Annotated in this window: 55 protein-coding genes (2 of these 55 running past the window's edge); 37 read left to right on the plus strand and 18 right to left on the minus strand. The window is 65.1% G+C overall.

Annotated features, from left to right (window positions below; all coding sequences use genetic code 11):
• From B7G52_RS05900 to B7G52_RS05915, 4 genes are all read right to left on the minus strand, one after another.
• Window positions 1–341: the 5' portion of an Rrf2 family transcriptional regulator gene (locus tag B7G52_RS05900; RefSeq protein ID WP_096696710.1), read on the minus strand. It extends 130 nt beyond the left edge of the window; the window shows 341 of its 471 coding nt (coding positions 1–341); its start codon is at window positions 339–341; its stop codon lies beyond the left edge, outside the window.
• Between the two features lie 17 nt (window positions 342–358).
• The gene (locus B7G52_RS05905) at window positions 359–610 is read right to left on the minus strand and encodes a DUF2249 domain-containing protein (protein ID WP_096696711.1); all 252 of its coding nucleotides are present in this window, start codon (window positions 608–610) and stop codon (window positions 359–361) included.
• A gap of 67 nt (window positions 611–677) precedes the next feature.
• On the minus strand, window positions 678–2,957 hold the full coding sequence (locus B7G52_RS05910) for a nitric-oxide reductase large subunit (protein WP_096696712.1): 2,280 nt from the start codon (window positions 2,955–2,957) through the stop codon (window positions 678–680).
• 31 nt (window positions 2,958–2,988) lie between these two features.
• Window positions 2,989–3,276: a DUF2249 domain-containing protein gene (locus tag B7G52_RS05915; protein ID WP_096696713.1), complete on the minus strand. Its 288-nt coding sequence runs from the start codon at window positions 3,274–3,276 to the stop codon at window positions 2,989–2,991.
• A gap of 332 nt (window positions 3,277–3,608) precedes the next feature.
• Here B7G52_RS05915 and B7G52_RS05920 point away from each other — a divergent pair, with 332 nt between their 5' ends.
• The 8 genes from B7G52_RS05920 to B7G52_RS05955 are packed head-to-tail and all read left to right on the plus strand — an operon-like array spanning window position 3,609 to window position 10,609.
• Entirely contained in the window at window positions 3,609–4,658 is a 1,050-nt protein-coding gene (locus B7G52_RS05920) for a peptidase U32 family protein (RefSeq protein ID WP_096696714.1), read from the plus strand.
• A 14-nt stretch (window positions 4,659–4,672) separates the two neighbouring features.
• Entirely contained in the window at window positions 4,673–5,575 is a 903-nt protein-coding gene (locus tag B7G52_RS05925; RefSeq protein WP_096696778.1) for a U32 family peptidase, read from the plus strand.
• Window positions 5,576–5,587: 12 nt separating this feature from the next.
• Window positions 5,588–6,205 carry a hemolysin III family protein gene (locus tag B7G52_RS05930; RefSeq protein WP_096696715.1) on the plus strand — a complete coding sequence of 206 codons (618 nt, stop codon included), beginning with the start codon at window positions 5,588–5,590 and terminating at the stop codon, window positions 6,203–6,205.
• 14 nt (window positions 6,206–6,219) lie between these two features.
• Window positions 6,220–6,744: an SCP2 domain-containing protein gene (locus B7G52_RS05935; protein ID WP_096696716.1), complete on the plus strand. Its 525-nt coding sequence runs from the start codon at window positions 6,220–6,222 to the stop codon at window positions 6,742–6,744.
• Window positions 6,737–7,171, plus strand: coding sequence for a putative zinc-binding protein (locus tag B7G52_RS05940; protein WP_096696717.1), 435 nt, complete (start codon window positions 6,737–6,739; stop codon window positions 7,169–7,171). Before B7G52_RS05935 ends, B7G52_RS05940 begins: the two co-directional genes overlap by 8 nt.
• Window positions 7,158–7,769: a UbiX family flavin prenyltransferase gene (locus tag B7G52_RS05945; RefSeq protein ID WP_096696718.1), complete on the plus strand. Its 612-nt coding sequence runs from the start codon at window positions 7,158–7,160 to the stop codon at window positions 7,767–7,769. Before B7G52_RS05940 ends, B7G52_RS05945 begins: the two co-directional genes overlap by 14 nt.
• Before the next feature lie 3 nt (window positions 7,770–7,772).
• Window positions 7,773–9,257 carry a 4-hydroxy-3-polyprenylbenzoate decarboxylase gene (ubiD, locus tag B7G52_RS05950; RefSeq protein WP_096696719.1) on the plus strand — a complete coding sequence of 495 codons (1,485 nt, stop codon included), beginning with the start codon at window positions 7,773–7,775 and terminating at the stop codon, window positions 9,255–9,257.
• 56 nt (window positions 9,258–9,313) lie between these two features.
• On the plus strand, window positions 9,314–10,609 hold the full coding sequence (locus tag B7G52_RS05955) for an acyl-CoA dehydrogenase family protein (protein ID WP_096696720.1): 1,296 nt from the start codon (window positions 9,314–9,316) through the stop codon (window positions 10,607–10,609).
• Between the two features lie 35 nt (window positions 10,610–10,644).
• Here B7G52_RS05955 and B7G52_RS05960 read toward each other — a convergent pair whose 3' ends face one another.
• From B7G52_RS05960 to B7G52_RS05980, 5 genes are all read right to left on the minus strand, one after another.
• Window positions 10,645–11,178, minus strand: a complete 534-nt coding sequence (locus B7G52_RS05960; RefSeq protein ID WP_096696721.1) for a GNAT family N-acetyltransferase — start codon at window positions 11,176–11,178, stop codon at window positions 10,645–10,647.
• A gap of 32 nt (window positions 11,179–11,210) precedes the next feature.
• Complete coding sequence (locus tag B7G52_RS05965; RefSeq protein ID WP_096696722.1) at window positions 11,211–12,260, minus strand: serine/threonine protein kinase; 1,050 nt, start codon at window positions 12,258–12,260, stop codon at window positions 11,211–11,213.
• 123 nt (window positions 12,261–12,383) lie between these two features.
• Entirely contained in the window at window positions 12,384–13,469 is a 1,086-nt protein-coding gene (locus B7G52_RS05970; protein ID WP_096696723.1) for a DUF2855 family protein, read from the minus strand.
• Window positions 13,470–13,694: 225 nt separating this feature from the next.
• Complete coding sequence (locus tag B7G52_RS05975) at window positions 13,695–14,114, minus strand: organic hydroperoxide resistance protein (RefSeq protein WP_096696724.1); 420 nt, start codon at window positions 14,112–14,114, stop codon at window positions 13,695–13,697.
• Between the two features lie 58 nt (window positions 14,115–14,172).
• Window positions 14,173–14,622, minus strand: coding sequence for a MarR family winged helix-turn-helix transcriptional regulator (locus B7G52_RS05980; RefSeq protein ID WP_096696725.1), 450 nt, complete (start codon window positions 14,620–14,622; stop codon window positions 14,173–14,175).
• Window positions 14,623–14,738: 116 nt separating this feature from the next.
• On the opposite strand from B7G52_RS05980, the gene B7G52_RS05985 reads away from it, so the two are divergent.
• On the plus strand, window positions 14,739–15,698 hold the full coding sequence (locus tag B7G52_RS05985; protein ID WP_096696726.1) for an SAM-dependent methyltransferase: 960 nt from the start codon (window positions 14,739–14,741) through the stop codon (window positions 15,696–15,698).
• A gap of 107 nt (window positions 15,699–15,805) precedes the next feature.
• Here B7G52_RS05985 and B7G52_RS05990 read toward each other — a convergent pair whose 3' ends face one another.
• From B7G52_RS05990 to B7G52_RS06000, 3 genes are all read right to left on the minus strand, one after another.
• The gene (locus B7G52_RS05990) at window positions 15,806–16,627 is read right to left on the minus strand and encodes an ABC transporter permease (protein WP_096696727.1); all 822 of its coding nucleotides are present in this window, start codon (window positions 16,625–16,627) and stop codon (window positions 15,806–15,808) included.
• On the minus strand, window positions 16,627–17,538 hold the full coding sequence (locus B7G52_RS05995) for an ATP-binding cassette domain-containing protein (RefSeq protein ID WP_096696728.1): 912 nt from the start codon (window positions 17,536–17,538) through the stop codon (window positions 16,627–16,629). The genes B7G52_RS05990 and B7G52_RS05995 overlap by 1 nt, the downstream gene beginning before the upstream one ends.
• A gap of 71 nt (window positions 17,539–17,609) precedes the next feature.
• Window positions 17,610–18,437 carry a siderophore-interacting protein gene (locus B7G52_RS06000; protein WP_096696729.1) on the minus strand — a complete coding sequence of 276 codons (828 nt, stop codon included), beginning with the start codon at window positions 18,435–18,437 and terminating at the stop codon, window positions 17,610–17,612.
• A 209-nt stretch (window positions 18,438–18,646) separates the two neighbouring features.
• Here B7G52_RS06000 and purT point away from each other — a divergent pair, with 209 nt between their 5' ends.
• From purT to B7G52_RS06025, 5 genes are all read left to right on the plus strand, one after another.
• On the plus strand, window positions 18,647–19,873 hold the full coding sequence (gene purT / locus B7G52_RS06005; RefSeq protein ID WP_096696730.1) for a formate-dependent phosphoribosylglycinamide formyltransferase: 1,227 nt from the start codon (window positions 18,647–18,649) through the stop codon (window positions 19,871–19,873).
• Window positions 19,874–19,908: 35 nt separating this feature from the next.
• A complete protein-coding gene (locus B7G52_RS06010; protein ID WP_371328997.1) occupies window positions 19,909–21,012 on the plus strand; it encodes a mechanosensitive ion channel family protein in 1,104 nt (367 codons plus the stop codon).
• Between the two features lie 81 nt (window positions 21,013–21,093).
• Window positions 21,094–22,026, plus strand: coding sequence for a LysR substrate-binding domain-containing protein (locus B7G52_RS06015; RefSeq protein ID WP_096696732.1), 933 nt, complete (start codon window positions 21,094–21,096; stop codon window positions 22,024–22,026).
• Window positions 22,027–22,143: 117 nt separating this feature from the next.
• On the plus strand, window positions 22,144–22,899 hold the full coding sequence (locus B7G52_RS06020; RefSeq protein ID WP_096696733.1) for an SDR family NAD(P)-dependent oxidoreductase: 756 nt from the start codon (window positions 22,144–22,146) through the stop codon (window positions 22,897–22,899).
• Window positions 22,900–22,948: 49 nt separating this feature from the next.
• On the plus strand, window positions 22,949–23,941 hold the full coding sequence (locus B7G52_RS06025) for a tripartite tricarboxylate transporter substrate binding protein (RefSeq protein WP_096696734.1): 993 nt from the start codon (window positions 22,949–22,951) through the stop codon (window positions 23,939–23,941).
• A 35-nt stretch (window positions 23,942–23,976) separates the two neighbouring features.
• Here the strand turns inward: B7G52_RS06025 and B7G52_RS06030 are convergent, their stop codons facing one another.
• Window positions 23,977–24,915, minus strand: coding sequence for a LysR substrate-binding domain-containing protein (locus B7G52_RS06030; protein ID WP_096696735.1), 939 nt, complete (start codon window positions 24,913–24,915; stop codon window positions 23,977–23,979).
• Window positions 24,916–25,068: 153 nt separating this feature from the next.
• Between B7G52_RS06030 and B7G52_RS06035 the strand changes: the two genes are divergently transcribed.
• The 16 genes from B7G52_RS06035 (at window position 25,069) to B7G52_RS06110 (ending at window position 44,854) form a co-directional block, all read left to right on the plus strand.
• Window positions 25,069–26,340, plus strand: coding sequence for an ABC transporter substrate-binding protein (locus B7G52_RS06035; protein WP_096696736.1), 1,272 nt, complete (start codon window positions 25,069–25,071; stop codon window positions 26,338–26,340).
• Window positions 26,341–26,446: 106 nt separating this feature from the next.
• Window positions 26,447–27,322, plus strand: coding sequence for a branched-chain amino acid ABC transporter permease (locus B7G52_RS06040; RefSeq protein WP_096696737.1), 876 nt, complete (start codon window positions 26,447–26,449; stop codon window positions 27,320–27,322).
• An 11-nt stretch (window positions 27,323–27,333) separates the two neighbouring features.
• Window positions 27,334–29,868 carry a branched-chain amino acid ABC transporter ATP-binding protein/permease gene (locus tag B7G52_RS06045; protein WP_096696738.1) on the plus strand — a complete coding sequence of 845 codons (2,535 nt, stop codon included), beginning with the start codon at window positions 27,334–27,336 and terminating at the stop codon, window positions 29,866–29,868.
• Window positions 29,869–30,040: 172 nt separating this feature from the next.
• On the plus strand, window positions 30,041–30,433 hold the full coding sequence (locus B7G52_RS06050; protein ID WP_096696779.1) for a cupin domain-containing protein: 393 nt from the start codon (window positions 30,041–30,043) through the stop codon (window positions 30,431–30,433).
• Window positions 30,433–31,884, plus strand: a complete 1,452-nt coding sequence (locus tag B7G52_RS06055; protein WP_096696739.1) for an aldehyde dehydrogenase family protein — start codon at window positions 30,433–30,435, stop codon at window positions 31,882–31,884. The genes B7G52_RS06050 and B7G52_RS06055 overlap by 1 nt, the downstream gene beginning before the upstream one ends.
• 71 nt (window positions 31,885–31,955) lie before the next feature.
• Window positions 31,956–33,734: a thiamine pyrophosphate-binding protein gene (locus B7G52_RS06060; RefSeq protein WP_096696740.1), complete on the plus strand. Its 1,779-nt coding sequence runs from the start codon at window positions 31,956–31,958 to the stop codon at window positions 33,732–33,734.
• A 33-nt stretch (window positions 33,735–33,767) separates the two neighbouring features.
• The gene (locus B7G52_RS06065) at window positions 33,768–34,490 is read left to right on the plus strand and encodes an SDR family oxidoreductase (protein WP_096696741.1); all 723 of its coding nucleotides are present in this window, start codon (window positions 33,768–33,770) and stop codon (window positions 34,488–34,490) included.
• Window positions 34,491–34,602: 112 nt separating this feature from the next.
• Complete coding sequence (locus tag B7G52_RS06070; RefSeq protein ID WP_096696742.1) at window positions 34,603–35,499, plus strand: sugar ABC transporter substrate-binding protein; 897 nt, start codon at window positions 34,603–34,605, stop codon at window positions 35,497–35,499.
• Complete coding sequence (locus tag B7G52_RS06075; RefSeq protein WP_096696743.1) at window positions 35,496–36,482, plus strand: tripartite tricarboxylate transporter substrate binding protein; 987 nt, start codon at window positions 35,496–35,498, stop codon at window positions 36,480–36,482. The genes B7G52_RS06070 and B7G52_RS06075 overlap by 4 nt, the downstream gene beginning before the upstream one ends.
• A 94-nt stretch (window positions 36,483–36,576) precedes the next feature.
• Window positions 36,577–37,548, plus strand: coding sequence for a tripartite tricarboxylate transporter substrate binding protein (locus B7G52_RS06080; RefSeq protein WP_096696744.1), 972 nt, complete (start codon window positions 36,577–36,579; stop codon window positions 37,546–37,548).
• A 158-nt stretch (window positions 37,549–37,706) separates the two neighbouring features.
• On the plus strand, window positions 37,707–39,185 hold the full coding sequence (locus tag B7G52_RS06085; RefSeq protein WP_096696745.1) for an FAD-dependent oxidoreductase: 1,479 nt from the start codon (window positions 37,707–37,709) through the stop codon (window positions 39,183–39,185).
• Window positions 39,186–39,384: 199 nt separating this feature from the next.
• On the plus strand, window positions 39,385–40,794 hold the full coding sequence (tcuA, locus tag B7G52_RS06090; RefSeq protein ID WP_096696746.1) for an FAD-dependent tricarballylate dehydrogenase TcuA: 1,410 nt from the start codon (window positions 39,385–39,387) through the stop codon (window positions 40,792–40,794).
• Window positions 40,781–41,941 (plus strand): tricarballylate utilization 4Fe-4S protein TcuB, encoded by a 1,161-nt coding sequence (gene tcuB, locus B7G52_RS06095; RefSeq protein ID WP_096696780.1) that lies wholly within the window; start codon window positions 40,781–40,783, stop codon window positions 41,939–41,941. The genes tcuA and tcuB overlap by 14 nt, the downstream gene beginning before the upstream one ends.
• Before the next feature lie 27 nt (window positions 41,942–41,968).
• Window positions 41,969–42,757, plus strand: a complete 789-nt coding sequence (locus tag B7G52_RS06100; RefSeq protein WP_096696747.1) for a class II aldolase/adducin family protein — start codon at window positions 41,969–41,971, stop codon at window positions 42,755–42,757.
• 173 nt (window positions 42,758–42,930) lie between these two features.
• Window positions 42,931–43,848 (plus strand): tripartite tricarboxylate transporter substrate binding protein, encoded by a 918-nt coding sequence (locus tag B7G52_RS06105; RefSeq protein WP_096696781.1) that lies wholly within the window; start codon window positions 42,931–42,933, stop codon window positions 43,846–43,848.
• A gap of 7 nt (window positions 43,849–43,855) precedes the next feature.
• On the plus strand, window positions 43,856–44,854 hold the full coding sequence (locus B7G52_RS06110; RefSeq protein ID WP_096696748.1) for an NAD(P)-dependent oxidoreductase: 999 nt from the start codon (window positions 43,856–43,858) through the stop codon (window positions 44,852–44,854).
• A 95-nt stretch (window positions 44,855–44,949) separates the two neighbouring features.
• On the opposite strand, the gene B7G52_RS06115 is transcribed toward B7G52_RS06110, so the two are convergent.
• Window positions 44,950–46,092 carry an ISAs1 family transposase gene (locus B7G52_RS06115; RefSeq protein WP_096696749.1) on the minus strand — a complete coding sequence of 381 codons (1,143 nt, stop codon included), beginning with the start codon at window positions 46,090–46,092 and terminating at the stop codon, window positions 44,950–44,952.
• Between the two features lie 114 nt (window positions 46,093–46,206).
• A complete protein-coding gene (locus B7G52_RS06120; RefSeq protein WP_096696750.1) occupies window positions 46,207–47,706 on the minus strand; it encodes an AMP nucleosidase in 1,500 nt (499 codons plus the stop codon).
• A gap of 128 nt (window positions 47,707–47,834) precedes the next feature.
• Between B7G52_RS06120 and phnC the strand changes: the two genes are divergently transcribed.
• From phnC to B7G52_RS06140, 4 genes are all read left to right on the plus strand, one after another.
• A complete protein-coding gene (phnC, locus tag B7G52_RS06125) occupies window positions 47,835–48,698 on the plus strand; it encodes a phosphonate ABC transporter ATP-binding protein (RefSeq protein ID WP_096696751.1) in 864 nt (287 codons plus the stop codon).
• 38 nt (window positions 48,699–48,736) lie between these two features.
• A complete protein-coding gene (phnD, locus tag B7G52_RS06130; RefSeq protein WP_096696752.1) occupies window positions 48,737–49,702 on the plus strand; it encodes a phosphonate ABC transporter substrate-binding protein in 966 nt (321 codons plus the stop codon).
• An 86-nt stretch (window positions 49,703–49,788) separates the two neighbouring features.
• Window positions 49,789–50,520: a phosphonate ABC transporter, permease protein PhnE gene (phnE, locus tag B7G52_RS06135; RefSeq protein ID WP_096696782.1), complete on the plus strand. Its 732-nt coding sequence runs from the start codon at window positions 49,789–49,791 to the stop codon at window positions 50,518–50,520.
• A gap of 12 nt (window positions 50,521–50,532) precedes the next feature.
• On the plus strand, window positions 50,533–51,099 hold the full coding sequence (locus B7G52_RS06140) for a phosphonate degradation HD-domain oxygenase (protein WP_096696753.1): 567 nt from the start codon (window positions 50,533–50,535) through the stop codon (window positions 51,097–51,099).
• Here B7G52_RS06140 and phnN read toward each other — a convergent pair.
• Genes phnN through phnF form a run of 3 tightly spaced genes read right to left on the minus strand, consistent with a single transcriptional unit; the run spans window position 51,042 to window position 53,079 of the window.
• Entirely contained in the window at window positions 51,042–51,617 is a 576-nt protein-coding gene (gene phnN, locus B7G52_RS06145; RefSeq protein WP_096696754.1) for a phosphonate metabolism protein/1,5-bisphosphokinase (PRPP-forming) PhnN, read from the minus strand. The two genes, B7G52_RS06140 and phnN, sit on opposite strands and share 58 nt — an antisense overlap.
• Complete coding sequence (locus B7G52_RS06150; RefSeq protein WP_096696755.1) at window positions 51,614–52,309, minus strand: DUF1045 domain-containing protein; 696 nt, start codon at window positions 52,307–52,309, stop codon at window positions 51,614–51,616. The genes phnN and B7G52_RS06150 overlap by 4 nt, the downstream gene beginning before the upstream one ends.
• A complete protein-coding gene (phnF, locus tag B7G52_RS06155) occupies window positions 52,306–53,079 on the minus strand; it encodes a phosphonate metabolism transcriptional regulator PhnF (RefSeq protein ID WP_240523339.1) in 774 nt (257 codons plus the stop codon). The genes B7G52_RS06150 and phnF overlap by 4 nt, the downstream gene beginning before the upstream one ends.
• 96 nt (window positions 53,080–53,175) lie before the next feature.
• On the opposite strand from phnF, the gene phnG reads away from it, so the two are divergent.
• From phnG to B7G52_RS06170, 3 genes are all read left to right on the plus strand, one after another.
• Window positions 53,176–53,640 (plus strand): phosphonate C-P lyase system protein PhnG, encoded by a 465-nt coding sequence (phnG, locus tag B7G52_RS06160; RefSeq protein ID WP_096696756.1) that lies wholly within the window; start codon window positions 53,176–53,178, stop codon window positions 53,638–53,640.
• Window positions 53,637–54,251 (plus strand): phosphonate C-P lyase system protein PhnH, encoded by a 615-nt coding sequence (gene phnH / locus B7G52_RS06165; RefSeq protein ID WP_096696757.1) that lies wholly within the window; start codon window positions 53,637–53,639, stop codon window positions 54,249–54,251. Before phnG ends, phnH begins: the two co-directional genes overlap by 4 nt.
• A 256-nt stretch (window positions 54,252–54,507) precedes the next feature.
• Window positions 54,508–55,644 carry the 5' portion of a carbon-phosphorus lyase complex subunit PhnI gene (locus B7G52_RS06170; RefSeq protein WP_096696758.1) on the plus strand. The gene runs 24 nt beyond the window's last position, so 1,137 of the gene's 1,161 nt are visible here — the first part of the coding sequence; the start codon lies at window positions 54,508–54,510; its stop codon lies off the right edge, out of view.

The following is a 55,644-nucleotide window of genomic DNA, read 5'->3' on the forward strand; positions in this document are numbered from 1 at the left end:
GCTTCACCGAGCACACCACGCAGCCGGCAGATGCGTGTGATCGCGCAGTGGTTGAACTCATCAGAAAAACATTCGGCCACCACCGCCGCGCCCTCGGTCTGGCGCACCACCGCGCCGACACCGACCAGTTCGGGCGGCATGGCCAGTTCGAGCCCGCCGCCCTTGCCGCGCACATTGGCCAGCCAGCCGTTTTTGCCGAGCAGGTGCACCACCTTGGTCAGATGGTTTTCCGACACGTCGAAAGAGGTCGCGATTTCGGCAATCGTGGCGCGTTTCTGGGGCTGCGCGGCCAGGTAGATCAGCACACGCAAGCTGTAGTCGGTAAAGGCGGTGAGTTTCATGGGGTGAATGTAAGGCCTCAGCCGCGTACCTGGAAGTCGATCACGATTTCCCCCGGTTCGCTCCGGACATAGGCGATGCCCAGCTTTTCGCCGAAGGCCTGCTGCAGTTGGCTCAGCAGGGGCAGGGGGTCGTGGTCGTTGACGAAACGCATGGTTTCCCCGGGGTGCAGGCTTTCCAGGGCGCCGAAGATGGCCGCGTGGCGGAAGCGTTTGGCAACACCGCGGGCGTCGAAGGGGTGGATGTTGTGGAGGGGCTGGATCTCGCTCATGATGAAAACGCCAATAGAAAAATCGGGAAAGGACGCAAGGCCGGCACGGCCGGCCTTGCGAGGGAGGTCAGAGACCGGCCACCGCCTTGACTGTGATGGCGCTGGCGGGTTGAACCACCGCGGGACGCCGCAGCAGGCGCACGGCATACCAGGCCAGCAGGACCGCACCGATGGCGAACAGGATGTCGCCGGGTACCCGCATCCAGACCAGGGTTTCCATCACGGGTGAGTGGATGATTTCCGGCGAGCGGGCGTACCACAGGCCTTTGCTCACGCTGGCCCAGGCCTGGTAAATGCCGGCTGGCAGCAGCGACAGAAAGACCATCATCGCCAGGCCGATGTTCAGGCTCCAGAAGGCAGGCTTGAGGAGGTTGTCGGCATGCAGGTGGCGCGCATACAGGCCGCGCAGGCAGAACAGCATCAGGCCGATGCCAAGCATGCCATACACCCCGAACAGGGCGGCGTGGCCATGGGCTGCGGTCATGTTCAGGCCCTGCACATAGTAGAGCGAGGCCGGCGGGTTGATGGCAAAGCCGAGCAGGCCGGCACCGACGGTGTTCCAGAAGCCGACAGCGACAAAACACATGACAGGCCATTTGTAGGCAGCCAGCCAGGGCAGGGTTTGGGAACGGCGGTAGGTTTGCAGGGCTTCCAGGCCGATCAGCGTCAGGGGCACAACTTCCAGCGCGGAGAACACCGCACCGACGGCGATCACCGAGGTGGGCGTGCCGGTGAAATAGAGGTGATGCAGCGTGCCCAGGATGCCGCCGAACAGGAACACGATGGTCTCGGCGATGATGGCGCGGTTGGCGCTTTCGGTGCGAACCAGTCCCAGCTTGGTGAAGATCAGAGCAACCACGGCGGTGGCGAACACCTCGAAGAACCCCTCCACCCAGAGGTGGACCAGCCACCAGCGCCAGTACTCGACCATCGAGTAATGCGTGTTCTGGCCCCAGGTCAGCGACGTCGCGTAGAAGCCGCCTATGCAGGTGGCCGACAGGAAGACCATGGCGATCAGGCCGCGGGTTTCCGAAGGTTTTTTCAGCGCCGGCCAGAGGGCGCGGCCGAGCAGAAACACCCAGAACAGCAGACCCACGAACAGCAGGATTTGCCAGACGCGGCCCATGCTGGTGAATTCCAGCCCCTGGTTGCCGACCCAGAAGCTGAAGTCCACGCCGCGGTGCTGCAGCGTGCCCAGCCAGCCGGTCACGGTGGAGCCGACCACGATGGCAATCAGCGCCCAGAACAGAACGTCCACACCGAGCTTTTGCAGCTTGGGTTCCCGCCCCGACAGCAGGGGGGCGATGTAGAGGCCGGTGGCCAGCCAGGCGGTGGCGATCCAGAAGATGCCGACCTGGGTGTGCACCGTGCGGCTCACCACATAAGGCAATACCTGGGCCAGCGGCAGACCGAAGAAGGACTGGCCTTCGACGGCGTAGTGCGCCGTAACCACACCCATGGCGATCTGCAGCAGCATGAGACCGACCACGGCAAAGAAGTACTTGCGCGTGGCCTTCATCGAGGGCGTGGCGACCGCGCCCAGCAAAGGGTCGGCCTTGGGCGGCAGGGCCTCCGGCTCATGCCGCTGGCTGCCGTGCAGCCACAACATGGCGGCGATGGCACCGAGCAGCAGGACGATGCTGACCATCGACCAGATCGCGGCCGAGTCGGTCATCTTGTTGCCCACCAGTGGCTCATGCGGCCAGTTGCTGGTGTAAGACAGGTTTTCCTCCCCGGGCCGGTCGGTGGTCGCGGCCCAGGACGTCCAGAAGAAGAAGGCTGCGAGGGCCTGGCGATCTGCCGCATCCGGCAGCAGGTTGCCCGTCATCGCGTACTGGTCACGCAGCTTGTCCAGCAGCACATCGCTGCCGAACAGGGCGTTGTAGTGACCCGCCACTTCGCGGATCGCCTGCGCACGGTCGCGTGACACGGTGACAGTTTCGCTGGTGGGGTCGTAGGTGTTGCGCCGCATTTCCTCCTTCAGCGCAGCATCGACCGCGCCGCGGTCGGACGCTGTCATGGCCGACGGATCCTTGCGCAAGGCCTGCGTATGGATGGTCTGGAGCGCCGTTGCTTCCCGGTGCAGCCAGTCGGCCGACCAGTCCGGCGCCAGATAGGCGCCGTGGCCCCAGACGCTGCCTTGCTGCTGGCCGCCGCTGGCCAGCCAGACCTGCTGGCCTTTCTGGACCTGCTCGCCGGTGAAAAGAACTTCGCCCGCGGTGGTGACGACGGCCTTGGGGATGGGCGGCGCTGTCAGGTAGATCTGCACGCCAAGGTAACCCAGGGCTCCAAACGACAGGACAAAGATGAAGCCGAGCCAGCGCCACAGCATGTTGTTGTTTTTCATCGCGTATTCCTTCTGGTTTCTGTAAAGGGGATCAGGCGCCGCCGCAGGAGCCGCAGCATTGACCGTCGCTGTGGGCGGGCGCCAGCCGGGTGATGGCCACGCGCCAGGTCGCCGGTCCCTGTTCCAGGTAAGCCCAGCTGAACTTGCCTGGCCATTCGGCCTGGAACTGGTGATGCAGCGGTTGCGGGTCATGGTCGTTGATCAATTCCATGGCCTGGCCAGCGCGGAGTTGGCTGAAGGTCGAGAAGATCAGGGGATGTCGTTCGCGGGGCGCAAGGGTGCGGATATCGAGCGCGGCAGGGGCAGAGGCATGGCTCATGGAGACTCCATTCAATAACAAGGACGGACAAGGATGATTTATAAGGTGCATATATAATACACCTATAAGAAGAAGCCATGACCATTTCCCTATTGATGCAGGTCAAATGGGCGGTTGATGGCCGCTCCCGTCGTTTCCCCGTCAGGCCTTGTCCTGGCATCCGCGCTGCTTCCCGCCGGAAGTTCAGGTGTTGGAGAAGCCGCTTGCGCCGATCGGCCTCGAGGGTCTTGAGCCCATTCCTTGACGGGGATCAGAAAGTATCTGGAAGGATCGGCGTATGGTCGTGCGCTGTGACGGCTCCGTTCGGGGCCAGACGTCCGATCGCCACCCGCATGACCACCTCTACACCTCTTGCCGAACCTGCCCTGTCCCCTTCAGCCCCTCCGGAACTGGTCTGCCCGGCCGGCAGCCTGCCGGCCCTGAAGGCCGCGGTGGACAACGGCGCCAGCTGTGTCTACCTGGGCCTGCGCGACGCAACCAACGCACGCAACTTTGCCGGCCTCAATTTCGACGAGGCCGCCATTGCCACGGGCATCCGTTATGCCCACGAGCGCGGCTGCAAGGTCTTCATGGCGCTCAACACCTATCCGCAGGCCGCCAACCCCGGTCCCTGGCGCGCGGCGCTAGACCAGGCCGTGGATCTGGGGGTGGATGCCGTGATCCTCGCCGACCCCGGGCTCATGCAATATGCCGCCTCGCGTTATCCGGCGTTGCGCCTGCACCTGTCGGTGCAGGGCTCGGCCACGAATTACGAGGCCATCAACTTCTACCGCGAGCAGTTCGGCGTCGTTCGCGCGGTGTTGCCGCGCGTGTTGTCGCTGGAACAGGTGCGACAGGTCATTGACAAGACACCGGTGGAGATCGAGGTGTTCGGTTTTGGCAGCCTGTGCGTGATGGTGGAGGGGCGCTGCGCGCTGTCGTCGTATGTGACGGGCGAGTCGCCCAACACGCACGGCGTGTGTTCGCCGGCCAAGTCCGTGCGCTGGCAGGAAACGCCGCGGGGACTGGAATCGCGTCTGGGCGGCGTGCTGATTGACCGGTATGCCAGCGGGGAAAACGCCGGCTACCCCACGCTGTGCAAGGGGCGCTTTGATGTGGGCGATGACGAGAGCTATTACGCCATCGAGGAGCCCGCCAGCCTGAACACGCTCGAACTTCTGCCCCAGCTCATGAAGATGGGTGTACGCGCCATCAAGATCGAGGGTCGCCAGCGCAGCCTCGCCTATGTAGCGCAGGTGACGCGGGTCTGGCGCGAGGCGATCGACCACTGCGTTGCCAACCCGCACCGCTACGCACCAAAAACCAGCTGGATGGCCAGCCTCGACCAGGTGGCCGAAGGCCAGCAGCACACGCTGGGCGCTTACCACCGGCCCTGGAAATGATGGAAACCCGCACCATGAAAATCGCCCTGGGCCCGCTGCTGTATTACTGGCAGCGCGAGACCGTCTTCAATTTTTACGACGCGGTCGCCGCGACGCCGGTGGACGTGGTCTACCTCGGCGAAACCGTGTGTTCGCGGCGCCATGAGTTGCGCCTGGCCGACTGGCTGGACATCGCGGCCCGCCTGCGCGCTGCCGGCAAGGAGGTGGTGCTTTCGACCCAGGTGCTGCTGGAGTCGGGCAGCGACGTCGGCACCATGCACAGGATCACGGCCAATGGCGATTTCCGGGTCGAGGCCAACGACATGGGCGCCGTCCACCGCCTGGCCGGCAAGCTGCCGTTTGTGGCCGGCCCGCACCTCAACCTGTACAACCCGGCTTCGCTGCAATGGATGGCCTCGCTGGGCGCCAGCCGCTGGGTCATGCCGCTGGAGATGAAGCACGGTGATCTGGCGCTGCTGCAGCAGGACCGCCCGCCCGGTCTGGAGACCGAGGTGTTTGCCTACGGGCGCATGCCGCTGGCCTATTCGGCGCGCTGCTTTACCGCGCGGCAGCGCAACCTGCCCAAGGACGACTGCCGCTTCAGTTGCCTCGACCACCCGGACGGCCTGATGCTCAGGACCCGGGAGAGCGAGGAGTTCCTGGTGCTCAATGGCACACAGACCCAGTCGGCCCGCGTCTACAACCTGGTTGAGGCGCTGGAGGACATGCGTGCCGCGGGTGTGGATGTGGTGCGCCTGAGTCCGCAGGCGCAGCACATGGCAGAGGTGATCGCCCTGTTCGATGCAGCGCGCAAGCAGGTGCTGACGCCGCAGGAGGCGCTGGCGCGCATGCAGCCCCTCATGCCGGAGAAGGGCTGCAATGGCTACTGGCACGGCCGTCCCGGCCTGGAGCAGGTGGCGTCCGCGGTGGCGGGCTGAGGGCTGACAACGATGTACCACGGTGAACGTTTCAACAGCATCAGCCACCTCGTCGGCGCCGGGTTGGCGGTGGCGGGTTCGGCCGGGCTGATCGTGCCCGCCGGTTTTGTGGGCGACCCCTGGAAAATTGTGAGCTTCAGCATCTACGGCGCCATGCTGGTGGCGCTGTACGTCTTTTCCACGCTGTACCACAGCGTACGCGGCCGTGCCAAAAACGTGCTGCGCAAGTTCGACCATTGTTCGATCTACCTGCTGATCGCCGGCAGCTACACGCCCTTCGCGCTGGTGTCGCTGCGCGGTGCCTGGGGCTGGTCCTTGCTGGGCGTGGTGTGGAGCCTGGCGCTGCTGGGCATCGTGCAGGAAATCTGGCTGGCCAAGGGCGCACGCGTGCTGTCATTGGTCATTTATGTGCTGATGGGTTGGCTGGCGCTGGTGGCGGTGTCGCCCTTGTGGACCGCCCTGACGCCCCCGGGTTTTGCCTGGCTGGCCGCGGGCGGCGCCTGCTACACCCTGGGCATAGGTTTTTATGCCACCGACCACAAGGTGCGCCACGGCCACGGTCTGTGGCACCTGTTTGTGCTGGGCGGCAGCATTTGCCATTTCATCACCGTGCTGTTTTACGTCGCCTGATTGTCCGGATCGCCATGACACCCCTTTCCTCATCTCCTTCCCTGGCGTTGCCGCCGGCCCTCGGATCGCTGCTGGAGCGCCTGCCGGCTTACCCCGGCTCGGTGCTGCTGGTCAGTGCGCTCAACCTGGGCCTGGCGCACCAGCTGCCGGCCGACGTGAGCCGCCTGTTGCTGCACAAAAAGCTGCGCATCCACGTGCGCGACGCACGCCTGACCTTTGACTTCTCCTGGACCGGGCAGCGCTTTGCCGCCTGCCCGCGGCAGCAGGCGACCGACCTGGCCATCAGTGCCAGTGCCCACGATTTCATGCGCCTGGCGCAGCGCCTGGAAGATCCGGACACGCTTTTTTTCAGCCGCCGCCTGGCCATGGAGGGCGACACCGAACTGGGCCTGGTCGTCAAGAACGCGCTGGACGCGCTGGAACTGCCGGTGCTCGACCTGCATCAGTGGACGCCGCTCCAGCTGCTGTCCCGTCTGGGACCGCGCAAACGAATGGCCGGTGTCGGCCCGCGGGAGCACGGAGCGGAAAGACATGACTGAGGACCGTCACCACCTCCCGCTGGTGTACTCCTGCTCGGGCTGCTCCAGCGCCGCGCAGCTGACCAACCATGTGGCGCTGCAGCTGGACCGGCGCGGCGTCGCCGAGATGTCCTGCATTGCCGGGGTGGGCGGCGACGTGCCGCATCTGATGAAAATCGTGCGTTCCGGGCGACCCGTCATCGCGCTCGACGGCTGCCCGCTGGCCTGTGTGAAAAGCGTGCTGGCGCGCCATGGCATCACGGCCGACCGGCATTACCCGCTTCAGCAATACGGTGTCAAAAAGCGCACGCATGAGGACTTCGATCCCGCACAGGCAGCGCTGGTGCTCGAGCGTGTGGCGGCCGACCTGCTGGCGGTGCCGCTGCGTGCGTCCACTCCCGGTGGCGGGGTTGCCGCCAGAGGAGCGGACGAACATGCCCCCCGGTGACAGCGCGCCCCCGACCCGACGCATCATTGTGGCGATTTCCGGGGCCAGCGGCGCGGTGTACGGCACGCGCCTGCTGCAGGTGCTCCACGGCATGGCGGGGATCGAGACCCACCTGGTGGTGTCCGACGCGGGCTGGCGCAACCTCGACCAGGAGCAGGGCATGAGCCGCGCCGCCGTCGAAGCCCTGGCCGACCAGGTGCACGACGCGCGCGATGTGGGCGCCTCCATTGCGAGCGGCTCCTTTTTGTCCAGTGCCATGGTGGTGGCGCCCTGTTCGATGCGCACGCTGGCCGCCGTGGCGCACGGGCTGGCGGACAACCTCATCACGCGCGCCGCCGACGTGGTGCTCAAGGAGCGCCGGCGACTGGTGCTGATGGTGCGCGAGTCGCCGCTGCACCTGGGTCACCTGCGCAACATGGTCAGCGTGACCGAAATGGGCGGCATCATCTGTCCGCCCATGCCGGCCTTTTATCAGCGCCCGCAGTCGGTGGCCGAGCTGGTGGATGGCAGCGTGGCGCGCGTGCTCGACCTGCTGGAATTGCCGCACAGCCTGGCTCCGCGCTGGGACGGGCGGGCTCCCGCCACGGCTGGTTCCTGAGCCATGCGCTACCGCGACCTGCGCGATTTCATGGCCCAGCTCGAGCAGACCGGCGACCTGCGCCGCGTGGCCGAGCCCGTGTCGCCCCATCTGGAAATGACGGCGCTGTGCGACCGTGTCCTGCGTGCCGGTGGCCCGGCCCTCTTGTTTGAACATCCCACCGGACACAGCATGCCGGTGCTGGCCAACCTGTTCGGCACACCGGCACGCGTGGCACGCGCCATGGGTGTGAGCGACCTGCGCGCGCTGCGTTCCTTTGGCGAGGTGCTCGCCGCCCTCAAGGAACCCGAAGCACCCAAGGGCCTGAAAGACATGCTCGGTCTGGGTGGGCTGCTCAAGACCTTGTGGCACATGGCGCCGCGTGAATTACGTTCGGCGCCCTGTCAGGAGGTGGTCTGGGAAGGTGCCGACGTTGATCTCGCGCGCCTGCCGGTGCAGCACTGCTGGCCCGGCGACGTCGCACCCCTGGTCACCTGGGGCCTGGTCATCACCCAGGGGCCGCACAAGCCACGGCAAAACCTGGGTATTTACCGCCAGCAGGTGCTCTCACGCAACCAGCTCATCATGCGCTGGCTGGCGCACCGCGGCGGCGCGCTCGATTTTCGCGACCATGCTGCGGCGCATCCGGGCCAGCCCTATCCCGTGGCCGTCGCGCTGGGGGCCGATCCGGCCACCATCCTCGGCGCGGTGACCCCGGTGCCGGACAGCCTGTCCGAGTACCAGTTCGCCGGCCTGTTGCGCGGCGCGCGAACCGACGTCGTGCGCGCGCTGGGCAGCGGCCTGCGCGTGCCGGCCACCGCCGAAATCGTGCTCGAGGGCCACATCTATCCGGATGCCGGCCACCCCAGCGGCTACCAGCACGCGCTTGAAGGACCGTTCGGCGACCACACGGGGTATTACAACGAGCAGGCCTCTTTCCCGGTGTTCACCGTGGACCGCATCACCTTGCGGCGCGACCCGATTTACCACTCCACCTACACCGGCAAACCCCCGGACGAGCCCGCCGTACTGGGCATGGCCCTGAACGAGCTGTTCATTCCCCTCCTGCAAAGGCAGTTTCCCGAGATCACCGACTTTTACCTGCCACCCGAAGGCTGCAGCTACCGCATGGCCCTGGTGCGCATCAAGAAGGCTTACCCCGGCCATGCGCGGCGCGTGATGATGGGCGTGTGGAGCCATCTGCGCCAGTTCATGTACACCAAGTTTGTGGTCGTGGTGGACGATGACGTGGACGTGCGCGACTGGCGCGAGGTGATCTGGGCCCTGACCACCCGCATGGATCCGGCGCGCGACACCCTGCTGATAGAAAATACCCCCATCGACTACCTGGACTTCGCCTCGCCGGTGAGCGGTCTGGGCAGCAAGATGGGATTGGATGCGACGAACAAATGGCCCGGCGAAACCCAGCGCGAATGGGGCCGTCCCATCGCCATGGACCCGGCGGTGCAGGCTCGCATGGACGGCATTTTCGAGTCGCTGGGGCTGTGAAGGGCGCGGTGTCGCCTACGTTCTGACAGCGCCTTGCTCCACTCGCACAATGCTTCATGGACTTCAATCACTCGCCCAAGGCCCTGGCGCTGCGCCAGCAACTCGAAGCCTTCATGCAGCAGTACCTGCTGCCCTACAACGCGGCCTGGCACCGCTCGGTGCAGGAGGGTATTTATCCGCCGCCTTTTCTCGAAGACCTCAAGGCGCTGGCACGCGAGGCGGGCTTGTGGAACCTGTTTCTGCCGGGCCTGCAGGAGGATGAACCCGGCACGCGCCTGGGTCACCTTGACTACGCGCCACTGGCCGAAACCATGGGCCGGCTGCCCTGGGCTGCGGAGGTGTTCAACTGCAGCGCCCCCGACACCGGCAACATGGAACTGCTGCACCGCTTTGCCACACCCGAGCAGCGCGTGCAGTGGCTGAGGCCCTTGCTGGAAGGCCGCATACGGTCGGCCTTTGCGATGTCCGAGCCCGACGTGGCCTCGTCCGACCCGACCAACCTGCAGACCACCGTGCGGCGCGAGGGTGGCCAATTGGTGCTCAATGGCCGCAAGTGGTTCATCACGGGTGCGGCGCACCCGAACTGCCGGCTGCTGGTGGTGATGTGCCGCAATGACGAGGCGCAAGGCGGGGGTGACCCGGCCGGGGCGCACCACCGGCACAGCATGGTGCTGGTGCCCATGGACACGGCGGGTCTGCAGGTGTTGCGCAATATTTCCGTGGTGCATCACCATGCGCCCGAAGGGCATTGCGAAATCCTGCTGCGCGACGTGCGTGTGCCGCTGGACCACCTGCTGGGCGGTTGGGGCGAGGGTTTTGCCATGGCGCAGGCACGCCTGGGGCCAGGCCGGGTGCACCACTGCATGCGCACCATCGGCCAGTGCGAGCTGGCCTTGGAGCTGGCCACGGAACGCACGCTGGAGCGCCAGGCCTTCGGCAAATACCTCTCGGATTTTTCCAACGTGCAGGAGTGGATCGCCGAGTCGCGCATCGAGATCGACCAGGCGCGTCTGCTGATCCTTCACGCGGCCTGGGCGCTTGACGAAGGCAAGGACGACGCGGCACAACTGCGCGCGCGCGTGGCCGCCATCAAGGTGGTGGCCGCCCGGCTGCAGACGCGGGTGGTGGACCGTGCCATGCAGGCCTTCGGTGCCATGGGCCTGTCACCCGATACCCCGCTGGCCTATTTCTGGACCTGGGGCCGGGCCCTTCACCTGATGGACGGGCCCGACGAGGTGCATTTGCGCACCGTGGCACGGCATGAGCTGGCGCAGGCGAAAGCGCGCGCGGGCAGCACCGCCGCCTACTTCACCACACCCGAGCAACTGCAGGCGACGCCGCGCATCCGTTAGCGCAGCGGCTTTGTCCTTACCTGCGGTAAGTTGTCTCAGCTGGCAAGTACGCGGTAGAAGTAGGTGGTGTCGCACGGCTCGCCGTTCGGGAAAAGCGCATAACCCGGAATCACACCGCAGCGTTGCCAACCCAGCCGGGTATAAAGCCGCTCGGCATCGCCGCTGGCGGTGTCCAGCACCAGCAGGGTTTTGCCGGAGTCGCGCGCGACCTGCTCGGCGGCCTGCATCAGCGCTTCACCCAGGCCCTGGCGCCGCGCCCGGCGATGCACCAGCATCTTCGCCACGTCGCCCCGGTGCGGCTGGTTCTCGGGTTGGTCCAGCAGCACCTGCACGGTGCCCACGATGCCTGCGGCATCTTCGGCCACCAGCAGCGCCCGTTCACCCCGGGCCGCGCTGTCCGCCACACCGCGCCAGAAGGCCAGTGCCCTGGCCATAGGCAGAGGATGCATGAAACTCACGGAGGCGCCGCCTTCCACACAATCGATCAGCAGCCCGGCCAGCGACTGCAACTGGCCGTCGGTGACGGCTTCCAGGCGGTGAATGGCGTGGGCAGAGGATTCGGCGGGCATGGTTTCTCCCGAAAATGGAATTAGAACAAGGCTTACGCCACCAGCGGCGCCTCCTGCATGGCTTCCGTCTGTTCTTCCAGCATGTCGACCTGGCCTTTCCAGTAGTCGCTGGAGCCGAACCACGGAAAGTTGATCGGAAAAATCGGGTCGTGCCAGCGCTGCGCCAGCCAGGCGCTGTAATGCACCAGGCGCAGGGTGCGCAGCGGTTCGATCAGCGCCAGCTCGCGGCGGTCGAATTCGCGGAACTCTTCGTACCCGTCCACCAGCGCGCCGAGCTGCTGCAGGCACTGCGCGCGTTCGCCGGATAACAGCATCCACAGGTCCTGCACGGCCGGGCCGCTGCGCGCGTCGTCGAGGTCGACAAAGTGCGGGCCGGCACCTTCCAGGCCCTCGGGCGTCCAGAGGATGTTGCCGGGGTGGCAGTCGCCGTGCAGGCGCAGTGTGCGGATGTCTCCCACGCTTTCAAATACCGCTTGCGCCACGTTCATGGCTTCTTCAAAGGCCTTGAGCCAGCGCGACTCCATGTCCAGCGGCAGGTGGTTGCCGGCCAGCAGCAGGTCGCGGCTGGCAAAACCGAAGGTCTGCAGGGTCAGCGCAGGCCGGTGTTTGAAGGGCTTGGCGCTGCCGACCGTGTGGATGCGCGCGAGAAAGCGGCCTATCCATTCGAGTACGCTGAGGTCCTCCAGCTCGGGCCGCCGGCCACCGCGGCGCGGCGACACGCTGAAGCTGAAACCGTTGAAGTGGTGCAGGGTGCTGCCGCCCAGCGCCAGGGCGCCCACGACCGGAATTTCCGCGGCCATCAGTTCGGCGGCAAAGTCATGTTCTTCGAGAATCTGCACGTCGCTCCAGCGGCCGGGTCGGTAGAACTTGACGACCACGATGTCACCCGCTGCAGATCCCGCGCCCGCCGGCGCTTCCAGGTGGACCTGGTAGACGCGGTTTTCATAACTGGACAGCGCCATCAGCCGGCCGTCGCCATGCAGGCCCACGCTGGCCAGCGCGTCCAGCACCACGTCGGGCGTGAGTTTTTCGTAGGCATGGACGGCCTCCGGGGTCGGCGCAGCCAGGGGTTGTTCGGTCATGCCCTCATTGTCGTTGCAATCCGGAGCTGCCCCGAGATTTCAAGTAAAAAGTGGCTCCAGCCCTTGATGTGTATGCGCAAGCAGCTATTTAAATGATAGCAATCAGGTGGTACCCCAGCCGCGTCACAGCATCAGGATATGCCCGATACGCGGGTCGCCCTTGCCGGCCAGCACCTGCTGGTAGGCCGCGGCGACGGCGTCGGCACCCTGGTGGTGCTGGGTGATCAGCCAGGGCGAGGGCGCTTGTGTCGCGCGCAGGCTGAACGATTGCCAGGCCTGCACCAGACGCTGGCCCAGGCCTTCCGCGCCCCAGTCAGCGCTGCGTTTCTTGATCTGCGCCGGCGCAAAAAACAGCGTGGCGCGTGGCCCCGGCAGATCCCGGGCACCGCCCAGCTCGGCCACATGGGTGCCGCCTATGGAGCAGCTGTACTTCAGGTTCGCAAAGCGGCTGTGGATGGCAAGGCGCAGTGCGGCGTTGCCGGCAAAGTCCACATAAATGCACGGCGTGTCGGCGGAAAGCTGGTCGAGCTGGTCATAGGTCAGCACCCGGCTGTAGCAGCCCAGGCTGTCGCAAAAAGCCACATTCGCCGGCGAGGTCAGCCCGATGACCTCGATGCCGGGGCGCTGGGCCAGCTGGAAGGCCGTGCCGTAGGCGGTCTTGCTGGAGGCGCTGGACAGCAGCATGGTCTGCGCGCCGAAAAAATCGTTGTCGGCCAGGAAGTCGTCAATCAGGAAAGAGGTGATGAACAGCGGCCGCAGCAAAGCCTGGATGTCTTCGGTGGCGGGTGTGTAAAACGGGTCGGCGCTGCAGCGCAGGTACTGGTTGTAGACCGCGTGCAGTTCGCGCCGGTGCGGTGCGCCGTCGTGAAAGCCGGAGGTGTTCAGGCGCGCGGGGGTGAGCACGGTGGCCGAGGCCATGGGGTAGTAGCCGTAGAGCCGTTCGCCCACTGCCACGCCCGGGTGCAGCGACTGCACCACAGTGCCAAAGCCCCAGACCGGAATGGTGCCCCAGCCGTCTTCGCCGGTGGGAAAGAACTGCCAGTAGGCCATGGCGTCGCCAAAGGCAGCGTAGGTGATGTTGTTGGAGGTCAGCGCAAAGGATGCGACACGCACGCGAACCTGGCCGTCAGCAAGCGGGGCATCTTCAGTCGTTTCCAGCCGCGTGTTGGCCAGATCGTTTTTGCGAACAAGAAGGGTGGTGGTGCTCATGCAAGCACTTTAGCGAAAAAGCCCGCCGGCTCAAGGCCGGCGGGCCGCTTTGGCGACAGTTGCCGCAGGTGTCCTGCAACAGGCTCAGGACGATCGGATGAGAAGTGGGCACCGCAGAGGACTCTCCAACCAAGCAGGGGCCGCGGATCTGGCTTTGCCAGTCCGCAGGCGCAGCGGCCCCCCCGGGGGGCAGGGAGCTACACGCAGTGAGCGACCGTGGGGGCTCTACTTCAGCGTGATGGTCACGTCGATGTTGCCGCGGGTGGCGTTTGAGTAAGGGCAGACCTGGTGCGCGGCGTCGACCAGCGCCTGGGCGGCGGTACGGTCCATGCCCGGCAGGCTGATGTCCAGACGAACAGCGATGCCGTAACCGGCGGGGATTTTGCCCAGGTCCACGCTGGCGTCAATGCTCAGGTCGTCAGGCAGCGTGATCTTTTTCATGCCGGCCACGGCCTTCATGGCGCCGATGAAACAGGCGGAGTAACCGGCCGCAAACAGCTGCTCGGGGTTGGTGCCGGTGCCGGCGGTGCCGGGCGAGCTCAGCGTGACGTCGAGGCGGCCGTCGTCGGTTCTGGACTTGCCGTCACGGCCGCCGGTGGTGTGGGCGTGGGCGGTGTAGAGGACTTTTTCGAGGGAGGTGGTCATGGGGATTTCCTTGGAGAAATGCTTCGGGCATGAAGCGGGTAAAAAAAAGGGAAGGGGTTTATGCGACCAGCCGCTGGCGCAGGGCCTGCACCTGCTGGGTCAGCGCAACCAGTTCGGGAATGGCGCATTGGGTGGCGCTCAGGATGCAGCCCGGAATGCTGGCGGCCCGGCTCTTGAGCTTGCGGCCCGCAGCGGTCAGGGTGATGTGGACGCGGCGCTCGTCCGCCGCATCGCGCAAGCGCGAAACCAGGCCCGACACTTCCAGGCGCTTGAGCAGCGGCGTCAGCGTGCCTGAATCCAGGAACAGGCGCTCGCCGAGCTCGCTCACCGTGAGGCCGTCCTTTTCCCACAGCACCAGCATGGCCAGGTACTGCGGGTAGGTCAGCCCGAGCTCGTCGAGCAGAGGCTTGTACAGCTTGGTCATGGCCAGCGAGGTGGAATACAGCGCAAAACAGAGCTGGTTGTCCAGCAGCAGCATGGCGTCGGTGGGAGCGGATTTGCCTGTCATGGGTTAAATTATTGCACACAATTAAATTGTGTGCAATTTAATTGAAAATCATGCCTCCGCTGATTCCTTGCTGCGGCTTCAGCAGCGCATGGCGCCGCCCACTAAACTGGAGGGCCATGCAACACCCTCCCACCCCACGCGCAGGCAAGCCCGCCCGCCAGACGCCGGCCCGCGCCACACCGCCGGCCAAAGCCGTCCAGGTCATTGAAGAACTCCGGCCGGGCCAGTCCATCGAGCTGCTCAAGGAGCTGCACATCCTCACGCGCGAAGGCAAGCTCAACCAGGACACGCGGCGCAAGCTCAAGCAGGTCTACCACCTGTACCAGTTCATCGCACCGCTGCTGGAGGAAGTCTCGGCCAAGGGCCGGCCGTTCACCCTGGCCGACCACGGGGCCGGCAAGTCCTACCTCGGCTTCATTCTTTACGACCTGTTTTTCAATGTCGCGCATCCCGGCGAGAAGAAGGGCGGACATATCTACGGCATCGAAACCCGTGCCGAGCTCGTCGACAAGTCGCGCGCGCTGGCGCAGCGCCTGGGTTTTGAACGCATGACTTTTCTCAACCTGTCGGTGCAGCAGGCCACCACCTCGGACCAGTTGCCGGCGCAGGTGGACATCGTCACCGCCCTGCATGCCTGCGATACCGCCACCGACGATGCGATTGCCTTCGGCCTGCAGAAACAGGCGCGTCACATGGTGCTGGTGCCCTGCTGCCAGGCCGAGGTGGCCGGCGTGCTGCGGAAAAACAAGGCACTCAGTTTGTCGAAGACGCCGCTCGCCGAACTCTGGCGCCACCCATTGCACACGCGCGAATTCGGCAGCCAGATCACCAATGTGCTGCGCTGCCTGCAGCTCGAAGCCCATGGCTACGATGTCACGGTGACCGAACTGGTGGGCTGGGAGCATTCGATGAAAAACGAACTCATCATTGCCAGCCAACCGCCATCGCCCAACGCTGCCAAAACCCGTCAGGCGCAGGCGCGGCTGCAGGAGGTGCTGGCCGAACTGAACCTCGGTGAACTCACGGCACGTTTCGCTTTGCCGGCCGGTGGTGAGGCGTCAGCCAGCGCAAGCTGAACAGCCTGACAGCGCAAAGAATTGCTATCAATTGAATAGCTGATTCCGGCCGCCTGGTAAGGGCTGAAAGCCAAAAACGTTCAAGGTTTTTGGTGGAATACGCCATCTCAGGCCTTGAACCGCTTGCGTGTCAGCGCCAGCGCCACCCAGAATCCCGCCACGGTGTAGCCCACCAGCACCAGCCCGTGCCGCCAGGGCGAAGCCGGCCACTGGTCCATGAACATGGGGCGGATGATCTCCACCGCGTTGGTCAGCGGCAGCCAGTCGGAGATGACGCGTACCAGCGGCGGCAACTGCTCGCGCGGAAAGAAGATGCCGCTCAGGAACATCATGGGCGTCAGCACCAGCGTGAAGTAATAGGTGAAGAAGTCGTAGCCCTTGGCCAGCGCGTTGAAGATCAGCGCAATGCACGAAAACATCATGCCGACCAGCAGCAGAATCGGCCAGGCCAGCAGCAGCTTGGGGCTGTGGCTGATGCCCAGGGCCAGCATCACGCCGAGGATGGCCGTCACGGTGAACAGCGCCTTGAAGGCGGCCCAGAGCATTTCGGCCAGCAACACGCTGTCCAGGCTGATCGGGGCATTCATGATGCCGTCCCAGGTTTTCTGCACATGCATGCGCGAAAACGCCGAATACAGCGCCTCGAAGCTGGCGGCGTTCATGGCGCTCATGCAGATCGAGCCGCTGGCCAGGAACAGGATGTAGGGGACCTTGGCCGCGCCGTCGCCGCCCACGCTGACTTCGCCGACCAGTGCACCCATGCCGTAGCCAAAAGCCACCAGCCACATCAGCGGTTCGGCAATGTTGCCGACCAGGCTGGGAGTGGCCAGCTTGCGCCAGACCAGCAGGTTGCGCATGAAGACGGGCCACCAGCGCGCTGACAGGTCTGGCGCTCTCCAAATGGACGGGTTTGAACTGTGGCTGCTCATCACGCATCCTCCCTGATCTGACGACCGGTCAGCTTGAGGAACAGGTCTTCCAGGTTGGCGGGCCGGTGCAGGGTGCGCAAACTGCCGTGGGCCGCCAGCTGGTCCAGCAGCGGGCGGGCGTCCTGGGTGTAGAAAAACACGGTTTCGCCGCTGACCTCCACCCGCGCGGCCAGCGCGCCATTGCCATAGACCTCGACCACGTCGGGCTCCAGATGCTGCGCAATCAGCTCGCGCGGTTTGCCTTCGGCGATTTTTTTGCCGTGGTCCAGCACCAGCAGGCGCGAGCACAGGCGCTCGGCCTCGTCCATGAAGTGGGTGGTCAGCAGAATCGACTTGCCCTGCTGCAGCAGCAGTTGCAGCCGCTCCCACATCAGGTGCCGCGCCTGCGGGTCCAGCCCGGTCGTGGGTTCGTCGAGCAGCAGCAGGCTCGGGTCGTTGACGAGGGCGCGCGCCAGGCTCAGGCGCCGCTTCATGCCGCCCGACAGTTCGCCGGGCTTGCTGCCGGCCTTGTGCGACAGCGAAGCAAATTCCAGCAACGCCGGCACGCGGGCACGCACCTGCGCCGCCTTCATGCCGAAATAGCGGCCATACACCTGCAGGTTTTCGGCGCAGCTGAAGTCCGGGTCCAGGGTGTCGAACTGGCTGACCACGCCCAGTCTGGCCTTGATCGCCAGCGCGTCGTCGGGCATGCGCAAACCGCGGTCCTCGCCGCCTGCAAAATAGCTGATGTCGCCGGCATCCGGCGCCGTCAGGCCCAGGCACATGCGGAGTGTGGTGGTTTTCCCGGCGCCGTTGGGGCCGATCACGCCCAGGCATTCGCCAGGGGCAATCTCGAAGGACAGGTCGTCCACGACCACAGCGCTGCCGTAGTGTTTGGTCAGGCCCCGGATCTGGAGCAGGGGAGGGTTCATGCGGCTATTGTTGCCCACCTGCGCTGGGCTATGGCCGCGGAACGGGACAGCGGCTGACCGGACACCCGGGTTCAGGCGTCCTCGCCGTAGTCGTGATCGGGGTGGTTGACCACGTCCAGTTTCCAGTACCCCCGGGCCACGATCTGGCTGCGGCTCACGCTCAATTCGGTGATCAGCATCTGGCGGATGCGCCGCATCGCCGCGGCCTCGCAGGCCAGGTAAACACGGGTTTCGGGGCCTATCGGCGCAACAGCATGCAGCGCCTTTTCCAGGGCTTGTCCGGCCGCGCGGTGGTCGGTGCCACGCGCCAGCCAGACCACGTCAAGCTGTGCTGCACTGTGCAGCGGCCGCTGCTCGGCATCGCTGATGACTTCCAGCAGCACCTGCGCGCGGGCGCCGGCGGGCAGGGCGGCCACAATGGTCTCGACTGCCGGCAGCGCGCTGTCATCCGCGATCAGCAGGTGCTGCGTGGCGGCGGTGTCCAGGGCATAGCCGGGGCCGGGCCCCATCAGGAACAGCACCTGGCCGAGGGTGGCCTGCGCCGCCCAGGTCGACGCCGGGCCTTCGCCATGCAGCACAAAATCGACATCGACTTCCAGCGCCTCGGGCCGCACCGCCAGCGGGGTGTAGGTGCGCATGGACACGGCGCGCGGGCCGTCAGGCAAGGGGCGGGTCGGTTCGGTTTGGCCCGGCTCCGGGAAGATCAGCTTGATATAGCTGGCGGGCCCGGCCGGGGCGAAGCCGTCGAGCTCGGCGCCCTTGAGCGTGATGCGGCGCATGGCTGGGCTGAGGACCTCGATGCGGCTGACTTCCACGCGGCGCGGCGGACGGCGCTGGCGTGCGGGCGCCGGGCTGGACTCTTCCTGCGGGCGTGCGGGAGGCGGGATGGGGTTGGTCAAGAAAGGCTTTCTGAAGAAGGGGGACGTCAATGAGAACCATTTTCATCCAGAACCCGCCCATCCGTGTTCCGTAGGGCCATCTGCCCAAGGGGCCGTGCGCCGGGGCCGGGCATGTTTCCGGGTGAAGTAAAGTGTTGGTCACGGCGCTTCGCTCCCGGCTCGTTTGTATTGCGACCTGTCCTTCGACCCATCCACCTCCTGCACATCCCATGACCACCTTCGGCACTCCCCTGTCCCCCCATGCAACCAAAGTCATGCTGCTCGGCTCCGGCGAGCTTGGCAAGGAGGTGCTGATCGCGCTGCAGCGCCTGGGCGTGGAGACCATCGCCACCGACCGTTATGACAACGCCCCGGGCCAGCAGGTCGCGCACCATGCACGCACCATCACCATGAGCGATCCGGCCCAGCTCAAGGCGCTGATTGAAAAGGAAAGGCCGCACCTGGTGGTCCCCGAAATCGAGGCCATTGCCACCCCCATGCTGGAAGAACTCGAAGCGGCGGGCGTGGTGCGTGTGGTGCCGACGGCGCGGGCTGCCCGGTTGACCATGGACCGCGAAGGCATTCGCCGCCTGGCCGCCGAAACCCTGGGCCTGCCGACCAGCCCCTATGTATTTTGCGACTCACTGGACGAGCTGCAGGCCGCCATCGACACGAAGATCGGCTACCCCTGCGTCGTGAAACCGGTGATGAGCTCTTCCGGCAAGGGGCAGAGCAAGATTTCCGGTCCCGCCGATGTCAAGACCGCCTGGGACCACGCCATGGCCGGTGGCCGCGTCAGCCACGGCCGCATCATCGTCGAAGGCTTCATCGACTTTGACTACGAGATCACTCAGCTCACGGTGCGCGCCATGGGCGCGAATGGGCAGATCGAAACCCATTTCTGCGAGCCCATCGGCCATGTGCAGGTCAGCGGGGACTATGTCGAGAGCTGGCAGCCGCAGCCCATGGCCTCCAGAGCGCTGCAGAAAAGCCGCGACATCTGCAAGGCCGTGACCGACAACCTCGGTATCGGCCATGACGGCAAGCCGGGCGGCCTGGGCCTGTTTGGCGTGGAGCTGTTCGTCAAGGGCGACGAGGTCTGGTTCAGCGAGGTCAGCCCGCGGCCCCATGACACCGGCATGGTGACGATGTGTACGCAGTGGCAAAACGAATTCGAGCTGCATGCGCGCGCCATTCTTGGCCTGCCGGTCAACACGGCGCTCAAAACCCCGGGTGCCAGCGCCGTGATCTACGGCGGCGTGGATGCGCAGGGCATCGTGTTTGACGGCGTGGCCGACGCATTGGGTGTACCCAACACCGACATCCGGCTGTTCGGCAAGCCGGAGAGTTTTGTCAAGCGCCGCATGGGGGTGGCGCTGGCCTTCGATGACGATGTGCAAACCGCGCGGGCCAATGCCAAACTGGCGGCTTCGCGGGTCAAGCCCCGCGTGGCTTGACGGGGACTTCCATGAAATACCCGGAACTGATGGAAATGCTGGCATGGGCGGAAGATTCGTCCCTGCGGATTCTGCTGGTTGCGGGTATTGCCGTGGTGCTGGCCCTGCTGGTGCATCGTGTGGGCCTGGCCCTGGCACTGCGGCTGACACGGTCCATGCCGGTCGCCGCGACGGTGGTCCGGCACTGCAGGGCGCCGGCCCAGCTGCTGCTGCCGCTGATTGCCCTGCAGGCCGTCTGGCAGGGCGCCCCCAATGACCTTGTGCTGATAGGCGGCGTGCGCCACGCCAATGCCCTGCTGCTGTTCACGGCATTGACCTGGCTGGGGCTGCGCGCCGTTCGCGGTGTGGCGCACGGCGTCACCGACCTGCACCCGGTTGATGTCGAAGACAACCTGCACGCACGCCGCATTCACACCCAGACCCGCCTGCTGGCCCGAACCGCGATGTTCGCCATCGTGCTGACCGGGCTGGCCCTGATGCTGATGACCTTCCCGGGGGCGCGGCAGTTCGGTACCAGCCTGCTGGCGTCGGCCGGCGTGGTGGGCCTGGTGGTGGGGATTGCCGCGCGGCCGATTTTCAGCAACCTGATGGCCGGGCTGCAGATTGCGCTGGCGCAACCCATCCGGCTCGACGATGTCCTGATCGTGGAGGGCGAGTGGGGCCGGGTGGAGGAGATCACCGGGACCTACGTGGTGCTCAAGATCTGGGACGAGCGCCGGCTCATCATTCCCCTGCAGTGGTTTATTGAGCACCCTTTCCAGAACTGGACCCGCAAAAGCGCCGGCATCATCGGCACGGTTTTCCTGTGGGTGGACTACCGCATGCCGATGGCGCCCCTGCGCGCCGAGGCGCAGCGTCTGTGCGAAGTGTCACCCGACTGGGACCGGCGCCTGTGCAAGCTGCAGGTCACGGAAGCGGGCGAGGGCGCCATGCAGCTGCGCCTGCTCGTGACCTCGGCCAGCTCCGGCCGGAACTGGGACCTGCGCTGCCAGGTACGCGAGGGGCTGGTTGATTTCATGCAGCGCGAATATCCGCAGCACCTGCCCTTGATGCGCGCCGAACTGGGTCGCGTGCCGGACCTGGACCAGGGGTCCGTCGGTGCTGCCGGGCGGGACCCATTCAGCCCTCTGCAGGCCTGACGCCTTGCTTCCGGACACGGTCCGGTGCGCCTTCCCCATGCGATGATGGGGTATCACGAAAACTGATGAAGGAGCTCTGCGATGGAATTGCGCCAGTTGCGTTATCTGGTTCGGGTGATCGAGCTGGGCAGCATCAGCCGTGCCGCGCTCGACCTGGACCTGGTGCAATCGGCCCTGAGCCAGCAGATCAGCCGGCTTGAAAGCGAGCTTTCCACCCGGCTGCTCCAGCGCAGCCCCAAGGGTGTGACGCCCACCGAAGCCGGGCTGGCCTTTTTTCGGGAGGCACAACTGGTGCTGCGCCACGCCGAGCAGGCGGCCCGTGCGGCGCAGCATGCGCGCCTGTCGGGCAGTGTCAGCGTGGGCATGGCACCCACCACTGCCGCAGTGCTGGGGTTGCCGCTGATTCGCGCCATGCGCGAGCGTTATCCGGACGTGCGCCTGCACATGGTGGAAAGCCTGTCCGGCCATTTGACCGGCATGCTCAATGCGCGCCAGCTGGACCTGGCCATGCTCTTCAACGCCCAGGCCGGACGCCGCTGGAGCGTGATGCCGCTGCTGGAGGAGAAACTGTTTTTGATCCAGTCGCGCCGCACCCTGGTGGGCAAGCCCCCCGTCCGCATCCGCATGGCGCAGCTTGCCGGGCTCCCGCTGATCCTGCCCACGGGCGTGCACGGCCTGCGCAGCACGCTGGACAGCGCTTTCGCCCGGGCCAAATGCAAACCGACGGTGGTGGCCGAAATCGACTCGCTGGCCATGCTGATGGATGCGGTGGACAGCGGCCTCGGTTACACGCTGCAGCCCTGGGCGGCGGTGAGCCGGTTTGCCGACGCAGCGCAGCGCTTCCATCTGACGGAGATCGCGGACACGCTGGCACGGCGCGTCAATTCGCTGTGCAGCCTGTCCGATGACGAGCTCTCGCCCGCAGGCTTGGCGGCGCGGGTGGTGCTGGCCGATTGCGCAACCGAGGCGGTGCGTTCCGGGCGCTGGGTCGGGGCGCGGCTGACCGGTGTCTGAACAGCTTTCCATCACGATTTGTGATGGCCGTATGCCGCTGGCCGGCTTTCCCTGAAGGTGTTTCAGCGCTAGAGTCCTGCGGAGAACACATACACACATTCGTCGCAAGGAAACACCATGGATTTGCAGCTTGGAGACAAAACAGCGCTGGTGACAGGCGCCAGCACCGGTATCGGGCGCGGCATTGCGCTTGCGCTGGCGGCTGAAGGCGTGCGCCTGGCGATTTCCGCACGCCGCGTGGCCTTGCTCAACGAGGTGGCCGACGAGATTGTCAGCCGCGGCGGGCACAGGCCGGTGGTCATCGCGTCCGACCTGTATGCCGAGGATGCCGCCAGGACCCTGACCGATGCCGCGATGGCTGGCCTCGGTCGCGTGGACATCCTGGTCAACAATGCGGGTGGCTCGCGTTCCTTCGCCGAGTTGCATGTCAGCGAGGATCGCTGGCAGGAAGCCATGACCCTGAACTTTCACCGTCCCCGGCAGGTGGCGCAGGCGCTGCTGGACCAGATGATGTCGCGCAACTGGGGCCGCATCATCAACATCACCGGCAAGAGCGAACCCGACCACGTCAATGGTGCGTTCTGCGCCAAGGCTGGCATCCACAGCTGGGCCAAGGGCTTGAGCCGCATGGTCGGCAAAAACGGCATCACGGTCAACAGCATTCCGCCCGGTCGCATTCACTCGGAACAGATTTTCCGCAACTACACGCCCGAGTACCGTCAGTGGCAGTGCGACAACGAAATCCCGGTGGGCCGATATGGTGAACCGGAAGACCTGGCCAACCTCGTGTGTTTTCTGTCGTCCCCCCTGGCCAGCTACATCACCGGTGCGGTGATACCGGTGGATGGGGGTTTGCGCCGATACCAATTTTGAGCCGTCCACACTAAGCTGCACAATCTTCGTTTCAGTGAGACCGCCAGCCATGCCTTCTACCCTTCTGACCCGACGCCGTATCCTGCAGTCCGCAGGTGTTGCCGCCTCCATGGTGGCCCTGCCGTCGCTGCATGCGCAATCCGCCTGGCCGTCCCGGGCGGTTCGTTTCGTCGTACCGTTCGCGCCCGGCGGCACCTCCGAGATCGTCGCCCGTTCAGTGGCCGCCGAGCTCAGCAAGCAGTTGGGGCAAAGCGTGTATGTCGAGAACAAGCCGGGCGGGGCTGGCACGGTGGCCATGCAGGAGGTTGCGAAGTCGGCGCCGGATGGCCACACCATCATCCTGGGCCATGTGGGCACGCTGGCGGTCAACCCCTACATGCTGAAAAACCAGCCCTACGATGTGAACAGGGATTTCATTCCTGTCACCCTGCTGGCCAAGGTACCCAACGTCTTCGTGATCCATCCCGATGTGCCGGCCAAAAACTTCCAGGAGTTTGTGGCCTATGTCAAAAAGAACCCCGGTCAGCTCAACTATGGCTCGGCCGGCAATGCCAGCGCCGGCCACCTGGCGATGGAATACCTCAAGCTGGTCACGGGCATGTTCATCACCCACATCCCCTACCGCGGCACGGGCCCGCAGCTGACGGATCTTCTGGCGGGGCGGACACAGGCCTCGTCGGCCGGCATGCCCGCATTGGGTGCCCACATCCGCAGCGGCAAGCTGCGTGCCATTGCCGTCGGCACCCAGCAGCGCATCAGTCACCTGCCTGATGTGCCCACGGTGGCCGAAATGGGCTACAAGGGTTTTGAAACGTCCCAGTGGTACGGCATCCTTGCGCCGGCGGGTACACCGCCGGAGGTCGTGAAACGCCTGCAGGAAGAATCCCTCAAGGCGCTCAAGTCCTCGGCCGTCACCGAGCGATTCGCCTCCGACAATGCCGTGGGCGGCGGCGGTCCTTCGTCCGAATTCGCCGCCTTCATTTCGAGTGAGCAGAAGATCTGGAGCGACATCGTCAAACGCGCCGGCATCAAGGCCGACTGAGGGCCCGGCCCGCCCGGCCAAGCCGGGCCGGCTGGTCAGTACAGAAGATCGACGCCTTCCCAGGCGCCTGACCCGACCAGCTGTTTCACGGTTTCCTTGAGCTCGGCGCGTACCGCCGCCGCCGCCGGGGAAAGCCGTTCCGGCACGACCGAATACAGGTAGTTCTGCCGCTTCATGTTGGCATCCGAAATGGCCAGGCAGCGCCAGCCTTGCCGCAACTGGCCAGCCAGCAGGGCGGCGGCCATGGGCTTGATGGTGGCCCCCATGCCCTCGTAAACACAGGCCATCAGCAGTGAAAGCGAATCGATCTCGGCAACCACCTGTGCCGTCAGGTTGCGCTGTTCGAACTCGGCCGTGATGCGGCGCCTGAGGCCATGAATGCCGGTGGGCAGGATCAGCGGCAGCTGGGCGGCCTCGGCGATGCTGAGCTTGACGCGGCGTTCGGCCACCAGGGTGCTGTGTGTCGGGAGCATGACAAACAGCTCCTCTTCAACCAGCGGGTCGGCAGGAAGTTCGGGAATGGCGTCGCGGCCGAAAAGGATCACCAGGTCAAGTTGCCCGAGCTGCATCATCTGCCGCAGGTGGCCGCTCATGCCTTCCACCACGTTGAGAACAATGCCCGGGTATTTCTCCCGGATCCTGCGCACAAAGGGCACACCCACCGCGCAAATGGTGGTCGCGGCCAGACCGACGGACACCATGCCGTGCACCGTGCCGGCTTCCTGGCGCGCCACCGACAACGCCTGGTCCAGCTGGCGCAGCATGAAGCGCGCGTGGTGGTGCAAGGCTGTGCCGTTTTCCGTGGGCGTGACGCCCTTGGAAGTGCGGATCAGCAGCGGTTTGCCCACTTCCGCTTCCAGCTTGGCGAGTTGCTGGCTGAGTGCCGGCTGCGCGATGTAGAGCTGGCGCGAAGCCTTGGCCAGGCTGCCGCTCTCGATGATCTGCACGAAATACCTGAGCTGCCTGAGGTCCATGGGTCTGCTTCGAAGTTTGTCTGGCTGACAGCATATAAGAAATTTGTATAGCCCATCTCGGAAAACGGTATTTTCCCTTTTTCAGTGGCCTTCCTAGAATTCGGCACCCATCAAAAATTTGGCCGCTTCGGTCAATAAAAAAGGAGACGACAAATGGAACATGAAGAAAAGGGTTGCGGTCCTGCATTGCAGTCGCCACAGCGACGCGGTGCATTGAAGGCAGGTGTTGCGATGGCGGGGGTGGCAGCGCTGGGGCTTCCGGCGATGGTCCACAGCCAGGTAGAAAAAATCAAAATCGGCCATCTGACGCCGCTCACCGGCTTCCTGGGTGCGCTGGGCGACTACGCCGTGCAGGGCATCAAGATGGCAGCCGAGGAGATCAACGCCGCCGGCGGCGTGATGGGCCGCCAGCTCGATGTCATCAGTGAAGACTCGGTCAATCCGCAGACGGCTTCCAGCAAGGCGCAGCGCATGATCGAGCGCGACAAGGTGACGGTGTTGATGGGCGAAATCAACTCCGCCTCGGCCCTGACCATTTCCCAGGTCGCGGCCCGCAACAAGACCTTGTTCATGAGCATAGGCGCGCGCTCCGACGCGCTGCGCGGCAAGGACTGCAACCGCTACACCTTCCACGTCGACATCCCGGTGACGGTGATGGTCAACGCCGCCGGCGAGGCGCTGCTGCGCGAGGGCCTGGTCAAGGGCAAGAAGATCTACGCCCTGACATCCGACTACCTGTTCGGCCATGACCTGTCGCGCCAGGCCAAGCGCTTCTTTGCGGCCAACGGCGGCACGGTGATTGGTGACGAGTTGGTGCCGACCGACCTGACCGACTTCAGCGCGCAGTTGCTCAAGATCCGGCAGGCCCGGCCCGACCTTATCGCCACCAATCTGGGCGGCAACCAGGTGACCAATTTCGTCAAGCAGTACGCCGAGTTCGGGATGCAGTTCCCGGTGGCTGGCTTCAACCTCAACACGGCCGACGCCTGGGCCGCCGGCGAGGGCAACCTGGGTGGCATCTGGCCGACGGTCTGGCACCATGAGCTCAAGACCCCGGGCTCGCAAGCCTTCGTGGAGAAGTTCACCAGGAAGTACGGCCGCATCCCTGAGAACCATGCCTGGATCGAGTACGTCTCGCTCAAGATGATGGCCCAGGCCATGACCGCCACCAAGTCGACCGACACCGAGAAGCTGATTGCCTATTTCGAGTCGGAAGCCCAGTTTGATGTGCTCAAGGCGCGCAAAGCCTACTTCCGCAGCTGGGACCATCAACTGATGCAGGAGGCTTATCCCTTCACCGTCAAGGCCAAGAGCCAGGCCAAAAACAAGCAGGACTTCCTGCAGTTCGGCGAGGCCGTGCCTGCAGCGGGCGAGCCGCTGGAAAAACTGGCGCCGCCAAAGTCGGAGAGTGCCTGCAAGATGTAGGCAGGCCGCGCGTTGATAACACCGGGGTGCCGTACAGGCGGTGCCCCGGGTTCCACCCGGGCCGATGGCGGTGCCGGCGTGTCTTCCACCTCCCCTCTGGACCCCCATGGAAATCATGTTTTTGCTCGAGCAGGTCGTCAACGGCCTGGTACTCGGCGGTTATTACCTCTTGCTGGCGCTGGGCCTGTCCCTGATCTTCAGCGTCGGCGGCATCGTCAATCTGGCGCACGGTGCCTTCTATGCGCTGGGCGCCTACCTGTCGCTGGAAGTCATCAAGTACGTCGGCTTCGGCGGCAGCATCTTCGTCACGCCCATGCTGGTGGGTCTGCTGGGCATCCTGTTCGAGCGCTACCTGCTGCGCCGCTTCTACACCGCCGACCCCATCCTCAGCCTGCTGGTCACCTTCGGCCTGGCCCTGGTGGCCGAGCAGGCGCTGCGCATGATCTGGGGCTCGGCCCCGCTGCCTTCCACCATGCCGCCCGAGTTCAAGGGCAGTGTGATTCTGGGCGACTTCATGTTTTCCAAATACCGGCTCTTCATCCTGGGCGTGGTGACCGTGGTCATGGCGGGCATCTGGCTGTTGCTGCACAAGACGGCTTTCGGGCGGGTGGTGCGCGCCGGTGTACAGAAGCCGGACATGGTGGCGGTGCTGGGCATCAAGCTACAGCCCTATATGACGGCCGTTGTCATGCTGGGCGTGGCCACCGCTGCCCTGGGCGGCGTGCTGTTCGGCCCGATTGCCATCGTGCATCCGGCCATGGGCATGGAGATCATGACCGTCGCCTTCGTGGTCGTCGTGATCGGTGGTCTGGGCAGCTTCTGGGGTGTGGTGCTGGCGGCCCTGCTGGTGGGCGTGGTGCGTGGCATCACCACCCACTTCCTGCCGGCGGCCAGCGAGGCCTCCATGTACGTGTTGATGTTCCTCGTGCTGATGTTCCGGCCGCGTGGCCTGCTGGGTGAGCGCATCGAGCGCTTCGAGTGAGAACGACAACAATGACTGCTTTTCTGACTACCAAATACCGCTCCCTGTTGATCGGGGCGACCAGCCTGGTCCTGCTGCCCGTCGCGTTCCAGGCCATCGGCCTGACGCTGGACGCCGCCACCGTGGTGGTGATCCTTGCCATGGCGGCCATGGGCCTGAACCTGCTGGTCGGCTACACCGGTCTGGTGTCCTTCGGTCACGCCGCCTGGTTCGGCATCGGCGGTTATGCCGCCGCACTTTCCCAGTTGCACTGGTTCAAGGGCCAGATGCTGCTGCCCTTTGCTTTTGCCATCCTGTTCACGGCCGCGCTGTCGCTGATCGTCGGCTTGTTGATCCTGCGCCGCCGCGGTGTCTACTTCTCGCTGCTGACACTGGCCCTGTGCGCGCTGACCTTCGCCACGGCCTTTCGCTGGACCAGCCTGACCGGCGGTGAGGGCGGCCTGGGTGGTATCGAGCGGGGCACCCTGGGTCCGCTGAACCTGGACGACCACCTGACCTACTACGCGCTGGTCGCCGTGGTTGCACTGGGTGTGGTTTACGCCCTGCAGCGTGTGGTGCGCTCGCCGTTCGGCCATGTGCTGGTGGCCATCCGCGAGAACCAGCAGCGTGCCACCTTCCAGGGCTACGACACCGACAAGTACAAGCTGCTGGTCTTCGTGCTGTCGGCCACGGTGACCGGCCTGGCTGGTGCGCTGATGGTGTTCCTGCACCGTTTGGCGGCCGCCGAGTCGACCGCCGTGCACTTCTCGGGTGAGCTGCTGGCCATGGTGGTGATAGGCGGCATGCATACCTTCCTGGGCCCGGCCTTGGGCGCCTTGTTCTTCCTGCTGTTCCGCGAGCTGTTCTCCATCTGGACCGACAACTGGCTGCTCTACTTCGGCCTCATCTTCGTCGGTTTCATCATTTTTTCGCCGGCCGGCCTGAGCGGCATCTGGGCGCAACTGCACAAGCGCTTTCGCCCGCCGCCCGAAGATGGCGCGGCCATGAGCAAGCGCAAGATCTATGAAGGGCTGCCCCTGCCCGAGTTCCTGCGCCCGGCACGCCGGGAAGGTGCCGTGCTCGATGTTCAGGGCATCAGCAAGCGTTTCGGTGGCATCCAGGCCGTGCGTGGCAATAGCCTGACCGTTGAGGCCGGGCAAATCCATGCGCTGATTGGCCCCAACGGCGCCGGCAAGACCACCACCTTCAACCTGATCTCGGGCATGTTCATGGCCGATGCCGGCACGGTGTGCCTGCACGGCCGGGAAATCCAGCACCTGCCGCCGGAGCAGATCTGCCGGCAGGGCCTGGCGCGCTCGTTCCAGATCACCAACCTGTTCCAGGGACTGACGATCTATGAAAACCTGCGCTTGTCCCTGCAGGCGCAGCATCCGGCGCGCTTCAATGTCTGGCGTGACATCGACAGTTATCCGGGGATCCACGCGGAAACCGCCGAGCTGATGAAATTCCTCGGGCTGCAGGGCATGGAAGACGTCGGTGGCGGCGACCTGTCCTATGGCGGCCAGCGGCTGGTGGATCTCGGCATCGCCCTGGGTTCCAAGCCGCAAGTGCTGCTGATGGACGAGCCGCTGGCGGGGCTGGCTGCGGCCGAGCGTGAGCGCGTCTCGCGCCTGGTGACGACGATCGCCGCCAACATCCCGGTGCTGATCGTCGAGCACGACATCGACCGCGTGTTGTCCCTGTCGCACCGTGTCACCGTGATGAACCAGGGCGAGGTGCTGATGAGCGGCTCGCCCGACGAAGTGCGCAACGACCCCCGCGTGCAGGAAATCTACACCGGGACCGGCACGCCGCCGGTCACGGGGCGCTCCGGCCTGGCCTCGGGCGAGCGGCCGCTGGTACTTGATTTCAACAAGGTCAATGCCTTTTACGGCAAGAGCCACATCCTCAACGATGCCAGTCTGCAGGTGCGCGAGGGCGAGATCGTCGCGCTGCTGGGCCGCAACGGCGCCGGCAAATCCACCCTGCTCAAGGCCTTGACCGGCCTCGTCAAACCCGCATCCGGAAAAATCGACTACGCCGGCCGGAACATCGCCGGCATGAGTGCGCCCGACATCGCCCGGCTCGGCATCGGGTATGTGCCGCAGGGCCGCGGGCTGTTTGCAGGCATGACGGTCGCGGAAAACCTGGCGCTGGGGCGCCTGGCCCGCGCGACCGACGGCCGCGATGGCATCGTCTGGAGCGAGGCGCAGATCCTCGAGTACTTTCCGCGCCTGAAAGCGCGCATGAATGTCGCAGCGGATTACCTGTCCGGCGGCGAGCAGCAAATGGTGGCCGTCGCGCGTGCGCTGTCAGGCAATGTCAGGCTGCTGCTGCTCGATGAACCGTTTGAGGGCCTGGCCCCGACCGTGGTGCAGGAACTCTTCACCGTGTTCGACAAGCTGCGCCAGCACGTGGCCATCGTGATCGTCGAGCACAACCTGGACCTGGTGCTGGCGCTGTCGGACCGCGTGTTTGCGCTGGAGCGTGGTGCGGTCTTCCACGAAGGCCCGGCACAGCCCCTGCTGACCGACCTCGACTACCGCAAGAAGATTCTCTGGTTGTGATGAAAGGCCTGCGTGCGACCTATAGGTTTGTCTTATGACCCATCTCTGAAATCGGTATTCTCCATTTACAGCAAGTCTCCCTACAATTTTTCCAACTCTTCGAATGACGCACGTACGCACGTACGCCGGTTGCAGCGGCGGCAAGTCCATTGACTTCACCACAGGAAACACCATGAGTCAGAAACCAGCAGCCCGGGGAAAGGCGCTCATCGAGAAGATGGCCAACCTGCCCTGGAAAGAATACCCCGGCCATTTTGGCGGCGCCCTGTCCAAGGCGCTGGCCGCTCCCGAAAACACCGGAAGCAGCCGGATGGATTTCCGCATTTCGCGCTACGCGCCGGCCGCCTACGTGGGTGAGCATGTGCACAAGATCCAGGAGCAGGTTTACTACGTTCTGGAAGGCGAAGGCGTGCTCACGCTCGACGACGACAGGCACCTGATGCGCCCGAATGACTATGTCTACGTGCCGCCCGGCGTTCGCCACAGCTTCACCAACACCGGCGTGTCAGGTCTGGTGTTCCTGGTGATCACCACACCGGCGCATGACGAAGGGGAACTGCTTTGATGGATCAGCAGGTATTGGATGCCACGCAGCAGGCCACCTATGGCTTGTTCGTTGATGGCGAATGGGTGGAAGGCGACGGCCCGAGGGTATCCGTGTATGACAAATACCGGCTGCAGCCCTTCGCCGCCATCACCCTGGCCGATGCGGCGCAGGTCAGGCGGGCCGTCGATGGCGCGCACGCGGCATTTCGCCGCGGCGTTCCGGTGGCGTTCGAACGCGGCGCGGTTCTGGAGCGTGCTGCCGCGCTGATGGATGCCCGTCTCGACGATTTTGTGCGAACCATGCAGCTGGAGGCCGGCTTCACGGCATCCGACGCCGCGGGCGAAGTGCGGCGCTGCATCCAGACCCTCAAGCTGTCGGCCGAAGAGGCGCGCCGCCTTGCCGGCGATGTGATCCCGCTGGCGGGGGCACCCAACCAGGCCGGACGCATTGGTTTCACGCTGCGTGTGCCGCTGGGCGTGATCGCTGCGATCACGCCGTTCAATTCACCGCTCAATACCGTGACGCACAAGGTGGCGCCGGCCTTCGCTGCCGGCAACGCCGTGATCCTCAAACCCTCCACCCACACGCCGCTGACGGCCTGCAAGCTGGCCGAGGTGCTGATCGAAGCCGGCATGCCGCGCGGTTTCCTGTCGGTGCTGCATGGCAGTGCCGACGTCGTCAAGTGGCTGCAGGAAGACGAACGCGTCCGCTTTTTCGCCTTCACCGGCAGCACCGAGGTCGGCCGCAAAATCCAGCAGTCGGCCGGCTTGCGCCGCACGCAGATGGAGCTGGGATCGATCGCCTGCACCATTTTGTGTGACGATGCATCCCTCGATGCAGCCCTGCCCAAGATCGTCAACGCGGGTTACCGCAAGGCGGGCCAGGTCTGCACCTCGGTGCAGTTGCTGCTGGTGCATGAGTCGCTGATCAAGGAAGTGGAAACCCGCCTGGCTGCACTGGTCAAGGCCCTGCCGTTCGGGGATCCGCACGACCCGGCCACGGTGGTCGGCCCGGTGATCAGCGAGGAAGCGGCCATCCGGATCGCTGCGTGGATCCAGGAAGCGGTGGCCGGGGGGGCGGTCTGCCTGGCAGGCGGCCCGCGCCAGGGCGCGGTCGTGCCGCCGACGCTGCTGACATCCATCAGCGATTCGATGAAGGTTGGCTGTTGCGAGATCTTTGGCCCGGTCGTCTGCATCGCCTCTTTCAGCACGCTGAGCCAGGCCATTGAACGGGTCAACGCCACGCCGTTCGGCCTGGCCAGCGGAATTTTCACCAACCGGCTGGGCGATGCGTTTTCTGCGGCGCAGAAGCTCGAGGTCGGCGGCGTGCATATCAACGAGACATCGAGCTCGCGAGTCGACCTGATGCCTTACGGCGGATCCAAGGACAGCGGCTTCGGCCGCGAGGGCCCGTACTATGCGGTGCATGAAATGACCGAAGAACGCATCGTGACCTTCACGACGACCTGACATATTGCAGGACAGGTCGCAGCCGCGCAGCGGCAGGCCCTGTCCCAACCGACTCAACAAGGACAACAATCATGCCCAAAATGAAGGGTGGCGAACTGATCGCCGAATACCTGGTCCAGGAAAAGATGCCCTATATCTTCGGCATCTGCGGCCATGGCAATGTGGGCATTCTCGATGCCCTGTACGACGTGCGCGACAAGATCCAGCTGATCTCGCCGCGTCATGAACAATGTGCCGGCCACATGGCCGATGCCTATTTCCGCGTCAAGCACAAGCCGGTGGCCACGCTGACCTCCACCGGTCCCGGTTCGGCCAACATGGTGATGTCCTGTGCCACCGCGCTGTCGGACTCCTCGGCCTTCATGTGCATCACATCGAACGTCCCGACCTCGCAGCACAACCGCGCACCGTTCCAGGAACTGTACAAGCACAACCAGGCCGACTTCGCGCAGGTCATGCGCCCGGTGGTCAAGCGCGCCTTCCAGCCCACGCGCGTGGACATGTTGCCGCTGGCGCTGCGCCAGGCCATGGACACCATGGTCACCGGCCGTCCCGGTCCGGTGAACCTGGATATTCCCTACAACGTCTACCAGGAAGAGGACGATGTCGAATTGCCGCCGGCGTCCAACATCCAGCGCGAGCACCGGCCGGGTGCCAATGACCTCGATGTGGCGACCACGCTGGACCTGCTGGCTGCGGCCCACCAGCCGGTGCTGTTCATCGGCCATGGCGCCACCTTGTCGGAAGCCGGCGTGGAGATCACCGAGTTTGCCGACCGCCTGGGCATTCCGGTCATCACCTCACCCAACGGCATGGGCTGCATTGCCGGCGACCACCCGCTGGCGCTGGGCTTCATAGGCCGCAACGGCGCTTACCCGGCGAATGAGGCAGGTCGCCGCTCCGACCTGGTGATCACGCTGGGCACGCGCTTCGACGACCGCAGCTCATCGAGCTGGCACGAGGGCTACTCGTGGAACTTTCCCAAGACAAAGCTGGTGCATGTGGACATCGACCCGCAGGAGCTGGGCCGCAACTACGCGCCGACGCTGGGCATCATCGCCGACGTCAAGGTGTTCGTGCGCCAGCTGCTCAATGCCTTGCCGGCACGCCCCGGCATCACGGCCACACGTTATGCGCCCTGGTTGGCACAGGTGCAGGGCTGGCAGGCGCAGTGGGAAGCCTTTGTGCGCCCCCATTTTGGCGATTCGACCAGTCCGCTGCGGCCCGAATTCGTGGTTGGCACGCTGCAGAAAATACTGCCCGATGACGTGATCCTCGCCCTCGACTCCGGCGTGCACCACAACTGGTTCATGCAGTTCTGGAAGGCCAAGCGACCGCAGAGCATGCTCAACAGCTGGGGCTACTCGTCCATGGGTTTTGGCGTGTGCGGCGTCATGGGCGCCCAGCTCGCGGCACCGGATCGCCCCTGCGTCGCCGTGGTGGGCGATGGCGGCTTCACGATGGCGCCCTACGTGCTTTGCACGGCGGTGGAATACAACCTGCCGGTGGTCTGGATCATCTGGAACAACTTCGCCTGGGGCGCGATCCGCGACCTGCAATACGGATTGTTCGATGGCCGTGAAATCGGCACGGCGTTTTATCACGGCGCGACCGGCAAGCCCTACAACCCCGACTTTGCCGCCTGGGCGAGAGCCTGCGGCGCCGATGGCATGACGGTCACGCGTCCGCAGGAACTGGCCGCAGCGGTCGAACAGGCGCTCAAGAACCGGCGCCCTTGCGTGATCGACGTCCATGTCGATGCCGACGTGCGTCCACCTTCCACCGGCACCTGGCAACTGCCACCGATTCCGTACAAGGAACCCCTCTACGGCAAGCCTTTTGTTGCCTGAGCCTTTTCACTTCAATTCATTCGAGGATTTCACATGAGCAACAAGATCGCCCTGGTTTTTGGTGGTACCCGCGGCATTGGTGCGGCCAGCGTGCGGAAACTGGCGGAAAGCGGCTTCGATGTCGCCTACACCTATGTCTCCAGCGCCCCCGACCTGCCGGAGAAGATCGGTGGGGGCCGGACCAGGGGTTATGCCGTTGATATCTGCGAACCGTCCCAGGTGGAGCAGGTGTTTGCCGACGTGGCGCGCGACTTCGGCAGCGCCCCGCACTGCGTGGTGGCCAACGCCGGCATCAATGTGCCGCCCGGCCCGATGGCGCAGTTCGACCCGGAGAATTTCCGCAAGCTGGTGGAGGTCAACATCGTTGGCGCTTTCAACGTCCTGAGTGCGGCCGCCCGGCATGTGGCGGATGGCGGCAACATCATCGCGCTGACGACCTCCATGGTGCGCATCGGCGTGCCGGGCGGCGGCCCCTACACGGCGACCAAGGCGGCGGTGGAAAGCCTGGTGCGTTCCATGGCCAAGGAGCTGGCGCCGCGCAAGGTACGCGTCAATGCCGTGGCGCCGGGCCCGGTCGACACCGACCTGTTCCGGGCCGGCAAGACCGACGAAGCCAAGGCGCGATCGGCCGCCATGAGCCCGTTCAACCGCATCGGCACGCCCGAAGAGGTGGCCGAGGTCGTGGGTTTCCTCGCCTCCGACAAGGCCTCGTGGGTGCACGGTCAGATCATTCAGCCCAACGGTGGCATGGTCTAAGCATGTGGTCCCCACGATCGCTCACTGCGTGTAGCTCCCTGCCCCCCGAGGGGGCCGCGGTTTGCCTTGGGGCGGCCCGGCGGCAAAACATGCTGTTCTCGCAAACCTGATCATGAGACTCGCGGTCTTTACCAAGAACCTCACGAACCCCGCTTACGGCGCGGCGCGACTCGGCGCCGAGCGCGCCGCCGCGGCTTTCGGGGCCGAGGTGCTGCACTTTGTGCCGAAAAAGGGTGACGACCCCGAAGAGCAGAGCGCGCTGATTGACCAGGCGCTGGCGCTCGATCCGCGGCCGGACGCCTTTGTGTTCTCGCCCGTGCATGCCAGCAAGGTGGATCCGGCGATACGCCGTGTCGCCGCGGCCGGCATCCCCCTGATCGGCTTTGTCAATCCGATAGAGGCCGCGCCCAGCGTGGCCTATGTCAGTTCGGACGACTACCAGTTGTCGCTGGCGATTGCCACTTACCTCTTCACCCATCTGCGGGGCAAGGGGCGCGTGCTTGTCGTCACCGGGCCCGAGGAGTCCTTCACCAGCCTGGAGCGGCTGCGCGGCTTTCGCGCGGTGGCCAGCCTGTACCCGGGCATTGAATGGGCGGGCCAGGTGGCGGGCGACTACCTACGCGACGTGGCGCGTGAGCGCACGGGGCAATGGCTGCGCGACAACGCGCCGCCCGATGCCTGTCTGGTGGCCAACGACATCATGGCCATCGGTGTACTGGACGCGCTGGATGCCGCTGGCCAGACGGCGGCGGTGGTCGGCGTCAACGCGATTCCGCAGGCCATCGACGCCATCGCCGCCGGCCGCATGCTCGCCACGGCCGACTTCAATGCCATGCAGATGGCTTTCCTGGCCGCCGAGTGCGCGGTGCGCCACCTGCGCGGCGAGGCGGTACCGGCATCGGTTGAGCTGCCGGTGCAGATCGTGGATCGCAGCAATTACCGGCAGTGGGATCAGCCCTACGAGCAACGTCCCGTGATCACACTCGAACAACTGAGGATGCAGACATGAAAAACACCTTTCTGAAAATTTGGGGCAGTGGCCTGCTGGCCGCCCTGGTGGGCTGGGTCGGACCGGGCGGTGCCGCCATGGCGCAGGACTATCCCAACAAGCCGATCCGCCTGGTGGCGCCTTTCGCCCCGGCCGGCGCGACCGACATCCTCGGCCGCATCATTGCAGAGCGCCTGGCGACGACGTATGGCCAGAGCATGGTGGTCGACAACAAGCCCGGCGCCAGCGGCCACCTGGGCGCCCAGATCGTGGCGAAGGCGCCCGGCGACGGCTACACGCTGCTGGTGGGTACCATCGGCATCCATGCGGCCTACGCCAGCTACCGCAAGCTGGCCTACAGCCCGGCCACCGAGCTGCAGCCGGTCATGATCATCGGCGAGGCGCCCAACCTGGTACTGGTGCCAGCCAACTCGCCGTACAAGACCTTTGCCGATTTTCTGGCCGATGCCAAAGCCAACCCGGGCAAGATCAACTACGCCTCCGCCGGTCCGGGGTCGTCGGTGCACATGGTCACGGCCCTGTTCGAACTGGCCAGCGGCACCCGACTCAACCACGTGCCGTACAAAGGCAGCGGCCCGGCCCTGATCGACCTGATTGGCGGCCAGGTGCAGGTGATGTTCGACAACATGTCGTCGGGCATGCCGCATGTGCAGGGTGGCAAGCTGCGCGCGCTGGCCGTCACCGGTCCCAGGCGCGACCCGCGCTTCCCCGATGTGCCCACCATCGCCGAAGCCGGCGTGCCGGGCTACAGCGGTACCTCGTGGTTCACGCTGGCTGCGCCCAGCACCATGCCGGCCCCGCTGGTGGACAAGCTCAACAAGGATGTGCAGCGCGTGCTGGCCTCCCCCGACGTGGTGGCGCGGTACGACAAGCTGGGCATCAACTACACGCCGAATACGCCGGCGGAGGCAGCCGCCTTTTTCAAATCGGAAACCACCAAGTGGAGCCGCGTGATCGAAGCGGCCAAATTGCAGCTCGATTGAAACCCGGCGAAGCGCGCTACGGAAAGGCCCCGTCTTCCCCGTTTTCTCGCGTTGGATGACCTGCATTTTTCAATAAACAAAAAGAGAGACAAACATGTTCAAGAAATTTTTTCGCCCCCTTCTGGCGACAGCCCTGTTCGCTGTTTCCACTTTTTCGCCAGCTCAGGAGGCCTACCCCTCCAGGCCCCTTAAGCTCGTAGTTCCCTATGCAGCCGGCGGCCCGGCCGACATGCTGGCCCGCATGGTGGCCGAAAAACTGGGTCCGCGCCTGGGGCAGGCCGTGGTGATCGAGAACAAGCCCGGCGCTGGCGGTCACACCGGGGCGGAACTCGTGGCCAAGGGGCCGGCAGACGGTTACACGCTGATGCTGGGCACCATCGCGCACAACGGCGCGGTCAAGCTCTACAAGAACCTGCGCTACGATCCGCTCAATGACCTGCAGTCGGTGATCCTGATCGCCGAGAGCCCCAGCGTGCTGCTGGTCAGGCAGGACCTGCCGGCCAAGTCAGTGGCCGAGTTGCTGGCGCTGGCGCGCGCCCAGCCCGGCAAGCTGAGCTACGGTTCGGCAGGCAACGGCTCGGCCATGCACATGGCGGCCGAACTGTTCCGCTACATGACGAAAATCGACTATGTGCACGTGCCCTACCGGGGTGGCGCACCGGCCATGGCCGACCTGCTGGGCGGCCAGATCGACATGTTGTTCGAGAGCCTGGGAACGGCGCACCAGCAGCTCAAGGGCGGCAAGGTGCGCGCCCTGGCCGTGACCGGCACCACGCGCAACCCCAGTCTGCCTGATGTGCGGACGGTCGCCGAAGCCGGCGTGCCCGGGTATTCCTCCGTGCCCTGGTACACCATTTCGACGGCACGGGGCGTGCCGGCGGCCATCGTCAACAAACTCAATGCTGAAATCAATGCCGTGCTCAAGGCACCCGATCTGGTGCAGCGCTGGGAGGCTCAGGGGGTGTTGCCGCTGGGCGGTTCGGTGGCCGATGCGGTCAAACGCAACAAGACGGAGACCGACAAGTGGAGCGCCGTGATAGACGCGGCCAACATCAAGCTCGACTGAGAACTTATGAATAAATCTACTGCGCGCCCCGATCGCGGCGTTGGGCGGTGCTCGGAATCCTCACGTACAGGAAGTACGTTCCGGTTCCTGCGCTCCGTCCGCCTTGCGCTCGGGCCGCTCGCTACGATTTCTTCACAAGTTCTGAGGAGTGGTGACTGATGCGTCAGGAGTTGGTCTATGACGTGGTGGTGGTCGGCGGCGGCGGTGCCGGCCTGGCGGCAGCCATAGCCGCGCGTGCGGCAGGCCGCAGCGTGGTGCTGCTCGAGAAAAACCCGGCGCTCGGTGGTTCGACCGCCTGGTCCATAGGCTCGGTCAGCGCGACGCAGACGCCGCACCAGAAAAAGCGGGGCATTGTGGATAACCCGGCGGACCACTGGGCCGACATGCCCGGCTTTGCCGGCGACCTGGCCGGGCGAGACAACGACGAGTTGCGCAGGATCCTGTGCGACGGGATGCCGGACACCTTCCAGTGGCTGTTGGACTCCGGCGTGCGTTTCATGGGCCCCATGCCCGAGCCACCGCACCGCCAGCCGCGCATGCACAACGTGCTGCCCAATTCGCGTTCCTTCATTTACCACCTCGAGCGCCGCGCGCGCCGCGCCGGGGTCGATATCCGGACCGCCACGCCTGTGACGGCCCTGGTGCAGCGGGAAGGCCGCGTCACCGGCGTCGATGCCGGGAGCGGCACGGAGCTGCTGTGCTTCACCGCGCGTGGCGGCGTGGTGCTGGCCGCGGGCGACTTCACCAACGGCGCCGACTTCAAGGCACGCTTCATGGGAGCGCAGGAAGCCAAGGTCGAGGGTGTCAATGTCACCGCCACCGGGGACGGCCAGCGCATGGCCGAGGCGCTCGGAGCAACCATCCTCAATGGCGACCTGGCGCTCGGCCCCGAAATCCGCTTCATCGCCCCGGCCACCGAGACCCTGATGCGCCGCCTGCCGCCCTGGCGCTGGCTGGCCGCCTTCATGGAATGGTCGCTGGATCACCTGCCGGCGGTGCTGCTGCGGCCCTTCATGATGAAGTTTCTCACCACCGCACTGGCGCCTTCGCCCACGCTGTTCGAGGCCGGGGCCCTGCTGGTCAACTGCCGCGGCGAACGGTTTGGCAACGAGCTGGATCGCCCGGCTTGGCGCCTGCCTGACCAGCCCGGCAAGGTCGGCTACATCGTGATCGACCAGGCGCTGGCGAAGCGTTTTTCGGCCTGGCCCGACTTTGTGTCCACCGCGCCCGGTATTGCCTACGCCTATGTGCCGGACTATCAGAAAAACCGGCCGGATGTCTGCACCGTAGCCCCGACGCTGGAGGCGCTGGCGTGCAAGCTCGGCATGGATGCGGCGGTGCTGGCAAACAACGCGGCTTCGGGCGCTGTGCATCCGCTCGGCGCCGGGCCCTACATGGCCCTGGGGCCGGTACGTTCGGTTTTTGTGCACAGCGAGGGTGGCCTGGCGGTCGACACGCAGCACCGGGTGCTGGACGCCGGCGGGCAGGCCTTGCCCGGCCTGTATGCCGCCGGTTCGACCGGGCAGGGCGGGTTGCTGCTCAAGGGGCACGGCCATCACCTGGCCTGGGCCTTTGTGTCCGGACGGCGTGCCGGCCGCTTTGCGGCGATGTCCGCCGGCACGGCAGGGTCAGGCTGATGCGGCCTCCGGCACAAGGGCATCACGAATGGTGATGCCCTTATGCCGGAGGCCCCCTGACGCCGGGGTTGGTCAGCGCTTACAGTCAATGTCGCGTCGAACACACGACAGCGTTGGTTGGTTCATTCATGAAAGTTGCACCCCTGTGTGCATGGCGGGTGCCCGTTCAGTCGGGTGCCGTTGATGGAGGTTTTCCCCGATGGTTGATGTTCTTGTCATTGGCGGCGGCAATGCGGCCCTGTGTGCCGCGCTGATGGCGCGCGAGGCCGGTGCCTCCGTGTTGCTGCTGGAGTCGGCGCCGCGCGAATGGCGCGGCGGCAATTCCAGCCACACCCGCAACCTGCGCTGCATGCACGATGCGCCGCAGGACGTGCTGATCGATGCCTACCCGGAAGAGGAATACTGGCAGGACCTGCTCAAGGTGACCGGCGGCATCACCAACGAGCACCTGGCCCGGCTCACCATTCGTGCCTCGTCCGGTTGCCGCGACTGGATGCGCCGGCATGGCGTGCATTTCCAACCCCCGCTGTCGGGCGCATTGCATGTGGCGCGTACCAACGCCTTTTTCATGGGCGGCGGCAAGGCGCTGGTCAATGCCTACTACCGCAGCGCCGAAAAACTGGGTGTGCAGATCCGTTACAACACGCCGGTGAACCGCCTGGACATTCGCCATGGCCGGTTTGCAGCCGCGTACGCTGGCGATGAGCGTATCGAGGCCAAAGCCTGCGTGCTGGCGGCCGGCGGCTTCGAGTCCAACCGCGAATGGCTGCGCGAGGCCTGGGGCCAGAACGCCGACGGCGAATGGCCGGCCGACAACTTCCTGATTCGCGGCACGGCCTTCAACAAGGGCGTGCTGCTCAAACACCTGCTGGACGAGCACCAGGCCGACAGCATTGGCGACCCCACGCAGGCCCACATGGTGGCCATCGACGCGCGCGCGCCGCTGTACGACGGCGGCATCTGCACCCGCATCGACTGCGTCTCGCTGGGCGTGGTTGTCAACCGGCACGCCAGACGCTTTTACGACGAGGGTGAGGATTTCTGGCCCAAGCGTTACGCCATCTGGGGCCGCCTGGTGGCCCAGCAACCGCAGCAGACTGCCTTCTCCATCATCGACGCCAAAGCCATAGGCCGCTTCATGCCACCGGTGTTCCCTGGCGTCAAAGCCGACAGCCTGTCCGAACTCGCCCGCAAGCTCGGCCTGGACGAAACCACGTTCATGCAGACCCTCAACGACTACAACGCCGCCTGCCGCATCGGCACCTTCGACCACACGGCGCTGGACGACTGCCATACCGAAGGTGTGGCGCCTGCCAAGACGCACTGGGCGCGGCCCCTGGACACCGCGCCGTTTTATGGCTACGCGCTCAAGCCCGGCATCACCTTCACCTACCTGGGCCTGAAGGTCAACGACCAGGCGGCCGTGCATTTTGGTGGCCAGCCCAGCGACAACCTGTTTGTCGCCGGCGAAATGATGGCCGGCAACGTGCTCGGCAAGGGCTACACGGCCGGGGTCGGGATGTCGATCGGTACGGCATTTGGCCGCATTGCCGGTACCCGGGCTGCGTTATCTGCTATAAAAAATGGAGCAAATTTTGCAGCAACTTGAAGCCCTGACCCGCGACGCCCGCGCGCTGGCGCTCGGCGAGATACTGCTGACGCCTTACGAAACCGAAGTCGGCCGGCAACTGCAGATCTGCAATGCCTGCCGCTATTGCGAAGGTTTTTGCGCCGTGTTCCCCGCCATGACGCGCCGGCTTGAGTTCGGCAAGGCCGACATCCACTACCTGGCCAACCTGTGCCACAACTGCGGGGCCTGCCTGCATGCCTGCCAGTACGCGCCACCGCACGAGTTCGCCGTCAACGTGCCGCAGGCCATGGCCCAGGTGCGCGGCCAGACCTATGCCGACTACGCCTGGCCGCCCGCGCTGGGCGTGCTGTACAAGCGCAACGGCCTGACCGTGGCACTGGCGCTGGCTGCGGGGCTGGCGCTGTTCCTGGTGCTGGTCGTGCTCATGAAAGGCACGCTGTGGCACGCGCCGCTGTCGGGCAACTTCTACGCCATCTTTCCGCACAACCTGCTGGTCTCCATGTTTGCGCCCGTCTTCCTGTTCGCGACGCTGGCCTTGGGCCTGGGGGTGCGCAAGTTCTGGCGCGAGGTGTCCCCCGGCGAAGCCACAGGCCCTGCGGTGACCGAAGCCGGCCTGAATGTGCTGCGCCTGAAGTACCTGGACGGCGGGCATGGCGAGGGCTGCAACGAAAGCGACGACGCCTTCACGCTGTGGCGCCGGCGTTTTCACCACGCCACCTTCTACGGCTTCATGCTGTGTTTTGCCGCGACCAGCGTGGCTACGCTTTACCACTACCTGCTGGGCTTGCAGGCGCCTTATGCCTTGAGCAGCCTGCCGGTGCTGCTGGGAACGGTGGGTGGTATCGGCTTGCTGGTCGGCCCCGCCGGCCTGTTCTGGCTCAACCTGCGGCGCCATCCACAGCACGGCGATGCGGCGCAGAAACCCATGGACCGTGGCTTCATCGCCCTGCTGTTTTTCACCAGCCTGACCGGCCTGGCCCTGCTGGCCTGGCGCGATACCCCGGCCATGGCGCTGCTGCTGGCCATCCACCTGGGCGTGGTGATGGCGCTGTTCCTGACCTTGCCCTATGGCAAGTTTGCCCACGGGATCTTCCGCAGCGCGGCCCTGCTCAAATGGGCCATTGAAAAGCGCCTGCCCAGCACCCTGAAGCTCGGTGGGGATTGAGATGCGAACCAACCCTGGAGACAGTTCATGCAAGACGACGGCACCCTGAACATTGAATCGATGAAAAGCCGCTGCTCACCCGCCGAATGGCAGGCGCGCGTGGACCTGGCGGCCTGTTACCGGCTGGTGGACATCTATGGCATGTCCGACATGATGGCCAACCACATCTCGGCGCGTGTGCCCGACGAGGACGGGGCCTTCCTCATCAACGCCTACGGCATGATGTACGAGGAGATCACCGCGTCCAGCCTGATCAAGATCGACCATGCCGGCAACATCCTGTCCAAGCCGGATTTCGGCGCGCTCAATTACGGCGTGAACAAGGCCGGCTATGTGATTCACAGCGCGGTGCACGAAGCCCGGCCCGAGGTGGCCTGCGTGATCCACACGCACAGCTGGGCGTCCATGGCCGTGTCTTCGCTGGAATGCGGGCTCCTGCCCCTGACCCAGACGGCGATGCGTTTCCTGAAGATCGGTTACCACGACTACTGCGGCGTGGTGCTCAATCTGGACGAACAGGAATCGCTGGTGCGGGACCTGGGCGCCGGCGAGGCCCTGATCCTGCGCAACCATGGCGTGCTCACCGTCGGCCGCAGCATCGGCGAGGCGTTCAACTGGATGCACCGGCTGGAACTGGCCTGCCGTTCCCAGCTGGCGGCGATGGCCTGCAACACCGCGTTTGTGCCGGTCTCCCAGCCTGTGCTGGAGGAGACCTGGAGCAACTACCAGCCCGGCACCCGCCGCCCTTACGGCCTGATGGAGTGGCCAGCGCTGCTCAGAAAACTCGACCGCAGCGATCCCGATTACAAGACCTGACGGCACAAGCCAGGCTACCCGCGCAACGCGCAAACCACAGCAGGAGACAAACCATGCAAACGACGATTTTTCATTCACCGCCCCTGGTCCCCACGCCACCCGGGAGCCGGCGCAACGGCCTGCAGCGCCAGGGCGCACGCATCACCGCCGCCTTGCTTCTGGGCGCTGCGGGGATGGGCAGCGTGCTGGCCCAGACCTACCCGGCCAAGCCGGTGCGGGTGGTGGTGGCGTTCACCGCCGGCGGGACCACCGACATCCTGACGCGGCTGGTGTCGCAGCAACTGTCCGAACGCCTGAAGCAGCAGTTCGTGATCGACAACAAGCCCGGCGCCGGCGGCAACATCGGCACCGAAGCGGTGGTCCGGTCGGCACCCGACGGGTACACGCTGATCGTCAACTCGGTGGGCCCGATCGCGGTCAATCCCACGCTCTACAGCAAGCTGTCCTACAACCCGCTGACCGACCTGGTTCCCGTGGTGCAGATTGCCGACGTGCCGAATGTGCTGGTGGTGCATCCCTCCGTCAGTGCAAAGACGGTGGAGGAGTTCGTCGCCTACGCCAAGGCCAACCCGGGCAAGCTGAACTACGGCTCGACCGGGGTCGGCACGTCCTCGCACCTGTCGGGCTACATGATGAGCAAGCGTGGCGGCTTCGAGGCAACACATATTGCCTACAAGGGCGCCGACGCCGTGCGCGACCTGCTGGCCGGCCGCCTGCAGTTCATGTTTGCCACGATCCCGTCGGTGATGCCGCACATCCAGGCCGGCAAGCTGCGTCCGATTGCGGTCAGCAGTGGCAAGCGGTCCCGTTCCATGCCCGAGGTGCCGACCATTGCCGAGAAAGGTTTCCCCGGTTTTGAGGCGGGCTCCTGGTTTGGCTTTTTTGCCCCCAAGGGCACGCCCGAGGCCGTCATCAGCGCGCTGAACAAGGCGGTCAACGAGGTGGTGGCGGTGCCGGCGATGGAGCAGCAGATGATCCGCGAAGGGGCGGACCCGGTGGGTGGCTCCCCCGCGCAGTTTGCGCAGTTCGTGCAGCGCGAGTACGAGAAATGGAAGCTCATCGTGGTGGAGTCCGGCGCCCGCGCCGAATAGCCGTCCGATGACACGACCGCTTCGCATTCTGCTATCGGCGGAAGTCCGGCAGGCGCTGGCGCCTGCCATAGCGGGCGTGCTGGGACCACGTGCCTTTGAACTGCTCACGGCAGCCGAAGCGGAGGCGGCGCAGGCCGATGTGGACCTGGCCTTCATCTCGCGCGATGTGACCGGCCTGTCGACCAAACATGTGCTGACCGACGGCCTGCAGGCTTTTTATGCCGCGCTGCGCCGATCCGCTGCGCCGCAGTGGGTGCACATCCATTCGGCTGGCGCCGACCGCCCGATTTACCCCGAGCTGCGCGCACGGGGCGTGCAGGTCACCACATCCTCCGGCGCCAATGCCGAGGTGGTGGCACACACCGCGCTGGCGGGCCTGCTCGCGCTGGCGCGGCGTTTTCCGCAACTCATGGCGGCGCAGCAGGCACGCCTCTGGGCGCCGCTGGTGGGCGAAGCCCAGGCCCCGCGCGACCTGGCCGGGCAGACCGCGGTTGTGGTGGGCTGGGGGCCGATCGGGCAGCGCCTGGGCGCGTTTTTGCGCCTGCTGGGCCTGCGGCTCGTCGTGGTGCGCCAGTCCTCGACCCCGGTCGGAGGAGAAGGCGCCGAGACAGTGAGTTTCGCGGGCCTGTCCGCGGTGCTGCCGCGCGCCGACTGGCTGGTGCTGGCCTGTCCGTTGACGGCGCAGACCCGGGGTCTGGTGAACCGGGAGGCGCTGGCGGCCCTGCCGGCCGGGGCCTGTCTGGTCAATGTGGCCCGGGGGGAGGTGGTGGTTGAGAGCGATCTGGTCGAGGCCATGAAGGAAGGGCGCCTCGGTGGTGCCTACCTGGATGTGTTCGAGCACGAGCCGCTGGGGCGGGATTCTCCCCTCTGGGGGCTTGCCAACGTCATCGTCACGCCGCATTCGGCGGGGCACTCCGACGGCAACCATCGCCGTGTCTGCGAGCTGTTCCTGGCCAACCTGGCGCGCTGGCATGCGGGGCAACCCCTGCAGCACACTGTTGCCTGAACCTGCAAACAAAACAGGTGTTTTACCAAGTGCGGATAACGATAGTCAGCTATTGAAACAATAGCAAACAGGGCGCCGTTGCAGGGCAATCGCACCTAAATTGATAGCACGCCAGTTTTCAAGACTGTTTCCATATACGAGGGATCCCAGCCCGCTCGGCTGCGCTTGTTTTTGAGTCCCACTTTCAAACTGGTCTCGCGTTTAAGCTGGGTCAGCGCAAGGCGTCGTAGGCACGCCAGGTTCGCAGGCCCTTCATCCTTTCGCACCCGGCTGGCGTCCTCGCGAAAGGCTACATCCAGCGACCAATGCAACTCATTCTCCACCGCCCAGTGGCTACGGATGGCTTGGGCGATACGCTTGGCGCCTGCGGTCAAGGGCAGGCTGCTGATGTAGTAATGAGTTTCCTCGCTGGTCTTGTCCCCCACCTGACGTGTGCGCCGCACCATGGCGATGGTTTGCAGCTTCGTCCAGTATTTGGTCGCCCGCTTCAAATACTCTGGCACTTCCATGAGCCAATGTTCCCGGCGTTCTACGCGACCGTGGTTGTTGGTCTGTGCGTGCTGCGCGCTGTAGCTGTGCGCTTGTTGGGTAAAGTCGGTTTCATGGTTTTTTTGAAACCACGAGGCGACTTGCCGGTGCAGATAAGGATGGTTGGACTTGAGGTTGAGCACGTAGTCCGCTTGCGCGTCGATGATCGCTTTGGTGATGGCTTTTTGACACCCCATGGCATCAATGGTCACGATGCAGCCTTTGAGGCTGAGCAGCTTCAGCAGTTCGGGTATGGCCGTGATCTCGTTGGACTTTTTGTCCGTTTGCACTTGCCCCAGCAGCATGCTGTTCTGACACGCCCAGGCGCTCACGATATGCAGGGGCGATTGCTTGGCGTTGCGTGAGCCGCGCAGGCTTTTGCCATCAATGGCCACCACGCCTTCGATTTGTCCGGCAATGCCTTGCAGCCACTCCATACACACTTGCTCCAGCACCTGGGAGTCCAGTATCTGGAACACCCGCCCGAACGTGTCGTGCGAGGCGATGCCATTGGGCAACTTCAAAAAGCTGGAAAACCATTCCCGTTTGGATTTCCCAAACTCCACCACCCCAACCCAATCATCGGCCCCGCCTATGACTGCGCACAGCGCGATCACCAGAATGTCCATCAATTCGTGCCGCTGCATGCGTTTGATCTGTGGGTCAGGCACTCGTCCCAAGTGTTCCAGCAGGCTTATCCCTGTACTCATCAACTGTCCTGTTCCAAAAACTGAGAAGGCTACAGTTTCCTCAGTTCTGGCACAACAGCGTACATTCTTGCTATTAATTTAGGTGCGATTGCCCTGGGCGCCGTTGCAGCCGCCCTACTGGAAGGCCACTTCCGAAAAACTGCGCAGCTTGCGGCTGTGCAGCTGGCTGCTGCCCTGGGCACGCAGCAGTTCAATCGCCCGCATGCCGATGCGCAGGTGCTGGTCGACGCGCTCGCGGTAGAAATGGTTGGCCATGCCAGGCAGCTTGATCTCGCCATGCAGCGGCTTGTCGCTGACACACAGCAGCGTGCCGTAGGGCACGCGGAACCTGAACCCGTTGGCGGCGATGGTGGCGCTTTCCATGTCCAGCGCGACGGCGCGGCTCTGGCTGAAGCGGCGTTGGGGCTGGTTGCCGGGCAGCAGTTCCCAGTTGCGGTTGTCGGTGGACGCCACGGTGCCGGTGCGCATGATGCGCTTGAGGTCCGGACCCTCCAGATGGGTCACATCTTTCACCGCGCGTTCCAGCGCCACCTGGATCTCCGCCAGCGCCGGAATCGGCACCCACAGCGGCAGCTCTTCATCCAGCACGTGGTCTTCGCGCACATAACCGTGCGCCAGCACGTAGTCGCCGAGCTGCTGGCTGTTGCGCAGCCCCGCGCAGTGGCCGAGCATGATCCATGCATGGGGCCGCAGCACGGCAATGTGGTCGGTGATGTTTTTGGCGTTGGCCGGCCCGACGCCGATGTTGACCATGGTGATGCCGGTGCGGTCGGCGCGCATCAGGTGGTAGGCCGGCATCTGCGGCAGGCGCGGCGGCGGCATGCCCAGCTCGTCGCCGGTGCTGGCCGGCAGGCCCGCGCGGCGCGTGACCACATTGCCGGGCTCGACAAAGGCGATGTAGTCGCTGTCCGGACGCGCCATTTCTTGATGGCCCAGCCGCACAAATTCGTCGATGTAGAACTGGTAGTTGGTGAACAGCACAAAGTTCTGGAACCATTGGGGCGAGGTGCCGGTGTAGTGGCGCAGGCGCTGCAGGGAGTAGTCCACCCGGGCGGCGGTGAACAGCGACAGCGGCTGCGGCTCGCCCGGCCGGGGTTCGTAGGTACCGTTGGCGATGCCGTCGTCCATGGCCGCCAGGTCGGGCAGGTCGAACACGTCACGCATCAGCATGCGCCGGTCTGCGCTCAGGTTGCCTTCGATGTGGTCGTGCTCGGCAAACGAAAAGTGCACGGGAATGGGCTGGGTGCTGGTGCCCACTTCCAGCTCGACCGAATGGTTCTGCATCAGCAGGCGGAACTGCTCCAGGTAGTAGTTGCCATAGAGGTCGGGCCGCGTCAGCGTGGTTTCAAAACGACCCGGCCCGGCCACAAACCCATAACTGAGCTGGGAAATGTCGGGCGTTTCCAGGATCGCGCGCGCCACGGTTTCGGTGTGCACACGCACAAAGGGGTAACAGGCCCGCACATGGCCGGGCAGGGTTTCGCCCGCCACGTAGCGTTGCATGGCATCGCGCAGGTGGGCAATCTGCTGGTCATAAATCCGCTGTACCTGGGCCAGTGCGGCAGCCGGGTCGGCGTAGCGGGTGGGGGCGATAAAGGCGGGCAGGTAGGGCATGGGCCTATTGTGCTACGCCTGCGTCGGGGACGGTGGGCACCCTGTGGACAGGCCGCAGCCGGGCACTGACATCAAAACGACACATTGCGGCCCTAGATTCAACCCGGTTCAACACCCCCGGAGAGACCATGGAAGCAGCCATTCGAATCAATACACTGAGCAAGACCTTTGGCAATGGCCGCAAAGCCTTGCAGCAGATTGACCTGAGCATTGCGCCCGGCGAAATGGTGGCGCTGATCGGGGCTTCCGGATCCGGCAAGTCCACCTTGCTGCGGCACATGGCGGGGCTGATGGCCGGCGACGCGTCGGCGCAGGGCTCCATCGTGATCCACGGCAGGACCGTGCAGCGCAACGGGAAAATCGCGTCCAATATCCGGTCGGTGCGTTCGGGCATCGGCTTTGTTTTCCAGCAGTTCAATCTGGTGGGCCGGCTGCCGGTGATTGTCAACGTGCTGGCCGGCACCCTGCACAAGGTGCCGATGTGGCGCAGCCTGATCCGCTGGTTCACGCCCGAGGAAAAGGCCAGAGGGCTCGAGGCGCTGCGCCGGGTGGGCATCGCCGAATGTTGTGGGCAGCGGGCATCGACGCTGTCGGGCGGCCAGCAGCAGCGCGCCGCGATCGCGCGGGCCATGGTGCAGGGTGCCAAAGTGGTGCTGGCCGACGAGCCGATTGCCTCGCTGGACCCCGAGTCCTCGCGCAAGGTAATGGACATCCTGGCCCGCGTGAACCGCGAAGACCAATGCACCGTGGTGGTGTCGCTGCACCAGGTCAACGTGGCCATGAAGTACTGCGCCCGCACCATCGCCCTGCACCAGGGCAAGGTGGTGTACGACGGTCCTTCGGTCGGACTGACGCCCGCCGTGCTGCGCGATCTCTATGGCGCCGAGGCCGACGACATCCTGTCCCTGGGCGACGCCATTTCCAGCCTCGAAGACAAGGTCAAACCCGTCCCCCACCTCGCCTGGCCAACCCCCATGGCGCAGGCCGCCTGAGCCACCACTGTTTCTTTCAACATTTCAAGGACATCACCATGATCAAAAAACTACTGACCGGACTGGCCGCCGCGGCGCTGGTCACCCTGGCGCCCGCGCATGCGCAGGATTTGAAGGAAATCAATTTCGGCATCATTTCGACCGAGTCGTCGCAGAACCTGAAGTCGGACTGGCAGCCGCTGCTGGAAGACATGGCGAAAAAGACCGGCTACAAGGTCAACGCCTTCTTTGCGCCGGACTATGCCGGCATCATTGAAGGCATGCGTTTTGGCAAGGTGCATGTGGCGTGGTTCGGCAACAAGTCGGCCATGGAAGCGGTAGACCGCGCCGGCGGCGAAATTTTTGCCCAGATGGTCAACGCCGACGGGACCCAGGGCTACTACTCGCACCTGATCGTCCACAAGGACAGCCCGCTCAAGTCGCTGGACGACGTGATCAAGAATGCCAAGAACCTGTCGTTCGGCAATGGGGATCCCAATTCGACCTCCGGCTTCCTGGTGCCCAGCTACTACGTTTTTGCGCAGAACAAGATCGATGCCAAAACCGCTTTCAAGGTGTCCCGGGGTGCCAACCATGAGAGCAACGCGCTGGCAGTGGCCAACAGGCAGGTGGACGTGGCCACCAACAACAGCGAGAACCTGGACAAGATCAAGGACCGCCTGCCCGAGAAGTTCAAGGACATCCGTGTCGTCTGGACCTCACCCCTGATCCCGCTGGACCCGCTCGTCATGCGCAAGGACCTGCCTGATGCGACCAAGCAGAAGCTCAAGGACTTTTTCTATGGCTACGGCCAAGGTGGCCAGCAGGAAAAGGATGTCCTGATGAAGATCTCCAAGCTGTCGGCCTTCAAAGCCTCCACCAATGCCCAACTGATTCCCATCCGCCAGCTGGAGCTGTTCAAGGAGCGCAACAAATTCGAGGCCGACGCAAGCTTGCCTGCCGCCGACAAGCAGGCCAAGGTCGCCGAGATTGACCGCAAGCTCGCAGAACTGAGCCGCAACTGAGGCCGCCCGTGACCACCCCTGTCCATCTTTCAGTGCAGGCGCCTCCTGCGCCGCTGCCAGTGCCGCGCGCCAGCCTGCTGGGCCTGATGGCCTGGGGCGTCTTGCTGGCCTTGCTGGCCCTGTCCTGGAAAGGCGCGGACATGCGCCCCCTGGACCTGCTGCGCGATTCCGGCAACATGGCCGAGTACGCGGCCAGCTTCTTCCCGCCCAACTTCAACCAGTGGTCCTACTATCTGGACGAGATGGTGGTGACGGTGCAAATCGCCCTGTGGGGCACGGCCCTGGCCGTGGTCTGCGCGGTGCCGCTGGCCCTGCTGTCCTCGGCCAATATTGCGCCGGTCTGGGTGCGCCAGCCCATTCGTCGCTTGATGGACGCGGCGCGCGCCATCAACGAGATGGTGTTTGCCATGTTGTTCATTGTGGCCGTGGGCCTGGGCCCGTTTGCCGGCGTGCTGGCACTGTGGATTCACACCACCGGCATTCTGGCCAAGCTGTTTTCCGAAGCGGTGGAATCGATCGACCCGCAACCCGTCGAGGGCATACGTGCCACGGGTGCCCACGCGCTGGAGGAAATCTTCTACGGCGTGATTCCGCAGGTGTTGCCGCTCTGGATTTCCTACACGCTGTACCGCTTCGAGTCCAATGTGCGTTCCGCTTCGGTGGTGGGCATGGTGGGCGCCGGTGGCATCGGTGTCGTGTTGTGGGAGATCATTCGCGGCTTTCAGTATGCCGAAACCTGCGCCGTGATGATCATCATCGTGGTCACCGTCAGTGTGATCGACCTGATCTCGGCGCGTATCCGCAAAGCGCTGGTCTAGGCAGGAACTTTCATGGCATTGACAGTAGAAGAGATCACGGCACTGTTTCAAACGCGGGGGGCCGCGCAGTACGGCGGTGAGGCAATCAACCAGCTCCAGCATGCGTTGCAGTGCGCCCATCTGGCCGAGCGCTCGGGCGCGTCCCCTGAACTGGTTGCGGCCGCGCTGCTGCACGACCTCGGCCACTTGCTCGTCCAGCGGGAACCGGCGAAGGAAGCGGGTGTTGACGACCTGCACCAGTACCTGGCGTTGCCGTTTTTGCGCGGTGTCTTCCCGGACGCCGTGCTCGAACCCATTCGCATGCATGTGGACGCCAAGCGCTATCTCTGCCAGGTGGACAGCCGTTACCAGGCCAGCCTGTCACCGGCGTCGCAGCGCAGCCTGGCGCTGCAGGGCGGCCCGTTTTCCGGGGAGGAAGCCGCCGCCTTCATGGCGCAGGCCTTTGCCGCCGATGCGGTGGCGCTGCGGCGCTGGGACGACCAGGCCAAGGACCCTGTGGCGACGCCGCCCGATTGGGCTCACTACCTCGGTGTTCTTAAACAGGCCGCCTCTGCCGGCCTGGCGGAGCCGGTCAGGTAATCCGCCAGGCGCTGGCCGGCGTCGGCCAGCGCTTCATTGTTGACGATGACGCAGTCGGCTGGCATGCCGGCAAAAGTTGCGTTGCGCGCCAGTCTCTCGGCAACGGCCATCTCGCTATCGCGCCCCCGTTGCGCCAGGCGGATGGCCAGGCGTTCCGGGTCGGTGCTGATCCGGACCACCCGCAGACCGGATGAAGGCGGCAAATTGTTGACATGCGCGCGTGAGCCGTTGACGACCACGAGGCATCCGGCCCGGACAGCGTCGGCGTAATGGCTGGCGATGCCGTAGCAAAATCCGTGCGCCTGCCAGTGCCAGCTAAGGCCGCCTGCCTGCAGCAGTCCGGCAAAGGCCGGCGCCGTGACCGGATCGTGGTCGGAGCCCGGCTGCACGGGGCGCGTCACCATGCGACGTGCAAAGACGATGTCGGACCGCCCGCTAAGCGCCTGTCGCGCAGCGTCGATCACGCTGTCCTTGCCGGAACCGGACGGTCCGCAGACAAACACCCAGAGGCCGCTCATGCCCCCAGCCTGACATCCATGACACGCTGAAACGGCGCGCCCGGGTTCCGTTCGACAAACAGGCAGAGCCGGTCCAGGACCAGGGGGGCCCGGGTATTGAGTCGGTCCACGTCTGCAGCGACCGCCCGGCAGACCTGCTGGGCGAGAGTCCCGTTGACAGGGCCGGTCAATGTCAGATGCAGGCGAAACCTGTCCATCACATAGGGGTAGCCATACAGGTCCAGCAGCTCGGTTTCGCGGGCATCCAGGAGGGCTGCGCGGCGGCGGGCCAGCTCTGCCGCCTCGGCCGGGGCGCGCAAGTCGTCGAGCCCGGCCACGCAGGCCGCCGCCAGCGCCTGCAGGCCGTCGGGCTCGGTCTCGGGAATCAGGGCCACGAAGTTGCCCAGCGCGGCGCCGCGCAGCGGTCCCAGCGCCACCGGGGCCAGTGTCTGCGCCAGCCTGCCCAGGCGTGCCACCAGATCGGATTCGTCGTGCGCGGCTGACAGCCTGAAGGGCGCTTTCAACGTGGCGTGGAAGCCGTAACGCCGCGGCTCTGCAGTGATGCCGGCAAACTCCGCCGGTGGCAAGCCTTCCAGCAAGGGCTGGGGCAGCGCCGTGTTGTCGTGTTCGTTGCGGCCCAGCCAGTGCGCGCCAAATGCCCACCACGGCGAGTGCCGGTCCGGCGCAAAATAAATGGCGTAACGCGCGCTCATGCGCCTGCTCCCGTGTCATTTCCTGCATTGATCACCAGCTGGACCCGGTCGCCGGAAAACACGGTTTCCCCGTACTTGATCGGCAGGCCGGCCATGTCGACGTCCAGGCACTCGACACACAGCACCGGCCGCGTCAGCGGCTGCTTCAGAAGCCGTGCGGTTTCAGCGGACGGCATCTGGGTGGTGACGCGGCTTTCGGCGCGCACGTAGTCCTCGACACCGAAGTGCCTGAGGATGTCGGTGGTGCAGGTGCCGCGGCCAAGCATGTCGAGCAGGCCGGCGAATCGCCCGGCGGGGTAGTAGGCCGTGGCCAGCGCGATCGGCTGCTCGTTGGCCTCGTCGAGCATTTCCACCATCAGCACCTTGTCGCCCTTGCCCAGCCGGAGTTCATGCGCCGCGCGTTCGGGTGCCGGCATCTCCCGGGCGGTGAGCAGCTGTTTGCTCGGCAACAGCCCCTGGCGCTGGAGGTTTTCGCTGAAGCGCGTGCGGCGCGACAACACGTAGTCGAGCAGTTCGTGCTGGACGAAGGTGCCACGGCCCGGTTCGATCCGCACCAGACCATCACCCTGCAGGGCGGCGACCGCCTGGCGCAGCGTGTGGCGGTTCACACCAAAACGTGTGGAGAGCTCGTTTTCACTGGGCAGGCGCCCGGTCGCCGTGAAGGCGCGGTCACGGATTTCGGTGCCCAGTGTGTCGGCAATCTGCTTCCACACAGCCACACCGCTGCGCCGGCCGGGCGCGCTGGAAAGAGGGCGTTCGCTTGTCATCATTTGGTCATGTTGTCCGGTTGAACTAGGGTCTTCCTGCAGCCCTTGTGGTTGTTTGCAGTGACAAACCCAACTCTAGTGACTGATTTAGACATCTGTATGACAAACGAGTCGATAAAGCCCAACCACGAACCCCGCAGGCGCTGGCTGGCGGTGCTCGCACGCGCCACCCGGCCCGAACTTGAAAAGGCGTGGGTCCTCCTGGGCGACCTGCCACCACTGGCGCATGTCCGGCCTGCCGAATCGGGCATGGTCATGCTGCGCGGCCGGGTCGGCGGCACCGGCGACGCCTTCAACCTCGGGGAGGCCAGTGTGACGCGTTGTGCCCTGCGCGTCGGCCCGGGTGCGCTGGGCGTGGGTTACGCCCTGGGGCGCGACCGCCGCAAGGCCGAACTGATTGCCGTGGTGGATGCGCTGCTGCAGGACCCCACGCGCCACGCAGACATCATGCACGCGGTGGTCGAGCCGCTGGCCAGGCAACAGGCCGCGCAGCGGGACGCGACCAGCCGCGCGGCGGCCGCGTCGAAAGTCGAGTTTTTCACGTTTGTGCGAGGCCAGGCATGAAGCAGAACCATCCGCTGAGTACCGGCTTCGCCGATCCGGTGCATGACGCACAGACTGCTTTTCGCCGTGTGCTCGATGCGTTGTCACGGCCGGGCCGGCGCTTCGTTCTCGGCGGCCCGGTGCAGGGTCTGGCCCTGGGTCCGGCCATGGCCCATCTGCTGCTTGCACTGACTGACGACGACACCCCGGTATGGTGGCCGCACGGTGAAGGCGCCGCCCCGGACTGGCTGCGTTTTCACACCGGGGCGGGTCGGGCGGCTGCGCCGCAAGAGGCGGCTTTTGCCGTGCTCGTCGATGCGGCGGCCATGCCGCCGCTGGACAGCTTTGCGCCAGGCTCGGCGGAAGCGCCCGAACGCTCGGCCACCTTGCTGGTGGAAGTGCCCTCGCTGGAGGACGGCCCGGCCGTCGAGTGGCGTGGTCCCGGCATCCAGGACATGCAGACGGTGCGTATTGCCGGCCTGCCCGACCACTTCTGGACGCAGTGGCAAGCCAACCACGCCGCGTTTCCGCAAGGGGTGGACATTGTTTTTACCTGCGCCGACCTGGCGCTGGGGCTGCCGCGCACGACCCGCGTGCGGCGTCTGGAAGGAGTCCAGGGATGCTCCTCATGATTTGCGCCATGCGCGTTCGAGTCCAAAACGGGATGATTTGCTCGCCAAGACCTCGCAGCGTGTGCCGAGGCACACGCAAGGGGCTTGGTGGGCAAAGCGCCCGTTTTGGTTCGAACCCGAAGGGGAGTGGTTTTGCGGGCGATCCACTTCGTTGCAAAACCAGGCAAGGCGTCCAGCCTTGCCTTGGGTTTTTCGCCTCGCGGCTCATCCCGCAAAACCACGCCGCGCGCGGCGAAAATCATGAGGAGCATCCCTAATGTATGTAGCCGTCAAGGGCGGCACCGCCGCCATCGAGAACTCCTGGCACCTGCTCGCCGCGCAGCGCCGTGGTGATACCTCGCTGCCGGAGCTGTCGGTTGCCCAGATCCGCGCGCAGCTGTCGCTGGCGGTGGATCGTGTCATGTCCGAGGGCTCCCTGTACGACCCCGAACTGGCCGCTCTGGCGATCAAGCAGGCCAGTGGCGACTTGATCGAGGCGATTTTCCTGCTGCGTGCCTACCGCACCACGCTGCCGCGTTTTGGCTACAGCCTGCCGCTGGACACCGCACAGATGAAGCTGACACGCCGCGTCTCGGCCACGTTCAAGGATGTGCCCGGCGGTCAGGTGCTCGGCGCCACTTATGACTACACCCAGCGCCTGCTGGACTTTGCCCTGTTGGCCGAAGGTGGCAGTGACGAGGCGCAGCCTGCGCCCCAGGCCGTGGCGCAGGCCTTGCCGGCCAGCATGCCGCGTGTCAACGAATTGATGGCGCGTGAAGGCCTGATGGAGACACCGCGTCCCGTCGCAGACAGCGAGCCGGGCGACCTGACGCGTGAGCCCCTGATGTTTCCGGCCGACCGGCCGCTGCGCCTGCAGGCCCTGGCGCGCGGCGACGAAGGCTGGCTGCTGGGCCTGGGCTATTCCACCCAGCGCGGATATGCCAATGCCCATCCGTTTGCCGGTGAAATCCGGCGCGGCACCGTGTCGGTGGAAATTCTGGCCGACGAGCTTGGCTTCGCAATTGACATCGGCGAGGTGGAAGTCACCGAGTGCCAGATGATCAACCAGTTTGCCGGCAACCGCGAGGTGCCGCCGCAATTCACCCAAGGCTATGGCCTGGCTTTTGGCGGGGCCGAGCGCAAAAGCATGGCGATGGCGCTGGTCGATCGCGCACTGCGTGCCCGCGAACTGGGCGAGCTGGCCGTGGCGCCGGCGCAGGACGAGGAGTTCGTGCTGTCCCATGCCGACAGCCTGGAGGCCTCCGGCTTTGTGCAGCACCTGAAGTTGCCGCATTACGTGGACTTCCAGTCCGAGCTGGAACTGGTGCGCCGGCTGCGCGCCGCCCATGCGCAGGAAGGGCAGGATGACAAACACGCGGACCAGGGCCGTGGAGCGCCTACCCCCCACACCGAA

The organism is Polaromonas sp. AER18D-145 (genome assembly GCF_002379095.1).
In the GTDB taxonomy this organism is placed as follows: domain Bacteria; phylum Pseudomonadota; class Gammaproteobacteria; order Burkholderiales; family Burkholderiaceae_C; genus Polaromonas.

Coding starts and splice junctions, on each gene's coding strand:
- B7G52_RS05905 (WP_096696711.1), bottom strand. CDS start 610: ATGAGCGAGATCCAGCCCCTCCACAACATCCACCCCTTCGACGCCCGC.
- B7G52_RS05910 (WP_096696712.1), bottom strand. CDS start 2,957: ATGAAAAACAACAACATGCTGTGGCGCTGGCTCGGCTTCATCTTTGTC.
- B7G52_RS05915 (WP_096696713.1), bottom strand. CDS start 3,276: ATGAGCCATGCCTCTGCCCCTGCCGCGCTCGATATCCGCACCCTTGCG.
- B7G52_RS05920 (WP_096696714.1), top strand. CDS start 3,609: ATGACCACCTCTACACCTCTTGCCGAACCTGCCCTGTCCCCTTCAGCC.
- B7G52_RS05925 (WP_096696778.1), top strand. CDS start 4,673: ATGAAAATCGCCCTGGGCCCGCTGCTGTATTACTGGCAGCGCGAGACC.
- B7G52_RS05930 (WP_096696715.1), top strand. CDS start 5,588: ATGTACCACGGTGAACGTTTCAACAGCATCAGCCACCTCGTCGGCGCC.
- B7G52_RS05935 (WP_096696716.1), top strand. CDS start 6,220: ATGACACCCCTTTCCTCATCTCCTTCCCTGGCGTTGCCGCCGGCCCTC.
- B7G52_RS05940 (WP_096696717.1), top strand. CDS start 6,737: ATGACTGAGGACCGTCACCACCTCCCGCTGGTGTACTCCTGCTCGGGC.
- B7G52_RS05945 (WP_096696718.1), top strand. CDS start 7,158: ATGCCCCCCGGTGACAGCGCGCCCCCGACCCGACGCATCATTGTGGCG.
- ubiD (WP_096696719.1), top strand. CDS start 7,773: ATGCGCTACCGCGACCTGCGCGATTTCATGGCCCAGCTCGAGCAGACC.
- B7G52_RS05955 (WP_096696720.1), top strand. CDS start 9,314: ATGGACTTCAATCACTCGCCCAAGGCCCTGGCGCTGCGCCAGCAACTC.
- B7G52_RS05960 (WP_096696721.1), bottom strand. CDS start 11,178: ATGCCCGCCGAATCCTCTGCCCACGCCATTCACCGCCTGGAAGCCGTC.
- B7G52_RS05965 (WP_096696722.1), bottom strand. CDS start 12,260: ATGACCGAACAACCCCTGGCTGCGCCGACCCCGGAGGCCGTCCATGCC.
- B7G52_RS05970 (WP_096696723.1), bottom strand. CDS start 13,469: ATGAGCACCACCACCCTTCTTGTTCGCAAAAACGATCTGGCCAACACG.
- B7G52_RS05975 (WP_096696724.1), bottom strand. CDS start 14,114: ATGACCACCTCCCTCGAAAAAGTCCTCTACACCGCCCACGCCCACACC.
- B7G52_RS05980 (WP_096696725.1), bottom strand. CDS start 14,622: ATGACAGGCAAATCCGCTCCCACCGACGCCATGCTGCTGCTGGACAAC.
- B7G52_RS05985 (WP_096696726.1), top strand. CDS start 14,739: ATGCAACACCCTCCCACCCCACGCGCAGGCAAGCCCGCCCGCCAGACG.
- B7G52_RS05990 (WP_096696727.1), bottom strand. CDS start 16,627: ATGAGCAGCCACAGTTCAAACCCGTCCATTTGGAGAGCGCCAGACCTG.
- B7G52_RS05995 (WP_096696728.1), bottom strand. CDS start 17,538: ATGAACCCTCCCCTGCTCCAGATCCGGGGCCTGACCAAACACTACGGC.
- purT (WP_096696730.1), top strand. CDS start 18,647: ATGACCACCTTCGGCACTCCCCTGTCCCCCCATGCAACCAAAGTCATG.
- B7G52_RS06010 (WP_371328997.1), top strand. CDS start 19,909: ATGCTGGCATGGGCGGAAGATTCGTCCCTGCGGATTCTGCTGGTTGCG.
- B7G52_RS06015 (WP_096696732.1), top strand. CDS start 21,094: ATGGAATTGCGCCAGTTGCGTTATCTGGTTCGGGTGATCGAGCTGGGC.
- B7G52_RS06020 (WP_096696733.1), top strand. CDS start 22,144: ATGGATTTGCAGCTTGGAGACAAAACAGCGCTGGTGACAGGCGCCAGC.
- B7G52_RS06025 (WP_096696734.1), top strand. CDS start 22,949: ATGCCTTCTACCCTTCTGACCCGACGCCGTATCCTGCAGTCCGCAGGT.
- B7G52_RS06030 (WP_096696735.1), bottom strand. CDS start 24,915: ATGGACCTCAGGCAGCTCAGGTATTTCGTGCAGATCATCGAGAGCGGC.
- B7G52_RS06035 (WP_096696736.1), top strand. CDS start 25,069: ATGGAACATGAAGAAAAGGGTTGCGGTCCTGCATTGCAGTCGCCACAG.
- B7G52_RS06040 (WP_096696737.1), top strand. CDS start 26,447: ATGGAAATCATGTTTTTGCTCGAGCAGGTCGTCAACGGCCTGGTACTC.
- B7G52_RS06045 (WP_096696738.1), top strand. CDS start 27,334: ATGACTGCTTTTCTGACTACCAAATACCGCTCCCTGTTGATCGGGGCG.
- B7G52_RS06050 (WP_096696779.1), top strand. CDS start 30,041: ATGAGTCAGAAACCAGCAGCCCGGGGAAAGGCGCTCATCGAGAAGATG.
- B7G52_RS06055 (WP_096696739.1), top strand. CDS start 30,433: ATGGATCAGCAGGTATTGGATGCCACGCAGCAGGCCACCTATGGCTTG.
- B7G52_RS06060 (WP_096696740.1), top strand. CDS start 31,956: ATGCCCAAAATGAAGGGTGGCGAACTGATCGCCGAATACCTGGTCCAG.
- B7G52_RS06065 (WP_096696741.1), top strand. CDS start 33,768: ATGAGCAACAAGATCGCCCTGGTTTTTGGTGGTACCCGCGGCATTGGT.
- B7G52_RS06070 (WP_096696742.1), top strand. CDS start 34,603: ATGAGACTCGCGGTCTTTACCAAGAACCTCACGAACCCCGCTTACGGC.
- B7G52_RS06075 (WP_096696743.1), top strand. CDS start 35,496: ATGAAAAACACCTTTCTGAAAATTTGGGGCAGTGGCCTGCTGGCCGCC.
- B7G52_RS06080 (WP_096696744.1), top strand. CDS start 36,577: ATGTTCAAGAAATTTTTTCGCCCCCTTCTGGCGACAGCCCTGTTCGCT.
- B7G52_RS06085 (WP_096696745.1), top strand. CDS start 37,707: ATGCGTCAGGAGTTGGTCTATGACGTGGTGGTGGTCGGCGGCGGCGGT.
- tcuA (WP_096696746.1), top strand. CDS start 39,385: ATGGTTGATGTTCTTGTCATTGGCGGCGGCAATGCGGCCCTGTGTGCC.
- B7G52_RS06100 (WP_096696747.1), top strand. CDS start 41,969: ATGCAAGACGACGGCACCCTGAACATTGAATCGATGAAAAGCCGCTGC.
- B7G52_RS06105 (WP_096696781.1), top strand. CDS start 42,931: ATGGGCAGCGTGCTGGCCCAGACCTACCCGGCCAAGCCGGTGCGGGTG.
- B7G52_RS06110 (WP_096696748.1), top strand. CDS start 43,856: ATGACACGACCGCTTCGCATTCTGCTATCGGCGGAAGTCCGGCAGGCG.
- B7G52_RS06115 (WP_096696749.1), bottom strand. CDS start 46,092: ATGAGTACAGGGATAAGCCTGCTGGAACACTTGGGACGAGTGCCTGAC.
- B7G52_RS06120 (WP_096696750.1), bottom strand. CDS start 47,706: ATGCCCTACCTGCCCGCCTTTATCGCCCCCACCCGCTACGCCGACCCG.
- phnC (WP_096696751.1), top strand. CDS start 47,835: ATGGAAGCAGCCATTCGAATCAATACACTGAGCAAGACCTTTGGCAAT.
- phnD (WP_096696752.1), top strand. CDS start 48,737: ATGATCAAAAAACTACTGACCGGACTGGCCGCCGCGGCGCTGGTCACC.
- phnE (WP_096696782.1), top strand. CDS start 49,789: ATGGCCTGGGGCGTCTTGCTGGCCTTGCTGGCCCTGTCCTGGAAAGGC.
- B7G52_RS06140 (WP_096696753.1), top strand. CDS start 50,533: ATGGCATTGACAGTAGAAGAGATCACGGCACTGTTTCAAACGCGGGGG.
- phnN (WP_096696754.1), bottom strand. CDS start 51,617: ATGAGCGGCCTCTGGGTGTTTGTCTGCGGACCGTCCGGTTCCGGCAAG.
- B7G52_RS06150 (WP_096696755.1), bottom strand. CDS start 52,309: ATGAGCGCGCGTTACGCCATTTATTTTGCGCCGGACCGGCACTCGCCG.
- phnF (WP_240523339.1), bottom strand. CDS start 53,079: ATGATGACAAGCGAACGCCCTCTTTCCAGCGCGCCCGGCCGGCGCAGC.
- phnG (WP_096696756.1), top strand. CDS start 53,176: ATGACAAACGAGTCGATAAAGCCCAACCACGAACCCCGCAGGCGCTGG.
- phnH (WP_096696757.1), top strand. CDS start 53,637: ATGAAGCAGAACCATCCGCTGAGTACCGGCTTCGCCGATCCGGTGCAT.